Below are 57,002 nucleotides of genomic sequence, written 5' to 3'. Positions count from 1 at the left end.
GCAACGTGGTGGACGACACCTACACCGGTGTCATCGACGTGCACGTCACCCTCACCTTCTACGCCGGCCGCCCCGCGACCCCCGCCCCCGACCGCGTCCTCACCCTCGCCGACACGCACTCCGGCACGACACTCACCACCCCGCGCAACAGCGAACGGATCGTCGCCGAGGTGTACGCGACCGGTTCGGGCGGCGGGTGCGAGGAGTTCTGGTACCTGACCGTGGCCGACCCGGCGTCGTACTCGTGCAAGGCCGACCACGGCCCCTACCGCGAGGTGCAGATCACCGTCGACGGCCGGCTCGCCGGCATCGCGGCGCCCTTCCCGAACGTGTGGACGGGCGGCTGGTCCAACCCCTTCCTCTGGTACGTCGTCCCGGCCCCGCGCGCCTTCGACGTCCGGCCCGTCGAGTACGACCTCACGCCCTTCGCCGGCCTCCTCAACGACGGGCGCCCGCACCGCGTCGAGGTGTCGGTCGTCGGCGTGCCCGCGGGCCAGTCGGGCTGGAGCACCCCCGTGAACGTGCTGGTCTGGCAGGACGCGCACCGCGCCCACGTCCCCGGCGCGCTCACCGAGGACAAGGCGACCGACCTCGCCAACTCCTCCGTCCTCACGCCGGGGACGGAGAACCGGGTGCGGACCGAGGCCGGGCACGCGCTCACCGTCTCCGGGTACCTGGACACCTCGCACGGGCGCGTGACCACCACCGTCACCCGTACGCTCGCCAACACCTCGGTGCACCGCTGGACCGAGGGGGAGAACACGGACGGACTCGACGCGAGCTGGACCGACGACGAGACGGTCCGGACCGCCGGCCACGGTCCCGCGCGGACGACGCGCACGCACCGGACGTACACCGTGAACGGCGCCACCACCCTCGGCCCGGACGACCGGCTGCGCACCGTGCTGACCCTCGGCGACCGGGCTTCCGCGGTGGTCCGCGAGGGCGGCCGGCGCACCGCGTGGTCACGGCTGGACGACACCTACGGCGGTGACGCGACGTACACGGTAAACGTCCCGCGCGACCGGCGGCACGCGGTCGGCACGTCGGCCGAGCGCTACCGCCTCCTGGGCTCGGACGGCTGTTACGACCGTTCCCTGGCCACGGTCCAGGGGGTGCTGACGGAGGATCGCAGCCGCTGCTGAGACCGGGGTGGCGCGTCCCGCGCCGGGCGGATCCACACGGCTCGACGCGGGCGCCCTCCAAGCCCTCGCTCCGTCTCCGGAGCGGGGGTCACCTCTGTTCAAGTGGGGGGCATCCCTGTTCAGCAGCGCTGGGCGGCGTCCCCGTCGATCAGCGTGTCCAGCAGGACGCCGAGCACCTGGCGCTCCTTCTCCGTCAGCGGCGCCAGTATCTCCTCGGCCGCCGAGCGGCGGGCGCCGCGCAGTTCCCGCAGGGCCGCGCGCCCCTCGTCCGTCAGCTCGATCCGGGTCACGCGCCGGTTCGCCGGATCCGGCGCCCGCCGTACCTTGCCGCTCGCCTCCAGCCCGTCGACCAGCGTCGTCACCGCGCGGGGCACGACCTCCAGGCGCTCGGCCAGGTCGGCCATGCGCGGCGGCGAGGCGTAGTGCGCGAGGGTGCGCAGCAGCCGCGACTGGGCGGGGGTGACGCCCAGGTCGCGCTGTTCCAGATGGCGTTTCTGGATGCGGTGCACCCGGCGGGTGAGCCGTAGCAACTGCTCGGCGAGCAGGCCGTCCGGATCGGGGGTGGTCATGCGGGAACAATATCAGGATGCCGTTCATTGTGAGTATAGGTAACAATGAGCTACGATCCGTTCCGTCATCGTCGGCCGACTCCTGACCGGCGCCCGTCCCTCCCGTAGGAGCCCATGCACCCCGACCGTGAACCCTCCTGGACCCCACCTGCCGACGCCGGCGAACAGCCCCGGCAGGTGCGCCGTATTCTGCGGCTCTTCCGTCCCTACCGCGGGCGGCTCGCCGTCGTCGGCCTGCTCGTCGGCGCCTCGTCACTGGTCTCGGTGGCCACGCCGTTCCTGCTGAAGGAGACGCTCGACGTCGCGATCCCGCAGGGCCGCACCGGCCTGCTGAGCCTGCTCGCGCTCGGCATGATCCTGAGCGCCGTCCTGTCCAGCGTCTTCGGTGTGCTGCAGACGCTGATCTCGACCACCGTCGGCCAGCGCGTCATGCACGACCTGCGCACCGCGGTCTACGGCCGCCTCCAGCGCATGTCGCTCGCCTTCTTCACCCGGACCCGCACCGGCGAGGTGCAGTCCCGCATCGCCAACGACATCGGCGGCATGCAGGCCACCGTCACCTCCACCGCCACCTCCCTGGTGTCCAACGCCACCAGTGTGGTCGCCACCGTCGTCGCGATGATCGCCCTGGACTGGCGGCTGACGATCGTCTCCCTGCTCCTGCTGCCGGTGTTCGTGTGGATCAGCCGCCGCGTCGGCAACGAACGCAAGAAGATCACCACCCAGCGGCAGAAACAGATGGCCGCGATGGCGGCCACGGTCACCGAGTCGCTCTCGGTCAGCGGCATCCTGCTCGGCCGCACCATGGGCCGCTCCGACTCGCTGACCGCGTCCTTCGCCGAGGAGTCCGAGCGCCTGGTCGACCTCGAGGTGAGATCCAACATGGCCGGGCGCTGGCGCATGGCCGTGATCACGATCGTCATGGCGGCGATGCCCGCCGTCATCTACTGGACGGCCGGACTCGCCCTTTCCTTCGGCGGCCCCGAGGTCTCCCTCGGCACCATCGTCGCCTTCGTCTCGCTCCAGCAGGGCCTGTTCCGCCCGGCCGTGAGCCTGCTCGCCACCGGCGTCCAGATCCAGACCTCGCTGGCGCTCTTCCAGCGCATCTTCGAGTACCTGGACCTGCCGATCGACATCACCGAGCGGGAGCGGCCGGTGCGCCTCGACCAGATCAAGGGCGAGGTCCGCTTCGAGGCCGTGGAGTTCCGGTACGACGACAAGGGCGGCCCCGTCCTCGACGGTATCGACGTCACCGTGCCGGCCGGCGGCAGCCTCGCCGTCGTCGGCCCGACCGGAGCCGGCAAGTCCACGCTCGGCTACCTGGTGCCCCGGCTGTACGACGTCACCGGCGGCCGCGTCACCCTGGACGGCGTGGACGTCCGTGACCTCGACTTCGACACCCTCGCCCGCGCGGTCGGCGTCGTCTCGCAGGAGACATACCTCTTCCACGCCTCGGTCGCGGAGAACCTGCGCTTCGCCAAGCCGGACGCCACCGACGAGGAACTGCGCGCGGCGGCCGAGGCGGCACAGATCCACGACCACATAGCCGCCCTCCCCGACGGCTACGACACGGTCGTGGGCGAACGCGGCCACCGTTTCTCCGGCGGCGAGAAGCAGCGCCTGGCGATAGCCCGCACCATCCTGCGCGATCCGCCGGTCCTCATCCTGGACGAGGCGACCAGTGCGCTCGACACCCGTACCGAAGCCGCCGTCCAGGACGCGATCGACGCGCTGTCGGCCGACCGCACGACGATCACCATCGCCCATCGCCTGTCCACCGTCCGCGGCGCCGACCAGATCGTGGTGCTGGACTCCGGACGGGTGGCCGAACGCGGCACGCACGAGGAACTCCTGGAGCGGGACGGGCGGTACGCGGCCCTGGTGCGCCGGGACGCGCAACTGCAACCGACGAACTGAACATAATGCCGGGTTTGAGGTGATATGCGTATTACCGTGCCCGCATGCAGACGAACACTTCGCCACGGAGCACGATCCGACTGACACGCCGGGGCAGACTCGCCCTCCTCGTGGCCGGCGCCGTCGTGGCCGGCACCGCCGTGGCGGTGCCGCTGCTGACGCTGGCGGGCGGCGGTGAGCAGGAGAAGCCGGCGACGCTGGTCATCCCGGCGGGCTGGCGCGCCGGCCAGGTCTACGACGCGGTGGACAAGGCTCTCGGGCTGCCCCCGGGCAGCACCCGCAAGTCCCTCGACAAGGCCCCCCTGAAACTGCCGAACGAGGCCGCGGGCAACCCGGAGGGCTATCTCTTCCCGGCGGCGTATCCCGTCCGGAAAGGGGCGACCCCCGCGTCCCTGCTGCAGCTCATGGTCGACACGGCGGACAAGAGGTTCCGCGGCGCACCCGTCGCGGCCGGGGCCCAGCGTAACGCGATGAACGTCTACCAGGCCGTCACCATCGCCAGCATCGTCCAGGCCGAGGCCTCGACGAAGGCGGACATGGGCAAGATCGCCCGGGTCATCTTCAACCGGCTGAACAGCGGAATGCCGCTGCAGATGGACTCGACCCTCCACTACGCACTGAACCGCGACACCGATCGCCCGAGCCGGAGCGACAGCGGGATCGAGAGCCCCTACAACTCCCACCAGCGCATGGGCCTGCCACCGACGCCGATCGACAACCCCGGCGAGGACGCGATGCGCGCCGCGCTCAACCCGACGCCGGGTGACTGGCTGTACTTCGTCACGGTCAAGCCCGGGGACACGCGTTTCACCGCGGACTACGACGAGCACCTGCGGAACGTGGCCGACTTCAACGCCGTCCACCAGGGCCCGGCGACGGCGCAGGCCCCGAGCAGCAGCCCGCTGGGCTCCCCGGCCCCGGAGCCGTCGGGCAGCTGACCCGGCGTGACCTCAGGCGGCGACCGACTCCCGCGCCAGCAGCCGCCGGATGTCCCGGACGGCCGCGCGCCCGGCCCGGTTGGCGCCGATGGTGCTGGCCGAGGGGCCGTAGCCGACCAGATGGATCCGTGGATCGGCGACCGCGCGGGTGCCCTCCACCCGGATGCCTCCGCCCGGTTCGCGCAGCCGCAGCGGGGCGAGGTGGTCGAGCGCGGCCCGGAACCCGGTCGCCCACAGGATCACGTCGGCGGTGACCCGACGGCCGTCGCGCCACTCCACGCCGTCCGGGACGATCCGGTCGAACATCGGCTGCCGGTCCAGCACCCCGTCCGCGAGACCCTGCCGGATCGCGTCGTTCAGCGGCAGCCCGGTGACCGAGACCACACTGCGCGGCGGCAGCCCCTGACGCACCCGATCCTCCACCAGCGCGACGGCCGCACGGCCCGCCTCCTGGTCGAACGGGCCCTCGCGGAAGACCGGGGGCCGCCGGGTGACCCAGGTGGTCGCGGCGGCGTACGGGGCCAGCTCCAGCAGATGCTGGGTGCCCGAGGCGCCGCCGCCCACGACCACCACCCGACGCCCGGCGAACTCCTCGGGGCCGGCGTACTGCGCGGTGTGCAACTGCCGCCCGAGGAAGGTCTCCTGGCCGGGGTAGCGCGGCCAGAACGGCCGGTCCCAGGTGCCGGTGGCGTTGATCAGCGCCCGCGTCGACCAGGTGCCGTCCGAGGTCTCCACGAGCAGTCGCCCTCCGGTGCCCTCGCGCACCGCGCGCACGTCCACGGGCCGTCGTACCCGCAGGCCGAAGGCGCGCTCGTACCGCTCGAAGTACTCACCGACGACCTCGGCCGAGGGCCGCGCCGGGTCGGCGTCGGTCAGCTCCATGCCGGGCAGCGCGTGCATCCCGTGCACCTTGCCGAACGTCAGCGAAGGCCACCGGAACTGCCAGGCGCCGCCCGGACCGGGGGCGTGGTCGAGGACCACGACATCGCGACCCGGCTCGAAACCGGTGCGCCGCAGGTGGTAGGCGGCGGCCAGACCGGCCTGGCCGGCGCCGATCACGACGACCTCGACCTCATGTACTTCGTTCACACCGCAACCAACAGCGGGCCGGGCGCGGCTCTTCCCGGCCGCTCAGCCCTTGGCCGGGGTCGTCGACGGCGGCAGGTCGCCGTTGTAGCGCCGGTCCACGAAGTCGGCGAAGTCCACCTTCCCCGGGATGAGCTTCAACTCGGTGAAGGCGTCCGCGATCTGCTGCTCGGAGGCGACCAGCGGCTTGTCGACGGCGACCGCGACCCGGGTGGAGTTCGTCCGCTTCACGGAGGCGAGTGCCACCTCATAGGGCAGCCCGGTGTCCTTCGACCACACCTTGGCCCACTCGTCCTGGTGGTCGGACACCCAGGCCGTGGCCCGCCGCAGCCGTGCCAGGTAGTCCTTGATGGCGGCGGCCTTCTTCGGGTCCTGCAGCGCGGCCGGAGCGGCGACCTGGAAGGTGAGGCCGTTGGTGATGCCGTCACCGGTGGTGAGCACCCGGCCCTGCTTCGCCTGGAGGACCTGCGAGGTGTACGGGTCCCAGACCGCCCACGCGTCGACCTTGCCGGAGGTGAACGCGGCGAGCGCGTCGGCCGGCTGGAGGTACTTCACCTTGACGTCGGACAGGCTCAGCCCGGCTGCCTTGAGCGAGGCGACCAGCTGGTAGTGCGCGGAGGAGCCCTGTGCGACGGCGACGGACCTGCCCTTGAGCTGCCGGGGCCGGGTCAGCTCGGAGTCGTCCGGCACGAGGATGGTGTCGCCCCGGGAGGTGCCGTGCCAGGCGGCCACAACGGTGATCCTGGAGCCGGCGCCGGCCGCGAAGACCGGCGGGGTGTTGCCGACACCGCCGATGTCGACGGCCCGGGCGTTCACGGCCTCCAGCAGCGGCGGCCCGGAGGTGAAGGTCGACCACTTGATCTTGTAGTGCAGGTTCTCCAGCTCTCCGGCGGCGCGCAGGATGGCCTCCGAACCGCCCTTCTGGTCGCCGACGTCGAGGGTGACGGAACCCGAGCCGTCGGTGCCGGTGTCGGCGGACGAGTTCCCGCCGCAGGCGGTGAGCAGGAGGGCGAAGGGGAGGAGCAGTGCGGCGGGGACGAGTCGTCGTCGCATGGCGGTTCCGTTCGTGTTCGGGGTGGGCGTTCAGGCGGCTGCGGCGGCGGTGTCGACGCCGAGCCGTTCGAGCAGGCGGGCACGGAGGGCGGCGAACCGCGGGTCGGTGATCTCGCGCGGCCGGTCCAGGTCGACGCGCTGCTCGTGGGCGATCCGGCCGCCGTCCATCACCAGGACCCGGTCGGCGAGCAACACCGCCTCCTCCACGTCGTGCGTGACCAGCAGCACCGCGCAGCCCCGGCGCTGCCACAACTCCCCGACCAGGCGCTGGGCCCTGATCCGGGTCAGGGCGTCGAGGGCGCCGAACGGCTCGTCGAGCAGCAGCAGATCGGGCTCGCGCACCAGCGCGCGGGCGAGCGAGGCGCGCTGGGCCTCGCCGCCGGACAGGGTCTTCGGCCAGGCGTCGACGCGGTGACCGAGGCCGACCTCGTCCAGCGCCCGTTCGGCGAGGGACCGCTCCGGCCTGCCCGGCAGCCCGAGGAGGACATTGCGCCACACCTTCTTCCACGGCATGAGCCGGGGTGCCTGGAAGGCGACGGCCCGGCGGCGCGGGACCAGGGCCGTGCCCTCGATGTCCCGGTCCAGGCCCGCGAGGATGCGCAGCAGGGTCGACTTGCCGCAGCCGCTGCGGCCGAGCAGGGCGACGAACTCGCCGGGCGCGATGTCGAGTCGGAGGTCGTCGATGACCGCGCGGCCGTCGAAGGAGCGGGTCAGCCCCTCGACGTGGACGGCGTGTCCGGTCAGCGGCCCGTGAACGTCGGTCGCCATTGCAGCAGCAGCCTTTCGAGGGAGCGGACGATGAGGTCGGCGAGGAGGCCGAGGAAGGCGTAGACGATGAGGCAGACCACGATCACGTCGGTCCGCAGGAAGTCCCGCGCCTGCACCATCAGGAAGCCGATGCCGGAGTCGGCGTTGACCTGTTCGGCGAAGACCAGCGCCAGCCAGGAGATGCCGAGCGAGTAGCGCAGCCCGGTCAGCGCCCCGGGCAGCGCGCCCGGCAGCACCACGTGCCGTACCAGCCCCCACCGGGACAGGCCCAACGACTCGCCCGCCTCGATGAGTTGGGCGTCCACCCCGCGGATGCCGGCGTAGACGTTCAGGTACAGCGGGAAGGTCACGCCGAGCGTGATGATGGCGATCTTCGGGGTCTCGCCGATCCCGAACCAGATGATGAACAGCGGGATGAGGCCGACGAACGGCACCGTCCGCAGCATCTGCACCGGCGCGTCCACCAGGTCCTCGCCGATCCGGAACAGCCCGGAGAGCAGGGCGAGTCCGGTGCCGGTCGCGGTGCCGAGGAGCAGCCCGAGCGCGACCCGCCGGAGCGAGGTCCCCATGGCCGACGGCAGCGAACCGTCGCCGACCAGATCCCAGCCGACCTGCGCGATCCGGCCCGGAGAGGCGAGTACGTCGGCCGGCAGCAGACCGGTGCCGCTCAGGAGTTGCCACAGGGCCAGCAGCAGGAGCGGGCCGGTGGTGCGGCGCAGCCAGCGGGGGACCCGGGTGCGCCGGGCGGAGGCGGGGACGACGGGCTGGAGGTCGGGGGAGGGGTGCCCGGGCGGGGGTGTTGCTGAATCCTGCTTGGATATACCGGAAATATCCGGTTCCGGGGAATGGGGTGGGGCATGGCTGATGCTCATGGGTGCTCCACGGGGAGGAGAGCCGGGAGTGGCGAAGGCGGGTGCGCGCCTCTATGTCATGCCTGGTTCAAGCCGACGGCAGGGCAGGGCACAGCGACAGGCCGACGGAGCCCGCACAGGAAGGGGAAGGAAGGAGAAGGGCGTCAGCAGCCGCGGCGACACGCGGCGGAGGCCACCCGCAGCAGGTCGATGTGACCGCGCGTGGTGAGCAGGGCTGAACGCAACATGCGGCTGAACGTAGCCAGATGGAAGCGCACGGGTCAACGGTGTCTCGGCCAGTGGACCACCCGTCTCGGAAATCGGCGGCGCCACGGGGTGTGGAAACCGGCGTATGGGTCAGGATGGGGGCATGTCCGATGCCTTCACCACACGCATGCTGCACGTCTCCACCGGTACCCGGGAGCGCGTCGTCGATCTCACCACCGACTGCGAGGAGTTCCTGCGGGAGGCGGCGGCCGGCCGCGACGGTCTGCTCAACATCTTCGTCCCGCACGCCACCGCCGGGATCGCCGTCATCGAGACGGGCGCGGGCAGCGACGACGACCTCCTCGCGGCCCTGCACACACTGCTCCCCGCCGACGACCGCTGGCAGCACCGGCACGGCAGCCCCGGCCACGGCCGCGACCACGTCCTGCCCGCCATCGTCCCGCCGCACGCGACCCTCCCGGTGATCGGCGGGCGCCTGGAACTGGGCACCTGGCAGTCGGTGTGCCTGGTGGACACCAACAAGGACAACCCCGACCGCCGGGTCCGACTGAGCTTCCTCGGCTGAGCGGGCGACGTCTTACCGCTCGTCGGGGCCGGGTCAGGGACGGCGCGCCGAGGCGGCCCGCGCCGGGCCGGGCGACGGCACCAGGCCGAGGCGCTGGGCGCGCAGGACCGTGCCCACGCGGTCACGGGTGCCCAGCTTGCGGTAGATGTTCTCGACGTGCTTGTGCACCGTGCGGACCGAGATGCCGAGGCGGCGGCCGATCGCGTCCGCGGTGAGCGCGTCGGTGAGCAGCACCAGGACGGCGGTCTCGCGTGGGGTCAGCGCGCAGTCCGCCGCCCGCTCCTGCGGCGCGCCGGACGGGCCGAGCGCCCGCCGCCACTCCACCAGCAGCCGCCGTTGCCGCTCGACGGCCGCCAGCAGCGGCTGGACGCGCTCGGCCATGACCAGTTCGTCGTCCGTGAAGTCCGTACCGGACCGGTACACGAGGCACCCGGTGATCGGCGCCGCGCTCCCCGGGAGCGGCACGCCCAGCACGTGGTCGACGTCCAGGACCTCGCGGAGCAGGCGCGCCGTCGGGCTGTCCGGCCAGGTACGGCCCGCCGCCCGGCGCGCGGTGACCGGCGTCCGGTCGGTTCCGGGCCCGTAGTGACCGGCGAACGGATAGCCCGCGCGCAGCAGGCCCAGGTCGGCGTCCCCGAGCCGGGCCAGCTCCGCGGCGGCCCCGTCGGGCACCGTGCCGATGGTGCCGCTGCGCTCGCTCCAGTCGTCCGGCTTGTGGATGACCGTCTCACCGCCGCACACCTCGGCCAGCGCGCCGGCCACCAGCGGCCACAGCAGCTCGGGCTCCCGTTCGTGCAGGGCCGCCACGGCGACGGCCATCATGCGCTCGTAGGCCTTCTCCAGCCGCACGGGTTCCTCTCCGGTTGCCTCGCGTACTCGTCCTCCCCGTCGGCGTACGTACTTGTACGCATACCCTCGCGGTCCCCGTCCGGCGCACACTTCAACCCGGCGACACCGGCCTGCTCGGACGCATCGCGTCCGAGGGGCCGCCGGCACGGGGGAACGGCGGCCCGTCCGGTGTCGCCCTCCGCGTGCCCGCCTCCCGGCCCGGCGGATCCGCCCGGCAACCGACGACGCCCCCCGGGCGGAGCCGGAGGGCGTCGGGGCGGGCGGGAAGGGTCAGCCGCGCTCGGGGCCGCTCTCCTCCGGCTCCTGCTTCAGCTTCTTCAGGCGCGCGGCCTCCTTGCGGACGTCCACCTGGGTGGCACGCTCCTTCTCCAGCCACTCGGGCCGCTCCTGCTTGAGCGCCTCGATCTGCTCGGTGGTCAGCGCCTCGGTGACCCCGCCCCGGGCGAGGCCCGAGATGGACACGCCCAGCTTGGCCGCCACCACCGGACGCGGGTGCGGACCGGTGCGCCGCAGCTCGCGCAGCCACTCCGGCGGGTCGGCCTGCAGCGCGTTCAGCTCGGCGCGCGTGACCACACCCTCCTGGAAGGAGGCGGGGGTGGCGGGGAGGTACACACCCAGCTTCTTCGCCGCGGTCGCGGGCTTCATCGTCTGGGTGCTCTGCTGCGACTTCATGACGTCAAGGGTATCGGCCGTGCGCGGGGGGCCCGACCACGGCCGGTGACCGGGTCCGCCGCCGGGGGCCGGTAATCTGGCCTGATGACAGGCTCGGAGGCTGCACCGTCGTTCCGGCTCGCGTACGTTCCCGGGGTGACGCCCGCCAAGTGGGTGAAGACCTGGAACGAGCGCCTGCCCGACATCCCGCTCACCCTCGTCCAGGTACCGGCCGCGGAGGCGCCCGGGGTGCTGCGCGCGGGCGAGGCGGACGCGGGTCTCGTCCGGCTGCCGGTCGACCGCACGTTCTTCAGCGCGATCCCGCTGTACACCGAGACCTCGGTGGTCGTCGTCCCGAAGGACCACCTGATCACGGCCGCGGACGAGGTGTCCCTGGCCGATCTCGCCGACGAGGTGCTCTTCCACCCCCTGGACGACGTCTTCGACTGGGAGGCCCCACCGGGCGAACCGGCCTTCGAGCGGCCCGCCACCACCGCGGACGCCGTCGAGCTGGTGGCGGCGAACGTCGGTCTCCTGGTCGTCCCGCAGTCCCTGGCCCGCCTGTACCACCGCCGGGACCTCACCTACCGCCCGGTCGTCGACGCGCCCCAGTCGAGCGTCGCCCTGTCCTGGCCGGAGGAGGCCACCACCGACCTGGTGGAGACCTTCATCGGCATCGTCCGCGGACGCACGGTCAACAGCACCAGGGGCCGTACGGCGGCGCAACCCGCCGACGCCGAGCGCAAGCGCTCCGACCAGGGCGGCAGCCGGCAGACGACCGGGGCGAAGGCGCCGGCCAGGTCGTCCGGTAAGCCGGCGGCCCGCACCGCACGCGCCCGCACCGGCGGCGGCCGGCCGGCCAAGCGGGGCAAGCCGCGCCGGAGGTCGTGAACCCGGGCCCTCAGGCGCCGGCCTTCACCGTCTCCCCGGCGCCGCCCTCTCCCGGGCCCCGCCCGGCCGGCTCCCCCGTGGGTTCGGGCCGCACGTGCCGTTCCCGCAGGTCGGCGACGGCCAGCACGAGGGCGACCACGATGATGCCCACGGCGGAGAGCAGCCCGAGCTGCATCGCCGTGTCGGTGCGGCCGTGGTTGGCAAGATGGGCGAAGTACACCGAGCCCACCACGGCGATCCCGGCCGCCGAGCCGACCCGCTGGCCCGTCTGGAGCACGCCCCCGGCCGCGCCCGCACGGTGCACCGGGACCCGGGTCAGGGTGAGGGTGGTGTTCGGGGACACCGTCAGACCGGAGCCGATGCCTCCGACGAGCAGCGGCAGCGCCGACGCCCAGCCCAGGTTCCGCCCGGGCACAAGTTCCACCGCAACCATCACCCCGAGCAGCCCCAGGGCCACCCCGCCGAGACCGATGACGACCAGCTTGCGGCCGAACCGCACCACCAGCCGGCCCCCGGCGGCGGCCCCGACCGCCGAGGCCGCCGCGAAGGGCAGCACCGTGAGACCCGAGGCCAGCGCGCTGTACCCGACGCCGTTCTGCAGGTACAGGGCGTAGAGGAAGAAGACCGTGGTGAAGCCCGCGAAGTAGGTGAGGCTGATCAGCGCGCCCAGCGTGAAGGAGCGCAGGGAGAACAGCCCCAGGTCCACCAGCGGAGCGCGCCCGCGCAGCCCCTGCCGTTTCTCCCACGCCCAGAACCCGCCCAGCAGCGCCAGCGCCACCGGCAGCAGCGCCCACTTCTCCCGGCCGGTCCACTGCTGCTCCTGCACCAGGGGCAGCATGAGCGCGAGCACGCCCGAGCCGAGGAGCAGCACCCCGAACAGGTCGAACTCCTCGCGCCTGCCGGGCGCCGGGTAGCGGGGCAGCAGCCGCAGCCCCGCGGCGAAGGCGGCCACCCCGATCGGCAGATTGACGAAGAACACCCAGCGCCAGCCGTCGTCGGTGCCGACGGCGTCGATCAGCAGGCCGCCCGCCAGCGGGCCCGTCGCCGTCGACACCCCGATGACCGTGCCGAGCACACCGAACGCCTTGGCCCGCTCGGCGCCCCGGAACATCTGCTGGATCAGCCCGGAGGTCTGCGGCGCGACCATGCCCGCCGCCGTGCCCTGGATCAGCCGGAACACCACCAGCCAGGCGGGACTGGCAGCGAGCCCGCACGCCAGCGAGGCCACCGTGAACAGGGCGAGCCCGATGAGGAAGGCCTGGCGCCGGCCGCGCATGTCGCCCAGCCGGCCCGCCGGGACCAGCGCGAGCCCGAACGTGAGGGCGTACCCGGAGACCACCCAGGACTGGGTCGCCTCCGAGGCGCCCAGCCCGCGTTCCAGCGAGGGCAGCGCCACGTTCACGATCGAGGTGTCGAGAAGCGAGATGAAGCCCGCCGCCAGACAGACCCCGAGCGCCTTCCACCGCCGCTCGTCTGGTGCGGGCGGTGCCGCGACTGTAGTCATGGGGTCACGCTATGCAGTCACGGCCCGCCCCGCACGGGGAACCGCCGCGCCCTGCCCCGGTTCGGCGCCCCCGCGCTCACGCCACGTAGGACGCCTTCCGGGCCGTGCGCACCACGGCGTCGCCGTCCGCACGCGCCAGCCGCCCTTCGGCCACCCAGGTGTCGACGGTCGTCCCCACATGGGTCACCAGCGCCCCCTTGCTCCGGAAGGGGGCCCCCGCCCACACCGCGTCGAGGAGCGTGGTCCCGTCGGGGCGGACGGGATGGGCGACCCCGGAGTCGAGGCCGCCGAACACCACCCGGGGTTCGGTGCGGCGGACGTACGCGTGGGTCGGGGCCTCGGTGCCTTCCAGGAAGGGGGCGAACTCCGTGCCGTCCAGGGTGTGGTGCAGCGGGGAGCCGGGGACGGGGGCCAGGGACGGCAGCAGTTCGCCGGAGAGCGCCGCGTTGCCGTACAGGCCGACCTCCAGATGGGTGGTGGCGGAGCTGCGGCCGACCAGGTTGACCGGCCCGTACCAGCGTCAACGGTACTGACGAGTAGAGGAGTGGTTCAGCGGGCCGTCTCCCGCAGCCACGCGTACGCCGACTCCGCCGTGAACTCGGCCTGGCCGCCCCGCAGCAGCAGCGACGCGGTGGCGAACTCGGGGGCGTCCGCCTGGGCGGGGACGTACGGGACCGCGATGCAGCGCATGCCGGCAGCCTGGGCGGCGGCCGCACCGGGGGCCGCGTCCTCCAGGACCACGCAGTCGGCCGGGTCCGCGCCGAGCCGGCGGGCCGCCTCCAGGAACACGTCGGGGGCGGGCTTGCCGTTCGGGACCTCGTCGGCCGAGACCACCGTGCGCAGCCGGGCGGCCAGGCCGGTGGCCGTCAGGATCGCCTCGATGGCGTCCGGGGAGGAGCCCGAGGCCACCGCCATCGGCACGTCCGCGGCCGCCAGCAGTTCCACGAACGCCCGCATCTCCGGGTACACCCGCGTGTTCCTGCGGGCCAGGGCCAGATAACGGCGGTTCGTCGCGGCCAGCAGCTCCGCCGCCGGGGCGCGCAGGCCGTAGCGTTCCCGCCAGAGCGCCGCCGTCTCCCGGGTGCTGATGCCGACGTAGCTCTCGTGGTCCGTCCAGCTGAAGCCGGGGACGCCGTGCTCGGCCAGGGTCTGCCGGCTCGCCTCGTAGTAGTTCGGCTCGCTGTCCACCAGCGTGCCGTCGAGATCGAAGATGACCGAGAGGGTGCCAAGATCGCTCATGGCGTCCAGGATGCCAAGGGTCAGGCGCGGGCCGCCCGGCCGACCGACTCCACCAGGGGTAGCAACCGGTACGGGACGCGCTCGCGCAGCGCCACCTCCGTGCGGGTGCGCACCACACCCGGCAGGCTGATCAGCTTCTGGATCACGTCCTCCAGGTGCGCGTTGTCCCGGCCCACCACCCGGGCGAGCAGATCCCCGCCCCCGGTGATCGAGAAGGCCTCCACGATCTCCGGTACGGCGGCCAGCGCGTCCCCCACGTCGTCCAGATGGCCCTGGGTCACCTCGATGTGCACGAACGCCAGCACCGGATGGCCCAGCGCGGCGGGCGAGAGGGAGGGGCCGGTACCGGTGATCACGCCGTCCCGCTCCATCCGGTCCAGCCGGGCCTGGAGCGTGCCGCGGGCGACGCCGAGGATGCGGGCGTACTCGCGCACGCTGGTGCGCGGCTGCTCCAGGAGCAGCCGCAGGATGCGGGTGTCGAGTTCGTCCACGGCCATGATGGACGACTGTACCAATGGCTCAGCGGCCTCGCAGAGCGCTGTACCGCCCGACCTGGTCCGTTGGTATTCCGGTGGGTGTTCGGGTCCGGTCGGTGTTGGGCCAATGGACCAGGGATTCCGGGCTGACTTGAGCCAGTGAGCCCGGTGATGCTCTCATGGACGTGTCGATGGCGCTGCGGATCCCCGCGGCGCCTTTTCTGTGCCGGTGTTCCCAGGGGAGGGCAGCAGTGCTGAAGAGGGTGTTCGTGGCTCCGGACCCGGGACGGGCGCGGTTGCGTTTCGCCGCGCGGGCCGTCCTCGGCATCGGTCTCGCGGTCGTGGTCTGCGGACTCGCCGGACACTCCCTCGCCGGTGCGGTCACCGGCGGCCTCGCCGCGCTGCTCACCCTGTTCACCGTCGCCGACCCGACCGTGCGCGGGCAGGCGGTCACCACCGCCCTGCTGCCCGCCGTGGGCCTGCCGGTGCTGGCCGCCGCGGCCGAGCTGCACGCCCTGCCCGTGGCCCGCGACCTCACCTTCCTGGCCGTCGTCGGCGCCGGCGTCTACGCCCGCCGGTGGGGCCCGCGCGGGCACAGCCTCGGCGTGTTCGCCTTCATGACCTTCTTCGTGGCCCAGTTCCTGCACGCCACGCCGGGGCAGCTGCCCGAGCTGTACGCCGCCGTCCTGCTCTCCGTGCTCACCGCGGCCGCCGTGCGGTTCGGCGTGTGGTGCTACGAGCGCCGGCTGCCCCCGGCCGCCGTACCCGCCCCGCCCGCCGGGACCGGGCTGGCCCGGGTGACCACCCGGCAGGCCGTCCAGGCGACCGCGGGCGCCGGGTTCGCGCTCGTCGTGGGGCAGCTGGTGTCGGGACAGCGCTGGTACTGGGCCGTCGGCGCCACCTGGTGGATCTTCGTCAACACCGCCTCGCGCGGTGAGACGCTGGTCCGCGGCTTCCGCCGGGTCCTCGGCACGGTGATCGGCATCTGCCTGGGCTTCCTCGTCGCCGTCCCTGTGCACGGCGCGCCCGTCCCGACGGCCGTCCTCGTCGCCGCCGCCGTCTTCGGCATCTTCTACACGGCCGCCGTCTCCTACACCTGGATGATGCTCTGCGTGACCCTGCTCGCCGAGCTGCTCTACGGCCTCCTCGGCGTCCTCAGCCCCGGGCTGCTCGCGCTGCGGCTCGCCGAGACCGGTGTCGGCGCGCTCGGCGCTGCCCTCGCCGTGCTCTTCGTGCTGCCGGTGACCACGCACGCCACCACCGACGCCTGGATCCAGCGGGCCCTGCGCTGCGTGCACGCCTGCACGGCCGAGGCCGCCGCCCGCCTGGCCGGTTCCGCCACCGCCGACCCCGCGCCGCGCGTGGCCGAACTGGAGCAGATGCTCGGCCGGGTCCGGCTGTCGGTGGCCCCGCTGGTGCACCCGCTGAACCCGATGCCGGCGCGCAAGGCGCGGGCCCGCCGGGTCCTGGCGCTGCTCGACGACTGCGCCCGCGAGATCCGGGGCCTGGTCGCGGTCGCCGCCGACCCCGAGGCCTCCCACGACGCCCGCCTGGCCGCCGCCTGCTGGCGGGTGGAGGCCGCCGTCGAAGCCCTCACGGCGGGCCGCACCGACGCCCTCCACCACCCCGTCGAACCCCCCGCCGAAGGCGCCCTCGCCCACCTGCACGGCCTGGAGCGAGCCCTCACCGAACTCGCCGAGCCCCTGCGCACACCGTCCGGCTCGCGCCTGGTCGGCGCCTGACCACAGGCGTGACGGGGCCCTTCCCGGCAACCGCACTGCCCCGACCCGCCGAGGGCCCTCGCGCCCGCTTGCGCCTGCGGTCGCAGGGCCGGGGGCTGGCTTGTCGCGGTTGCGCGGGAGATCGTGCGCGGAGAAGTGCTCCGGCACGGCGATCACCCCGCGGAGGGCCCTCGCGCCCGCCTGCGCCTGCGGTCGCACGGCCGGCGCCTGATCTGTCGCGGTGGCGCGGGAGACCGTGCGCGAAGAAGTGCTCCGGCATGGCGATCACCCTGCCGAGGGCCCCTCGCGCCCGCTTGCGCCTCGGGTCGCAGGGCTGGCGCCTGATCTGTCGCGGTTGCGCGCGGGAGACCGTGCGAGCAAGAGTGCTCCGGCACGGGGCCCACCCCGCCGCAGGTCCTCTCGCCTGCTCGCGGCTGCGGTCGCAGGGCCGGCGCCTGTCGTGGCGGCGCGGAAGTCCCGCGAAGAATCGCGCCGTCGCGGCGCCCTGCCCCGCTGAAGACACCCTCGCCGGCCTGCCGCCGCGGTCGTCGCCGGGCCGCCGGCCGGCTGGGGCGTGACCGATCGCGGTGGGCGAGGAACCGCTCCGGCATGGCGCCCGCCCGGCCGCTGCGGTCGCAGGGCCGGCGCCTGGTCTGTCGCGGTGGCGCGGGTGACTCCGCGCAGGCTCTGTCGAAGCGGCCTGTCCTGTCCCGCCGAAGGCACTCCCCGCCCGCCTGCCGCCGAGGCCCCGCAGGGAGCCGTCACTCTTTTGGTCTAGACCGGTTCTGATCGACTGCTACCGTCGGCCCCGGAGAGGCTTCGCGGCGCGACCGAGAGGGGACAGCGGTGGCACAGGACGGCAGGGCGGGCAGGCGCCGGGCGTTCATCGGATCGTTCACGGCGGCGGGCGGCCCCGGACTGGTGACCGCGGAGGTCGCCCGGGACACCGGCGCCCTCACCCTCGTGTCCGCCGTGCAGGACCTGCCCGACCCGTCCTACCTGGCCCTCTCCCCGGACGGGCGCACGCTGTACGCGGTCAGCGAGACCGCCGAGGGCGCTGTCGCCGCCTACCGCGTCACCGGTGACCGGCCGGAACCCGTCGGCGCCCCCGTGCCGGTGGACGGCAGCAGCCCCACCCACCTCGCCCTGTACGCCGGGCATGTGCTGACCGCCAACTACGGCTGCGGCAGCGTCACCGCCGTCCCCCTGCGCCCGGACGGCGCCCTCGCCGCCGCGCCCTCCGGACGGCTCCAGCACACCGGCTCAGGCCCGCACGACCGGCGTCAGCGCGGCCCGCACACCCATCAGGTGCAGCCCGACCCCAGCGGCCGGTGGGCGGTCAGCGTCGATCTGGGGACGGATTCGGTGCGGGTGTGCACCCTCGTGGACGGCACCCCCGCCGTCCACCGCGAGTTCGCCCTGCGCCCCGGCTCCGGTCCGCGCCACCTGGCCTTCCACCCCGACGGCGAGCACGCCTACGTGGTCAACGAGCTGACCCCCACGATCACCGTCTGCCGCTGGGACTCCACCGGCGGCTCCCTGAAGCCGCTCACCGAGGTCCCGGTGCTGCCCGGCGCGCCCGCCGGCGACGCCTACCCCTCGGGGATCGTCGTCTCGCCCGACGGCCGCTTCGTGTGGACCGCGACCCGCGGCGAGGACGTCCTGTCGGTCCTGAGCGTCCAGGAGGACGGCCTCCGGCTGATCGGGACCGTGCCCTGCGGGGGGCGCTGGCCACGCGCGCTGGCCGGGCACCACGGCTTCCTCTACGCCGCCAACGAGCGCTCCGGCGACGTCACCTGGTTCGCCGTGGACGACGTGACGGGCATCCCGCGCTACGACGGCTCCGTGCGGGTCGCCGCGGCCTCCTGCGTCGTCTTCGGCTGAACACCCCGGGCCCGGCCGCTGCGCGGGCCCCGGGCACGGCGAAGGGCCCGCTCCGGGACGGGAGCGGGCCCTGTGTCGTACGGATGCCGAATGCGGGGCGCCGGGGCGTCAGCGGACGGGTGCGCCCTGCGGCTGCTGCGGGGCGATGCCCAGCGCCGTCGTGTACTTGGCCAGCGCGAGCTTGCCGATCGCCGGGTATGCGCCGAGCGCCTCGGAGGTGGAGCAGCCCGCCTCCTCGGCCGCCGCGGCCAGCAGCGCCGGGTCGATCTCCGGACCGATCAGGTACGGCGCCAGGGCCAGCTGCTGCGAACCCGAGGAACGCAGCTGCTCGGCCACGGAGGCGATGGAACCCTCCTGGTCCAGGGCCGCCGACATCACCGGCACGGCCAGGCGCGCGGCGAGCAGCATGCCGGTGATCCCGGCCGCCTGCACGGCCTCCTCGCCGCCCACCGAGGCCAGGATGATGCCGTCCGCGGCCGTGGCCACGGTGAACAGCCGGGCGCGGTCGGCGCGGGCCAGGCCCGCCTCGGACAGCCGGACGTGCAGGGCCTCCGCGAGCAGCGGGTGCGGGCCGAGGACATCGGTCAGCTCGGCGGCGACCCGGCTGTCCATCACGGACTGACGGATCTGCCGCAGCAGCGCGCTGTCCGGACCGGCCAGCAGCGGGACGACGACGGCGACCGGGCCGTCGGGCTCCTTGATTCCCTCGATCCCGGCGGCGACGGCCTGCTCGTAACGCGCGGCGCGCTCCTCGGCGGCCCGCGCCAGCACGGAACGCAGCGTGGCGAACTCGGTGTCGTCCCCGTCCAGATACCCGATCCGGGCGTCGAGGCCGGGCAGCTCGGAGCGGGCGATGCTCACGACCTCCTCGGCGAGGCTGCGCGTGGTGGTGCTGGGCACACCGGGCACCGCGAGGACGAGCGCGGGCGCGCCCTCGGGAGCCACCAGCGGTTCCGGGCGGCGGTGCCGTCCGGGCTGGCGAGGTCGCGGCATTCGTACGGGCAGGCCGGACGCGGGTCCAGTGGGGGAGCTCATGGCGCCGAATGTTACTGGCTTACTGGCCTCCGCCGTTCGGGGAGGGTGCAGGTGAGCGGTATCCGTCCGGTTTTGTCTGATGAGTTACGCGCGGATGGCACATGCGCCGGGCACGTACCGGACGCATCGGCGGAGACCGGGACGGAAACCGCCGCCGCGGGACCGGTCACCCTGCGCCGTCCCCCGGGGCGCGGCTCACGCACAGCATCGCCGGTTCACCCGGCAGGGTGAGCCGCCCCGCCGCCAAGTCCGTCGCGATACGCACCGAACCGTGCAGCGGGTCGCCCTCGGCCGGCACCTGCCGGGCGTGCGGCAGCCTGCGCGCCAGTTCCTCGCGCAGCGGTACGAGGAGCGGGTCGCCCATGCTGAACAGGCCACCGGTGACAGCGACTTCGGGGGTGCCGTCGTCCGGGCACACGGCGGCGGCGGAGTCGGCCATGTGCCGGGCCGCGGTGCGCAGGATGTCCGCGGCGACCGGATCCCGCGCCGCGCACCCGGCCACCCGGGGCGCGAACGAGGCCAGCACGGCGGCCCGGTCGGTACGCGGGTACAGCAGGCCGGGCAGCCCGCGCACCGGGCCGAACTGCTCCTCGGCGCAGGCCAGCAGCGGTGCCGAGCCGCCGTCGCGGCCGTCGTGGGCGCGCAGCGCCGCCTCCAGACCGGCCCGCCCGATCCAGGCTCCGCTGCCGCAGTCGCCCAGCAGATGCCCCCAGCCGTCGGCCCGCCGCCAGCCCGTCAGGTCCGTGCCCACCGCGATCAGTCCGGTGCCCGCGGCGAGGACGGCACCCGGATGCGGGCCGAGGGCGCCGACGTACGCGGTGACGGCGTCGGCGGCCAGCGCCACGGCCCGCACGCCCAGCTCCCGGGCGAGCGCGCCGGGCAGTTCGGCGCGCAGGGCGTCGCCCAGGGAGGCGAACCCGGCGGCACCGACGACGGCCGTGCCCAGCTCGCCCACGCCCGCCTCGGCGGCCAGGGCACGGGCCACCGGGACGAGCTGGTCCATCAGGTGGGCCGGGTCGATGCCCCGGGCACCCGTGCGGACCGGTTCCCGGGTCTCGCGCCGCGCCGAGGGCTCCCGCCCCGGGACGCCGACGGCGACCCGGAGGCCGGAACCGCCGGAGTCCACGGCGAGATACCCGGCGGCGGTCACGGCAGACGCCAGTCCACCGGCTGCCCGCCCTGCTGGATCAACAGGTCGTTGGCCCGGCTGAACGGCCGCGAGCCGAAGAAACCGCGGTCGGCCGACATGGGCGAGGGGTGCGCGGACTCCACCGCCGGCAGCCGGCCCAGCAACGGGCGCAGATTGCGGGCGTCCCGGCCCCACAGGATGGACACCAGCGGCTTGCCGCGCGCCGCCAGGGCCCGGATCGCCTGCTCGGTGACCTCCTCCCAGCCCTTGCCGCGGTGCGCGCCCGGGCTCCGCGGCGCGGTGGTGAGCGCCCTGTTGAGCAGCAGCACCCCCTGCTGCGTCCACGGTGTGAGATCCCCGGTGGACGGCTGGGGCAGTCCCAGGTCACCGGTCAGCTCGCGGAAGATGTTGATCAGGCTGGGCGGCAGCGGGCGCACCTCCGGCGCCACGGAGAAGGACAGGCCCACCGCGTGCCCCGGGGTCGGATACGGGTCCTGACCCACGATCAGGACCCTCACCTCGTCGAAGGGTTGCTGGAAGGCCCGCAGGACGTTCGGCCCGGCCGGGAGGTACGTGCGTCCCGCGGCGATCTCCGCGCGCAGGAAGTCGCCCATCTCGGCGATCCGTCCGGCGACGGGTTCCAGGGCCTTCGCCCAGCCCGGTTCGACGATTTCATGCAAGGGTCGTGGTGCCACGGGCGTCACCCTACTGCCGCACACCCGTCGGCGATCAACCAATGGCCCCTGCCCGTGCGCGCGGTCAGCCGACCACCGCCGCCCGCACGCACAGCACGTCCGGCAGGTGCGCGGCCAGCTGCTGCCAGCTGTCGCCGTCGTCGGCCGAGGCGAACACCTCGCCGTTGCGGTTGCCGAAGTACACCCCGGCCGGGTCGCCGTCGTCCGTGCACAGCGCATCCCGCAGGACCGTGCCGTAGTGGTCCTCCTCGGGCAGCCCCTTGGACAGCGGTTCCCAGGTGCGGCCCGCGTCCGCCGTGCGGAAGACCCGGCAGCGGTGCCCGGCGGGCACCCGGTCCGCGTCGGCGTTGATCGGGAAGACGTACGCCGTGCCGCCCCGGCGCGGATGCGTGGCCGCGGCGAAGCCGAACGTCGACGGCAGGCCCTCGCCGATGTCGGTCCAGTGCGCGCCCGCGTCGTCGCTGCGGTACACGCCCCAGTGGTTCTGCAGGTACAGCCGGTCCGGGTCGGCCGCGTCCCTGGCGACCTTGTGCACGCACTGGCCGAACTCCGGGTCCGGGTCCGGCAGGAACACCGCGGACACACCGGAGTTGGACGGCACCCAGCTCTCCCCGCCGTCGGCCGTGCGGAACACCCCGGCCGTGGAGACGGCCACCGTCACGGCCCGCGGATCGCGCGCGTCGGTGAGCACCGTGTGCAGACCCTCACCGCCCCCGCCGGGCACCCACCGCGAGCGGGTCGGGTGCTCCCACAGCGGACGGACCAGCTCGAAGCTCTCGCCGCGGTCCGCCGAGCGGTACAGCGCGGCCGGTTCCGTGCCCGCGTACACCACGTCCGGCTCGGCGGCGGACGGGTGCAGCTGCCAGACCCGCTCCAGGGAGGCACCGGTGTCCTTGGGGAACTTCACGGCGGGCCGGGACGGTTCGGTCCACGTACGGCCGAGGTCGTCGGAGTGGAACACCGACGGGCCCCAGTGCGCGCTGTCGCCGCCGGCCAGCAGCCGGGGCCGGGCGCCCCGGGTGTCGATCGCGACCGAGTAGATCGCCTGCGCGTTGAAGTACGGGCTCTCGTCGAACTCCCAGGGGCCGCTGCCCCGCCGCCGCGCGATGAAGAGGCCTTTGCGGGTGCCCACCGCCAGCAGTACCTCGGTCATGCCGATCACCTCCGGGACGCCGTTGTCCAGGTAGTCGTTCAGGTATCGGCCAGTGTGCACCCCACCACTGACACTCCTCCCCCGAGCGGGCTTCCGCGCAGGTCAGGGCCTGTGTCGCGGGACCGTGACGAAGATCTGCGGGTTCCGTTCCGGCATGCGCCTGCGCAAGCGGGGTGTCTCGTGCGACCGTCGGGGAGACGGCTCGTCGTGAGCAACGGAGCGATCTTTCCCGTATGGGAGGGCGGTCCGGCCGGTCGGTGCGCTCGTGAGGAGGATGCCTTTGAAGGCGTTCCGTGGTCCGAAGGTGTGGCTGTGGCGCTGGCGGCGCAACCCGCTCAAACGCCGGGCCGACGTGGTGGAGGCCTGGGTGGTGCTCGGTGCCTGTCTGCTGACCGTCCTGGCCGGGGTGCTGGCCGGCCTCGCGGCGGCCGGCTCGGTGCGGGACGGGCTCGCCCGGGAACGGGCCGCCTGGCGGCCCGCGGTGGCCCGGGTCGTGGCGCAGGTGCCGGGGTCGCCCTCGCACAGCAGCCAGGCCTCCTCCGGTGACCGGATCTGGGGCAAGGTCCGCTGGACGGTGCCCGACGGCTCCGCGCACACCGGCCAGGTCCGGGTGGAGCCCGGCAGCAAGCCCGGTACGCCGGTCACCGTGTGGACCGACCCGCAGGGGCACCTCGTCTCCCGCCCCACCACCGCCTCCGAGGCCGCCTTCCGGGCCACCCTCATAGGCCTCCTGGTCGGCGTGAGCGCCGCGGCGGTTCCCTTCGTCGGCGGCCTGGCCGTACGGGGCCGCCTGGAACGCCGCCGCATGGAGGCCTGGGACACCGAGTGGTCCCGCCTCGGCCCCCAGTGGGGGCGCATGGTCTGACCGCCCCCAGGCTGCCGCGGACACGGGGGGGGAGGAGGAGGACCGGCCTCGTCGTGTGGCCGCCCACCGGCGCCCGGCAGATGGACGTGTCCGGCGGCCCCGCCTGGGGCCTGTCGTTTGGATCATGCCGGGCTGATCCGGCCTGATCCAAACGAAAGGCCCTAGACCTCCACCAGCAGCCCCCGGCACATCCGCAGCAGTTCCTCGTCGTCCGGGATGCCGCGGTCGCCGTACGCGCCCTCGTACGCCGTGTGGCGGCGGGCACGGGTCAGTTCGGCGGTGATCAGGTCGTGCAGGGGCGCGGCGGCGGGGCCCAGGGCGGTCAGGCAGCGGGCGATGGGGACGCGGGTGCGGGGGTCCGCCGTCCAGGCGGTCCGGAACACGGGCAGGACCGGGTCCGGGTCCCGGCCGACGCGCCACAGCGCGCACGCGGCCGCTACGCGTTCCGGCACCGGGCCGGAGCCGGCGAGCCGGCGCAGCTCGGGCAGCGCGGCGCGCGCGGCCGGGCCCAGCCTGGCGAGCTGCTGCACGGCGCTGCGGCGGGTGTCCGGATCCGGCCGCGTCAACTCCCGCAGCAGCACGGGGAGTACGGCGGCGGTGTCCCCGTCCGCCGACCACAGCGCGCCCGCCGCGGCGGCCGCGTGCCGGGTGCGGAGCAGCGTGCGCAGGAGCGGTGCCGCCGGTGCGGCCGCGCCCAGCTCCGCCAGCGTCTCGATCACCTGGCCGGCGACCGCGTCCCGGGGCCCCAGGCCGTCGGGAGCGCCCGAGAGCAGCCGCAGCAGCTCCGGCACGGCGTCCTCGTCCCCGACGGCTCTGATCGCCGTCAGCAGCGGTGCGGCGAGCCGGGCGGCGGCGGGGGAGGCCAGCGGGACGCGGCCGAGGCGGTGACGCAGCGCGGGGGCCAGCGCGGCGGCGGCCCGGCCCAGGTGCGCGACTTCGCGGCCCAGTCCGACCGGGGCCGCCGGTCCGGCCAGCAGCTGGGCCAGCGGCGGCACCGCGCGCGGATCGCCGGTCCTGGCCAGCGCCTTGAGCGGGCCGCCCAGCGCGGGCGGGCAGCGCTCCCAGCGGTGCGTCCACAGGTCGGGCCGCGCGGTCACCAGTGCGTGCAGGCCGTCCGCCGCCGGTGCGGCCAGGTCGAACAGCTCGGCCAGGACCGAGACCGCCGCGTCCCGCAACCGGTCCTGCTCGCTGTCCAGTTGGGCGCCGAGCAGCCGCACGGGCCCGTCGTACGCGCCGCGCCAGCCGCGGAACAGCCCCGCCGACATCCACACGGCATTGCACCGGTCCACCGGGTCCGGACTGGTCAACTGCCCGGTGAGAAGGGCGATCCGGTCGTCCACCCGGTCACCGAGGGCGCTGTGCAGGGTGCGCAGCAGCACGGCGCCCTGCTCGTCGGAGGGCCGCAGCCGCCGTATCCGGCGCACCAGGGTGTCCGTGGCCGCGTGCTCCTGGCGCCGCAGGCGCTGCGCGGACCGCTGCTGCAGCAGCCGGACCGCCGCCGGCACCAGGTCGGCGGGGAGCCGGCCGGGCGCGCGGAGCGCGAGCTGGCCGAGCGCCGCCAGCCGCAGCCCCGGCGCGTAGGGCGGCGCGCTCTGTTCGGCCAGGAGGTCCAGCGCGCCGTCGGCGTGCGCGGGGTACCGGTGCGCGAACAGGCCGAGTGCCTCCATGAGCGCCAGCACGACGCAGTCGTCCCGCTCGGCCCGCAGCCGCCGCCGCAGCAGCTCCAGGACCCGCGGGGGCTCCTCCAGGAAGCGCACCAGGGCCCCGGCCGCCGCCCGGCGCACCGCCGGGTCCGGGTCGCCGGCGAGCACGGCGAAGGCCTCGGCGCCCGCGCTCACCGCAGCCCGCCCCCGCCCGTCCCCCGCCGGCCCCTCCGGTGCGCCCGGGCTTCCCGCGGTGCCGGTGGTCTCCCCGCCGATGCTGACGAGCAGTTCCACGATGCTGCCCCGGTCCGGGACCTCCTCGCGGGCCAGCATCGCGAACAGGAAGGGCACGCAGGCGAGCGTCGAGTCGTACACCCTGCCCTGGTGGTGCACCGCGCTGTACATCCCGTCGAGCGCGGTCGCCCGCTCGGCGGCGTCCGTGGACGCCAGGGCCCGTAACCATCCGGGCACGTCCTCCGCGCTGCCGTGCGCGTGCCGCAGCGAGGCCCAGTCGACCTCGTAGATCCCCGTGAACACGTTGTCCTCCCCAGGCGAGTGCCACCTGATCGGGAGTGTGCACCACGGCACCGACAACGGTCCGGAGCCATCCGCTGACTGTGTGCGATCCGTCGGCGCTGACCGGCCACGGGACGCGGTCGGCCGCACACGCGCGTGGAGGGATCAGTTCCGGCCGGGCAGGGCGCGCTCCAGGACGGCGTCCAGGGCGGTCCCGGCGGGCAGGGTGCCGTACGCGTGCCCCCAGTCGCCGCCCAGCCGGGTGGCGCAGAAGGCGTCCGCGACCGGGTCCGGAGCGTGCCGGACGAGCAGGGAGGCCTGGAGGGCGAGCGCCATCCGCTCGACCAGCCGGCGGGCGCCCGTCTGATCGGTTTCGGCCAATTGGTCCTTGAGTGCGCCCACGGCCGTGTCGAGCCGGGCGTCCGCCCCGCGCGCGAGGGCGAGTTCGGAGAAGAAGGCCTCGGCGGTGTCCGTCTCGCGGCCGAGGGCGCGCAGCACGTCGAGCGCGTTGACGTTCCCGGAGCCCTCCCAGATCGACAGCAGCGGGGCCTCCCGGTAGTGCCGGGGCATGCCGGACTCCTCCACGTACCCGTTGCCGCCCAGGCACTCCAGGGCCTCCGCGGTGAACGCCGGGCCCCGCTTGGTGACCCAGTACTTGCCGACGGCGGTGGCGATGCGCCGGAAGGCCCGCTCCCCGGCGTCTCCGCGCACCGCGCGGTCGGCGGCGCCGGCCAGGCGCAGGGTGAGCGTCGTCGCCGCCTCCGACTCCAGCGCGAGATCGGCCAGGACGTTGCGCATCAGCGGCTGCTCGATCAGCCGGGCACCGAACGCGCTGCGGTGCCGGGCGTGGTGCCCCGCCTCCACCAGCGTCTTGCGCATCAGGGTCGCCGAGGACATCACGCAGTCCAGCCGGGTGCAGTTGACCATCTCGATGATGGTCTTCACGCCCCGCCCCTCGGGCCCGACCAGCCAGGCGACGGTCCGGTCGAACTCCGGCTCGGAGGAGGCGTTGGACCGGTTGCCCAGCTTGTCCTTCAGCCGCTGGATGCGGAAGGTGTTGCGGCTGCCGTCCGGCAGGATCCGCGGCACCAGGAAGCAGGACAGCCCGCCCGGGGCCTGCGCGAGCACCAGGAAGACGTCGCACATGGGCGCCGAGGTGAACCACTTGTGCCCGCGCAGCGTGTACACGCCCGCCTCGCCGGTGGGCGTGGCCGTGGTGGTGTTCGTCCGCACGTCGGAGCCGCCCTGCTTCTCCGTCATGCCCATCCCGGCGAGCAGCCCGGGCTTCTCGGTGGGGACGCGCAGCTGCGGGTCGTACTCCCGGCTGGTGAGCAGCGGCTCGTACACCTTGGCGAGATCCGGCTGGGCGCGCAGGGCGGGGACGGCGGCGTACGTCATCGACGTGGGGCAGCCGTGTCCCGCCTCGGTGTGCCCCCACACCAGGCCGCCGGCGGTCCGGGCGACGTGCGCGCCCGGCCGGTCGTCGGCCCAGGGGGCGCCCGCCAGGCCCTCGGCGACCGCCGTCCGCATCAGGTGGTGCCAGCTGGGGTGGAACTCCACCTCGTCGACGCGGTGGCCGTAGCGGTCGTGGGTGCGCAGCACCGGCTCGTACCGGTTCGCCAGCTCGCCCCACTCCTGCGCCTCCGCGCTGCCCGCGCGCGCCCCCAGCCGCCGGATGCCGTCCTCGGCCCACCCGGCGCCCTCCCGGCGCAGGCCCTCCAGCAGGGCCGGGTCGTCGGAGGCGTCGTACGGGGCGAGGAGCGGCGGCTGGTTGGTGACGTCGTGCGTGGCGTCCGGCCGCGGGGACGGTGACGGCGGCTGCGACTGCGCGGAAATCGAGACCATAGGAGCATGTTGCACTCTTCCTGCGGTTGTAGCAACGATGCAACAAGAAGGCGCACGTAGAGTGCGGGGTCATGCGCATGAACGTCTCCGCGGAGCCCGACGCGGCCGGTCTGCGACCGCTGTCCGCCCGCTCGGTCGTGCTGAGCCTGCTGCTCGGCGTGCACCCGCCGCAGCTGCCCGTGAAGGACCTGGTCCGGCTCGTGGAGCCGTTCGGGGTCGGCGGCTCCACCCTGCGGGCCGCGCTGAGCCGGATGGTGGCCGCCGGCGACCTCCGGCGCGCGGACGGCGTCTACCGGCTGAGCGACCGGCTGCTGGCCCGGCAGCGCCGCCAGGACGAGGCCGTGCGGCCCCGCACGCGCGCGTGGGACGGCGACTGGGAGATGGTGGTGATCACGGCGACCGGCCGCGGCCCCGCCGAACGCGCCGACCTGCGGACCCGGCTGGCCGCCCTGCGGCTGGCCGAACTCCGCGAGGGCGTGTGGCTGCGCCCGGCCAACCTGGACCGCCCCCTGCCCGCCGGTCTGCACCGGGTTGCCCTGACGTGCACCGCACGCCCCGACGAGCCACCGCGCGACCTGGCCGCCCGGCTGTGGCCGCTGGCCGACTGGGCGGCCACCGCGCGCGCTCTGCTCGACCGTGCCACCCGGGCCGCCCACCCGGCCGACCGGTTCACCGCCTACGCGGCGGCCGTCCGCCACCTGCTCACCGACCCCGTCCTGCCGTCCGCCCTGCTGCCCGCCGACTGGCCGGGGGAGAGGCTGCGTACCGCGTACGCCGGATATCGGCGGGAGTTGGGCGTGGCGCTGGTCGCGGCCGAAGAGGAGTAATCCGAACGCGGAATCACCGCTTCATTCGTTCCAACGCCCCGGAGCGACACGGCCCTTGGAAAGAATTTGCTTGTCACATTAGGCCGCTTCATGCCAGAGTGGCGTCATCGCGACGAATGACTGGGGGATACAGCGATACACGGGGGACGGGGGAAAGAAGTCCCTTCTGCGTAGCGTGCGCTCACTGTTGCGCACCGCACCGACCGGCAAGCCCGATGGGCACGGACAGCTCCGGCGTCGACCGCGCCGCGCGTGCCCGGTTCTACGGTTTGGATTCTGGTGATAGCGGAAGAAGTGTACGACCTTGTGCTGGACGATCTGTTCGTCCAGCTCCATCAACTGGTTCCGGGAAGTTCCGTCTTCCTCAAGATCGAGGGCCTCAATCCCGCGGGCTCGGTGAAGCTCAAGACCGCGGTGGCCCTGGTCGAAGAAGCCGAGGCGTCCGGGTGCCGCTTTCCGCGGACCCGGCTCATCGAATCGACCTCGGGAAACCTGGGAGTCGCCCTGGCGATGGTCTGCGCCGCCAAGGGCTATTCCCTCACCTGTGTCACCGACCCGAACGCCAACCCGCAGACGGTCCGCCTGATGGAGGCCCTCGGCGCCGAGGTCGTGGTGGTGACCGTCAGGGACGGCAACGGCGGCTACCTGCAGTCCCGCATCGACCACATCCAGGAGCGCCTGCGCCGGGAGCCCGACCTGCACTGGCTCAACCAGTACGCCAATCCGGCGGGTCCGCGGGCGCACCGGCAGCGGACGGGGCGGTCCATCTTCAAGGAACTGGGCCACGTGGACTACGTGTTCGTCGGCGCCGGCACCACGGGGACGCTGATGGGCTGCGCGCAGTTCTTCCGCCGGCACAGCCCGGGGACGCGGATCATCGCCGTCGACAGCGTGGGATCGGTGACCTTCGGGGGCCCGGCGGCCCGCCGTCACATTCCCGGTCTCGGCACCAGCAGGCGGCCGGAAATCCTCACCGAGGCCATGGTCGACGAAGTGGTGCTGGTCTCCGAGGCGGAAGCCGTGGACATGTGCCGCACCCTCGCCAGGGAACGCGGACTGCTGCTCGGCGGTTCGACGGGCACGGTACTGAGCGCGGTGCAGAACACGGCCAAGAAGATTCCGGACGGCAGTGTCGTCGTGGCCATCTCACCGGACTTCGGTGACCGGTATCTGGACTCCGTCTACAACGATTCCTGGGTCGCCGAACGCTGGCCCGGACATCTCTGAAGGACCGCACGGAAAAACAGCTCGGGCGACCACCCGAGACGGGGGAAAACACAAAGTGTTCAATTTTGAAATAGTCGCGGGCGGCACCGTGCGCGACGTCCTGCGCGACAACCGACGCGAAGTCCTGGACCTGGTGAGCCGCACCTATCGCATTCACGAGGCCGGCGAGACCGTCAATCCCGACAGCTACTTCCTGCGCTTCCCGGAGAAGCCGGATTCCCGCATCATCGCCCTGCCCTCCTTCCTCGGCCCCGAGGCCGGGATCGCCGGCATCAAGTGGATCGCGAGCTTCCCGAGGAACACGGAGTCCGGCACGCCCCGCGCCTCCGCGGTGCTCGTCCTCAACGACTACGCCACTGGCTACCCCATCGCCTGCCTGGAAGCCGCCACCATCAGCTCCGCCCGCACCGCCGCGTCCGCCGCCGTCGCCGCCACCGCGCTGCGCCCCGAGGGACACCGCGGGAAGACGATCGCGGTCGTGGGGGCCGGAGTCATCGCCCGCACCATCTGCGACTACCTGCACGCCGCGGACTGCGTCCCGGACTCCTGGCTCGTCCACGACCTGCACGAGCCCTCCGGCCGGGCCCTGGTCGAGCACCTGCGCTCCACCCGGCAGGCGCCCGTCTCCTTCACCACCCACCTCGCCGAGGCCCTCGCGGCCGACACCGTCGTGTTCGCGACCACGGCGCTGAAACCCTACGTCACCACGCCGTTCGCGCCCGGTCAGCTCGTGCTGCACATCTCGCTGCGCGACCTGGCTCCCGAGGTGGTGGTGGGGGCCCAGAACATCCTGGACGACGTCGACCACTGCCTGAAGGCCGACACCTCGCCGCACCTCGCCGAACAGGCCACCGGCTCGCGCGACTTCGTCACCGGCACGCTCGCCGGCGTACTCGACGGCGACGTCACGCTCGACGCCGGACGCCCGGTGATCTTCTCGCCGTTCGGCCTCGGCGTGCTGGACCTCGCGGTCGGCGCCTTCGTCCTGGAGCAGGCGCGCCGCGACGGCACGGCCCTCCAGGTCCCCGACTTCTTCGGGGAGACACGCCGGTGGTGACCTCGACACGACCGTCCGTGGCGATCATCGGCATGGGCTCCCGGGGTCTCGGACTCCTGGAGCGCCTGGTCGCCCACTGCCTCACCCGCCCCGCGCCGGTGACCGTGCACCTGGTCGACCCGCGGCCGCCCGGCCCCGGGTTCCACCTGCCCGACCAGCCCGACCACCTGCTGCTCAACACCGTCTGCTGCCAGCTGACGGCGTTCGCGGACGAGCGGATGGTGCAGGGCCCCGCACCGCTGTCCGGCCCCTCGCTCGCCAAGTGGTGCGCGGAGCGGGACCTGCGCCTCGCGGACGACGGCTACACCGTCCGCGCCGGCCGGGGACGCCGGATCCGCCCCAACGACTTCCTGCCGCGCAGGCTGCTGAGCGAGTACCTCGCCTGGGCCGCCGAGGAGATCGTCGCGGCGGCGCCCGACTGCCTGACGGTCGTCCGGCACCGCTGCGAGGCGGTCGACGTGCGGCCGGGTCCCGCCGGCACCGAGGTGGTGGAACTCGCCGACGGCACCCTGCTCGGCGCCGACGCCGTGTTCGTCACCGTCGGCCACCACTCCCTGTACCGGCCGGCCGCACCGGCCGCCGAACCCCGGCTGGTCACCCGCCCGTACCCGCTGCCCGAGGCCCTCGACGGCGTCGCGCCGGGCGAGCGCGTGGCCGTCCTCGGCACGGGCCTGACCGCCATGGACGTCGTCGCGAGCCTGACCCTGGGCCGCGGCGGCCGGCACGAGCCGCACGCCTCGGGGCTCAGGTACGTACCGAGCGGACGGGAACCCGGGATCGTCCTGGCCAACCGCTCGGGCCTGCCCTCGCGCAGCCGGCCGCACCTCGCCCCGGACCGGGCGCGCTTCGCACCGCTCGCGCTGACCGCCGACGGTGTTGCACGGCTGCGCCGCCGGCGTGCCGACGGCCGCCTGCGCTTCCCCGAGGACGTGCTGCCGCTGATCGAGGCGGAGATGGAACTGGCGTACCACCGCACCCTGCGGGCCCGCGAGTGCGGCGATGCGGCGGCCGCGGGCCGCGAGTTCGCCGACCGGGTCCGGCAGTCCGGGTACGAGGCGCTGCTGGCGGAGTGCCGCGCCCGTTGGGGTCCGAGCCCGCTGGCCGGCCTCCTCTCCCCGGCCCCGGCCGGGCGGCAGTGGGACGATCACGACGCGTACGCCCGCTGGTTCACCGGCGAGGTGGCGGCGGACCTGGCCGAGGCCCGGGCCGGACTCGGGGTCAGCCCCCTGAAGGAGGCGCTGGAGGTCCTGCGGGACCACCGGGACGTCCTGCGCACCGTCGTGGACGCGCCCGGCCTCGACGACGCGTCCCTCGCCGCGTTCTTCGGCGAGTTCACCGCCACCGTCAACCGGCTGGTCATCGGTCCCCAGCTGGACCGCTCCGCCGAGCTGCTGTCCCTCGTGGAGGCGGGCGTCGTCCGGCCGGGCCCCGGCCCGCGGCCCAAGGTCGTCGCCCCGGCGGGGCAGGGCCCCTGGATCCTCGAATCCACCGCCCTGCGGCGGCCCGCCTGCGTCGAGGTCGACCACGTGGTGCACGCGCACGTCCGCGAGCCCGCCCCCGACCGCGTGCCCGGGTCCCTGCTCGGCAGGCTCGTCGGCGCCGGCCGGGTCCGCACCCTCGGCGCCCGCGGCGGCCCCGCGCACGGCCTGGAGGTCACCCGCGAGGGCCGGGGCGTCGACCATGCCGGCAACCCCCAGCCGCGGCTGTTCTTCCTCGGCCCGCACACCGAGGGCTCCAGCTACTACAACCACTACGTCCCCTCTCCGGGCGTGCCGTCCCGCGCACTGATGGACGCGGAACTCGCCCTGAGCACCTTCCTGCCGTCCGTGATCACGAGGATGCGATGACCAACAGCGAGAAGTTCACGCCCTGGACGACGCAGTACCGGCCCGAGACCCGGGCCGCGCAGGGCGACGGCTGGCGGGGCCCGGCGACGGGAGCCGTACCGCCGCCCGTCAGCCTCGCCGCGACCTACGCCAGGGACGCCGAGTACCGGCTGCCCGGCGGTCTGGCGTACCTGCGGGACCAGGGCAGCCCCGGCTACGAGCAGGTGGAGCACGTGATCGCGGGGCTGGAGGGCGGCTCCGAGGCCCTGGTGTTCTCCTCCGGCATGGCGGCGGCCACCGCGGTCTTCCAGGTGCTGCCCGGCGGCTCCCGGGTCGTCGTGCCGAGGACCATGTACTTCGGGCTGACCAAGTGGCTGACGGAGTTCGGGCCGCAGCGCGGCCTGGAGGTCGTCCAGGTGCCCATGGACGACCTGGACGCCGTGGCCGCGGCCGTCTCCGCCGCCCCCACCGCCCTGGTGTGGGTGGAGAGCCCGGCCAACCCCACCTGGACGGTCACCGACGTGGCGGCCGTCGGCGAGATCGCCCACCGCGCCGGTGCGCTCCTCGGCGTCGACAACACGGTGCCCACGCCGGTGCACAGCCGCCCGTTCGAGCTCGGCGCCGACCTGATCATGCACTCGGGCACCAAGTACCTCAACGGCCACACCGATGTCGTCGCCGGCTTCCTCGTACTGGCGCCGGAGCGCACCGAGGCCCGCGGGACCGTCTGGGAGCGGCTCCGGCTGCACCGCAGGCTGACCGGCCCGCTGCTGGGCCCGCTGGAGACGTACCTGCTGATGCGCGGCATCCGTACGCTGTTCCCTCGCATGCGGCAGATATCGGCCACCGCGCTCGCCCTCGCCGAGCACTTCGCCGAGCACCCGCTGGTGAGCCGGGTCGCCTATCCGGGCCTGCCCACCGACCCCGGGCACGCGATCGCCGCCCGCCAGATGACCGGGGGATTCAGCGGCATGCTCTCCCTGCACGTCGCCGGTGACTGGCAGCGCTCGCTGGACGTCGCCCGGAACTGCCAACTGTTCATCCGCGCCACTTCGTTGGGCGGCGTGGAAAGTCTCATCGAACACCGCTATACCTTCGAGGGGCCGGACAGCACCGCACCGAAGGACATGGTCCGCCTCTCCATCGGCCTGGAGAGCCCGGCCGATCTCGTCGCCGACCTGGAACAGGCCCTGGAACGGGCCGCGAAGGAAGACCGTTGACCCCCGAGTCCCCCGAGACAGACACCACCCCGGGCGCGGCGCACACCGCCGCGCCGCCCTCCGCCGCCGGCCGCTCCGCACCGGAGCGGCCCGGCGGACCGGAACCGGCCGGAGAGTCCGAGCCGGCGCCCCCGCCCCGGCTGCTGCGCGACGCGTCCCTGTCCGCCGTACTCGCGGGCCTCGTGGCCGTCGTCGTGTCCTACTCGGGACCGCTGGTCATCGTGCTCGCGGCGGCCTCGGCCGGACACCTGGACACCGCGCAGACCAGTTCCTGGGTGTGGGCCATCTCCATCGGCAGCGGCCTGACCTGCATCGGGCTGAGCCTGCGCACCCGGATGCCGGTCATCACCGCCTGGTCGACGCCGGGCGCGGCGCTGCTGGTCACCAGCCTGGGCGCGTACTCCTACGCCGAGGCCATCGGCGCGTTCCTCATCACCGGTGCCGTCATCACGCTGATCGGGCTCACCGGGGTGTTCGGGTGGCTGATGCGCCAGGTGCCGGCGGCGGTGGTCTCGGCGATGCTGGCGGGCATCCTGTTCAGCTTCGGCACCCATGTGTTCACGTCGCTGAAGACGGCGCCGATGATCGCCGGGTCCGTGCTGGTGGCCTACCTCGTGGCGAAGCGGCTGCTGCCGCGGTACGCGGTGCTGATCGCGCTCGCCGTGGGCGTCGCCGGCAGTGCGGCCACCTCCCGGCTGCGCGTCCACGTCGACACGATAGAGCTGGCACGGCCGGTGCTGACCACGCCGGCGTTCTCCGCGGCCTCGCTCGTCGGCATCGCGGTGCCGATGATCCTGGCCACCCTGGCCTCGCAGAACGCGCCCGGCATGGCGGTGCTCACCGCCTCCGGATACCGGCCCGAGGACCGGCTGCTGATCGGCACCACCGGGCTGGTCTCCACCGCGCTCGCCCCCTTCGGCTCGCACGCGATCAACCTGGCCGCGATCACCGCGGCCATCTGCACCGGCCCGGAGTCGCACCCCGACCCGCGGCGGCGCTACGTGGCCGGTGTCTCGTGCGGCGCCTTCTACCTGCTGATCGGTGCCTTCGGCTCCACACTGGTGGCCTTCTTCGCGGGGCTGCCGAAGGAACTGGTCGCCGCCATCGCCGGCGTCGCCCTGTTCGGAGCGCTGGCCGGCGGCATCACCGGCGCGGTCAAGGAGGAGAAGGACCGCGAGGCCGCGCTGATCACCTTCCTCGCCACCGCCTCCGGCGTCACCCTGTTCGGCATCGGCTCCGCCTTCTGGGGCCTGGTGTTCGGCGTGGCCGCCCACCTCGTCCTGTCCGGGCGGTGGCACCGGCGGACGGCCCGGGCGTGACCACGGGCCGGACCGCCGTCGCGGCCCGGCCCGCCCGGCTCACTTGTAGGTGATGTCCGAGCCGGAGTACTTGCAGTAGGTGCCGTCCGGGGTGAAGCCGTTGGTGGTCGGCTCCTTGCCGGTGTTGTTGCCGATGTACTTCTGGCAGTTCGGCCGCGCCGGCCGGCTGGGGCAGGGCGACCAGGGCGGCGTTCGCCGGCACGAGGGCGGCGGCGGCCGTGCCGGAAACTCCTCTGAGGTGCATGCGGGTGCGTCCGTTCTGTGTGGGGGCTGGGTCGTCTACGTGAATGACGTACTCAGCTAGAACGCATATGTGGGGGTTGGCGGCCAACACAGCCGGTTCCTCTTGCTGTCGGTCACGCTGATGAACGGACCGTAGAGTGCAAGCGCTTTCTAGTCAACCGGTCGCGCAGCGCTGTTTCACGCCAGAAGGAGTGCTGTGGGAGCGCTTCCATGGATCGCATGTCCATGCCACGATGCCGGGTGGTTCCCCGCACGATGCGCACGTAGCACGCCCCCGCACGAGCCGCGAATCAGAAGGGACAGGTGACGTGCCCCCCACACCGCACCGCTCGAGAACCGCCCTCCGCAAGGCACTTGTGGCCCTCCTGGGTGGACTGCTGCCGCTCCTCGCGGCACTGGCGCTCGGCGCGCCCCCGGCCTCGGCCCGGACGCAGGCCGTCCCCACGGCCACCCTCACGGAGGTCACCGGCTTCGGCGCCAACCCCAGCAACCTGCGGATGTACGTCTACGTCCCGGCCGGCGTCACCGCGCACCCGGCGGTCGTCGTGGCCGCGCACTGGTGCGGCGGCTCCGCCTCCGCGATGTACTCCGGCACCGAATGGTCCTCGCTCGCCGACCAGCACGGGTTCGTCGTCGTGTACCCGTCGGTGACCCGTGCCAGCAAGTGCTTCGACGTCTCCTCCCCGCAGGCGCTCCGCCGCGGCGGCGGCAGCGACCCGGTCGGCATCCGGTCCATGGTCGACTGGGCCACCCGCACCTACGCCGCCGACACCGGACGGGTCTTCGTCACCGGCATCTCCTCCGGCGCGATGATGACCAACGTCCTGCTCGGCGACTACCCCGACGTGTTCGCCGCGGGCGCCGCCTTCTCCGGTGTGCCCTTCGGCTGCTTCGCCACCACCGACGGCTCCGAGTGGAACAGCGCCTGCTCCGCCGGCACCGTCATCCGCACTCCCCGGCAGTGGGGCGACCTGGTGCGTGCCGCCTACCCCGGCTACACCGGTCCGCGCCCGCGGATGCAGCTGTGGCACGGCACCGAGGACGACACCCTGCGCTACCCCGACTTCGGGGAGGAGATCAAGCAGTGGACCGACGTGCACGGCGTCGGCCAGACCCCCGCCGCCACGGACGCGCCCGTCGCCGGCTGGACCCGCACGCGCTACGGCGCCACCGGTGACCGGGCACCCGTCGAGGCGATCAGCCTCCAGGGCGTCGGCCACAACCTCTACAGCCGGGGCATGGTCTCGCGGGCCCTGACCTTCTTCGGTCTCGACGGCGGCGGCACCACACCGCAACCGCCCGCCGCCGCCTGCAAGGTGACGACCGCGGTCAGCACCTGGAGCACCGGCCTGACCGCCTCCGTGACCGTCACCAACACCGGTACGACACCGGTGAACGGCTGGAAACTCGGCTTCGCCCTGCCGGCCGGGCAGACCCTCACCAACGGCTGGAACGCCGGGTACAGCGGCAGCTCCGGCGCGGTGACCGCGGCCGACGTCGCGTACAACGCCACCATCGCGCCGGGCGCGAGCGTCACCGTCGGCTACCAGGCCACGCACACCGGCAACAGCGCGGCACCGGCCGCGTTCAGCCTCAACGGCAGCGCCTGCACGGCCGGTTGACGACCCGGGTGCGCGCCGGACCGCCCTGACCGGCCCGGCGCGTACCCCGCCGGGCCGGACTCCGGGCCACGCCGGCCCGCACCCGGCTGCCGCGTGCCCCGCCCCGATCCCGTCCCGCACCCCGGAAAGGCCTCCGTGAAGCCGTCCAGCAGAACGCCGTTCGCCACCGTGCTCAGCACCTGCGTCCTCGTCCTCGCCCTCGTCGTGACGGCCTCCGCCCTCACGGCCCTGGTCACCAGGACGGCATCGGCCACCGCCGCGGCCGGACCCGGCCGGCACTGGGTGAACACCTGGACCGGCATGCCCCAGCTGACCGAACCCGCCAACCTGCCGCCCGCGCCGTACACCGGTGAGAAGTCGGTGCTCGTGGACACCACCTTGCGGCAGACCGTGCGCGTCACCGTCGGCGGCCCCCGCATGCGGCTGCGCTTCTCCAACGCCTACGGCGACACCCCGCTGCCGCTCACCGCCGTCACCGTCGCCCTGCCCCGCGACGGCAGGGCCGGCGTCGGCGCGGTCGAGCCGGGCAGCCTGCGCCGGGTCACCTTCGCGGGCCGGGACGCCGTGACCGTCCCGGTCGGCGCGCAGATGGTCTCCGACCCGCTGGACTTCGGGCTGCGCGCCGGATCCGAGCTGACCGTGACGGCGTACACCGCGCGCGGCCAGGCCTCGCTCGCGCTCACCTCCCACCCCGGCTCGCGCACCACGTCGTACCTCGCGCACGGCGACCACACGCGCGACGCCGACCTCACCGGCGCGACCGCCGTCGACCACTGGTACCTGCTGAGCGACGTCGAGGTGCTGGCGCCCGCCCGCAGCCGGGCGGTGGCCGTCGTCGGCGACTCGCTCACCGACGGACGCGGCTCCACCACCAACGGCAACGACCGCTGGCCCGACCGGTTCTACGACCGCCTGCGCAGCCACCCGGCCACCGCCGGCATCGCCGTCCTCAACCAGGCGGCCGGCGGCAACCGCGTCCTCGACGACGGACTCGGCCCCAACGTGCTCGCCCGCCTCGACCGGGACGTCCTCTCCCGCAGCGGAGTGGCCTGGCTGATCGTCTTCGAGGGCGTCAACGACCTCGGTACCGCCGACGCCACCCCCGCAGCACAGCGCGCGGTGACCGACGACCTGATCGCCGGGTACCGGCAGATCGTCGTCCGCGCCCACGCCCAGGGCATCCGGGTCTACGGCGCGACCCTCACCCCGTTCGGCGGCAGCACCCTGTACGACGATCCGGCGAAGGAGCGGGAGGCCGGCCGGCAACGCGTCAACGCCTGGATCCGCGCCCCCGGCCACTTCGACGCGGTGATCGACTTCGACCGGGCGGTACGGGACCCCGCGGACCCCGGCCGGCTGCTGCCCGCGCTGCACGCCGGGGACTGGCTGCACCTGAATCCCGAGGGGTACCGCGTGCTCGCCGCGGCCGTGCCCGAGGGGCTGTTCCGGCACACCTCCTGAAGTCACGTCTCCGGGGAGTCGCGCACGGGGCGGGGTAGCGCCGGCGGGATCCGTGGCGTTCCCTGGGAAGAGGTGCCCCTGGAGAAAAGAGGGTGACCAGCACGGTTGTGGGCACTCGGTGGGGCACGCAAGACGATCTCACCCGAGGAGAGTCATGGCTGAGCAGAAGTCGTCGGCCCTCACGGCGCCCCTGCGCGGCGCCGCCTCGGTACTGCGCAGGGTGCCCGGCGCCGGAACGGTGACCAGGGCCGCGGAGGAAACACTGGACAAGGTCGGCGCGGTCTCGCCGCGCGGCCGGCGCATGGCGGTGTACGCGGGGGCCGGGGTGCTCGGCGCCGCGGGCGTGGTGGAGTGGCCCGTGGCCCTCACCGGCGCGGCGGTGGCCTGGCTCACCCAGCCCCGGCCGGCGGGGGCCGGGGACGCGGGTGCGGCAGAGCCCGAACCCGCCCACGACCTCGGCACCGCCGCCCTCAGGTCCGGCGGCGGCGGTCACGGGCCGGGCCCGCACGCCTCGGAACGTACCGGGCACACCGGGACAGCCGGTCCGCCGGACGCCGCCCACGGCGCCCAGGCGTCGGCGGGCATGACGTCCCACGGTCCCCTCGGGCCGACGGCGCGGCCCGACCGCACCACACTCTGAGGAGGTCACGGTGCTCGGTCTGCTGACGGTGCCCTCGGCCGCCGCCCGCCTGCTGCCCGCGGCACCACGCCTGCTCGCGCGGGCGGCGGCACCGGCGGTCGGCCTGGCCGCCGGTGCCGCCGCCGGAACGGCGCGCGCCGGCGTGCGCGGCGCGGACTCCGCCGCGCGGGTGGCGCGGGTGGCCCGCCACGCGCTGCCCGGCGCCGGCGACCACTGGCGCTCCGGTGCCCGCGCCCACCTGGCGGTGCGGCCCCTGGAGCCGGAGCAAGCGCGGCTCGCCGGCGGGACGGCGCACCTGGCGCACCGCATGGCCGAGGCGCTGGCGGACCACCCCGAGGTGCTCGTCGCCTACTGGGACCAGGGACTCGCCCGCCTGGTGGTGACCGCGACCGGTGAGGAGGCCGCCGACCGGGTCCTGGAGCACGCCGCCGACCTCGCCGAACGGCACGGGCTGGTCCTGGCGGCCGCCGACGTGGAGGAGACCACGCATCCGGCCGACCCGGCCGGGGTGCGCGCGGCGGCGGCCACGCTCACCGCCGACGGCATCGGCATCGCCGTCGCCCTGACCGCGTACTGGCTGCGGCTGCCGCCCTCGCCCCGCCTGCTGACCGCGGTCGTGACCCTCCTGCGGGAGAACCCGCGCTTCCGTGCCCGGCTGCGCTCCCGGCTCGGCGACACCCGCATGGACCTCGTCCTGGCCTGCGCGAACGCCGCCGTGCACGGCGCCGGCCAGACCCCCACCTCCCTGGTGCTCGACGGTGTGCTGCGCGCCTGCCAGCTGGCCGAGACCGTGGCCCGCTCGGCCGCCTTCGAGACGCTGCACGACCGGCTGTGCGCCCCCGACCGGCTCAGCCTCGGCGCCGGCCCCGACGGCCCGCCGCGCCCGCCGCTGCGCGTCTCCCCGGCCCAGGAGTACGCGGCCCACGCCTCCGCCGGCAGCCTCCTGGGCGCGGCGGCCACCCTGCTGGTCAAGCACGACGGCGCCGAGGCCGCGGAGGCGGTGCTGGCGGGCTCCCCGAAGGCGGCCCGCTACGGCCCCGCCGCCTTCCACGCCGTGCTCAGCGCCGCCCTGGCCCGCACGGGCGTCCTGGTCCGCGACCCGGAGCGGCTGCGCGAGCTGGAGATGGCCGGCACGCTCGTCCTGCACCCGAGCGCGCTGCGCACCGAGGACGGCGAGGCCGACGCCTGGGCCGAGCCGGTGCTGGACGCGGCCCGCCGGGCCGGGCTCCGGGTCGTGCTCGTGGACGATCCGGTGCTGGAGGACTTCACCGGTCTCGCCGACCAGGTCGTCGACGCCCGCCGGCCGCTGGACGACGTGGTGTACGAGGCGCGCGGCGACGAGGGCGCCGTACTGGTGGCCGCCCGGGTGCGCGCGGCCGGCGAGCACGACGTGCTGGCCGCGCTGCGGGCCGCCGACGTCGCGGTCGCGCTGACCGACCGGGACGGCGCGGTGGTGTGGGGCGCCGACGTCCTCGCCCTGCACGGCCTGCCCGACCTGTGGCGGGTGCTCACCGCGATCCCTGCCGCCCGCCGGGTCGGCCGCCGGGCCCAGACCCTGGCCCGCTCCGGTGCCGCGCTGTCCGGGCTGCTCGTGGCCATCGGCGAGTCCGGTGGCGGACGCGGCCGCCTCGCCGTCCTGCCGGGGCTCCGGCACGCCCCCGTCGACGTCGGCGCCGCGATGGCGCTGCTGTCCGGGGCCGGGGCCGCGCTGCGGGTGGCGACGGCCCGCGCCCCGCACCCCCGCCCCCGCGTGCACTGGCACGAGCTGGACCCGGACCAGGCCCGGGACCGGCTGGCCCACGAACCCGCCCCCGACGCCGGCAACGCGCTGACCGAGCGGATGCGCAAGGCGGCCCGCACCGTCACCCGGCACCCGGCCGCCGCGCCCGCCCGCTGGTCCTACCGGCTCGGCCGGGCCGTCCGCGGGGAACTCCAGGACCCGCTGACCCCGGTCCTGGCGGTCGGCTCGGCGGCGTCGGCGATCCTCGGCTCAGTGATGGACGCGCTGCTCGTCGTCGGCGCCCTCGACCTGAACGCCCTGGTCGGCGGAGTCCAGCGGCTGCGGGCCGAGCGCGCGCTGTCCGGGCTGGTCGCGGAACAGCAGCAGAAGGCGCGCGTGGTACCGCCGGAGGCCGAGGCCCCGGCCGGCGGCACCTTCACCGTGGAGGCGGGCAGGCTCCGGCCGGGCGACGTCATCCAGCTCAAGACGGACGACGTGGTGCCCGCCGACGCCCGGCTGCTGTGGCAGGAGGGCCTGGAGGTGGACGAGTCCGCCCTGACCGGCGAGTCGCTGCCGGTGGAGAAGCAGACGGACCCCACCCCGCACGCCGCGGTCGCCGACCGCAGCTGCATGCTCTTCGAGGGCACGACCGTGGTGGCGGGCGAGGCCCGGGCCATCGTGGTCGACACCGGCGACCGCACCGAGGCCGCCCGTGCCGTGCACCTCGCCGCCCGCACGCCCCCGGCCGGCGGCGTCCAGGCCCGGCTCCAGGAACTCACCCGCAAGGCGCTGCCGCTGACCCTGGCGGGCGGCGCCGCGGTGACGGGCCTGGCGCTGCTGCGCGGCACCCCGATCCGGGAGGCGGTCAGCGGCGGGGTGGCGGTGGCCGTGGCGGCCGTACCCGAGGGGCTGCCGCTGGTGGCGACGGTGGCGCAGCTGGCGGCCGCCCGCCGGCTGAGCCGGGGCGGTGTCCTGGTGCGCACCCCGCGCACGCTGGAGGCGCTGGGCCGCATGGACACCATCTGCTTCGACAAGACCGGCACGCTCACCGAGAACCGGCTGCGGCTGGTGCGCACCTCCGACGCCGACGGCACGGTCCGCGCGGCGGCCGACCCCGGCTACGAGGAGACCGTCCGGGCCGCCGCCCGGGCCTGCCCGCGACTGAACGGCGATTCCGACCGGCCGGTGCACGCCACCGACGAGGCCGTACTGGCCGCGGCACCGCCCGACCCGGACTGGACCCAGCTCGCCGACGTGCCGTTCGAGGCCGCGCGCGGGTACGCCGCCGCCGTCGGCCGCAGCGGCGACGGGCCGCCCGTGCTGGTGGTCAAGGGCGCCCCGGAAACCGTGCTGCCCGCCTGCGCCGGGCTGCCGGCCGGTGCCTCGGAGTCCGCGCACGCGCTGGCCGGGGACGGCCTGCGGGTGCTGGCGGTGGCCCAACGCCCGCTCGGCGCGCACGAGCAGGAGACGGACGCCCTCGAACGCCCGCTGGCCGGCCTGGGGTTCACCGGCCTGCTGGCGCTGTCCGACGTGGCGCGCGAAACCTCGACGGCCCTGGTGAACGGGCTGAACGGGGCGGGCGTACGGCCGGTCATGCTCACCGGCGACCACCCGCAGACCGCGCGGTCGATCGCCGCCGACCTCGGCTGGCCCGAGGACACCGTGGTGGTCACCGGCGACGAGCTGGCCGCGGCGGACCGCGCGACGCGGGCCCGGATGCTGCGTGACGCGGGCGTGGTGGCCCGGGTGGCACCCGAGCAGAAGCTCCAGGTCGTGGAGGCGCTGCGGGACGCGGGCCGGGTGGTCGGCATGGTCGGCGACGGCGCCAACGACGCCGCGGCCATCCGGGCCGCCGACATCGGCGTCGGTATCAACGCGCGGGGCTCGGCCGCCGCGCGCAACGCCGCGGACATCGTGCTGACCGACGACGACCTGACGGTGCTGATCGACGCGGTCGGCGAGGGCCGTGCGCTGTGGCACAGCGTGGCCGACGCGATCGCCATCCTGATCGGCGGCAACGCGGGCGAGGTCGGGTTCGGCATCCTCGGCACGCTGCTGTCCGGGCGGGCGCCGCTGTCCACGCGGCAGATGCTCATGGTGAACCTGTTCACCGACCTCTTCCCGTCGATGGCGGTGGCCGTGACGGAGAAGGAGGGCGAGGCGGACCTGGGGCACGTGGAGGAGGCGGCCGGGGTGCTGGGCGACCCGCTGCTGCGGCAGATCCGGCACCGGGCGCTGACCACCTGCCTGGGCGCGGTCACGGCCTGGCTGATCGGCCGCTTCACGCCGGGCACCGCCCGCCGCTCCAGCACCATGGCGCTGTGCGGGGTGGTCGGCACCCAGCTCGTGCAGACCCTCCTCGACCGGCGCGACAGCCGTCTGGTGCAGGTCACCTCGCTGGGCTCCGCGCTGGCACTCGTGGCCATGGTCCAGACCCCGGGCATCAGCCGGGTGTTCGGCTGCACCCCGCTCGGCCCGGTCGCCTGGGCCGGCGTCGTGGCCGCGATCGCGCTCGCCCTGGCGGGCCAGCGCACCCTGCCCCGCCTGGAACGGACCGTCACCCGGCTCCTGCCGACGTGACCGGCACCGCGCCCGTCGGCGCCGGACTCAGACCGAGCGGTGGTACTGGTCCGGCACCCGGACCTCCGCGCCCAGTTCGCGGGCGGCGTGCCGGGCCCAGGACGGGTTGCGCAGCAGCTCCCGGCCGAGGAGCACCGCGTCGGCCTCGCCGTTCGCCAGGATCTTCCGGGCCTGCCCGGTATCGGTGATCAGGCCCACGGCGGCGACGGGCAGCGGGGTCTCGCTCCTCACCCGGGCGGCGAACGGCACCTGGTAGCCCGGCTCGGCCGGGATGGTGACGCCGGGGGCGTTGCCGCCGGTGGAGACGTCGAGCAGGTCGACGCCGTGGGCGTGCAGGTCGTGGGCGAGGCGGACGGTGTCCTCCGGGGTCCAGCCGCCGTCCTCGAGCCAGTCGGTGGCCGAGACGCGGAAGAACACCGGCTTGTCCGCCGGCCACACCTCCCGTACGGCGTCCACGACCCGGAGGGCGAACCGGGCGCGGTTCTCGTACGAGCCGCCGTAGGCGTCGGTGCGGTGGTTGGAGTGCGGGGAGAGGAACTCGTGGATCAGATAGCCGTGGGCGCCGTGGATCTCGACGATCTCGAAGCCCGCGGCGCGCGCCCGGCGCGCGGCGGCGGCGAACTGCCCGACGATCTCGTCGATCTGCTCGACGGTCAGCTCGGTGGGCACCGGGTGGCGCTCGTCGAACGGCAGCGCGCTCGGGCCGAACGGCTGCCAGCCGTGCGCCTCCGGCCCGAGGGGCGCGCCGCCCTTCCACGGCCGGTCGGTGGACGCCTTGCGGCCGGCGTGCGCGAGCTGGACCGCCGGCACGGTGCCCTGCGCGGTGAGGAAGCGGGTGATCCGGCGGAAGGCCTCCACCTGGGTGTCGTTCCACAGTCCGAGGTCGTACGGGGAGATCCGGCCCTCGGGCGAGACCGCGGTGGCCTCCACCACGATCAGCCCCGTGCCGCCGGTGGCCCGCGCCGCGTAGTGCGCGAAGTGCCAGTCGTGCGGGGCGCCGGCGAGCGGGCCCTCCGGCTCGGCCGAGTACTGGCACATCGGGGGCATCCACACCCGGTTCGGGATGGTCACTTCGCGCAGGGTGATGGGCTCGAAGAGCGCACTCACGTCGGACTCCATTCGTCACGGACCGCTGGTGGCTTCGTACGGTACTCCTCGTACTACGAGGGATGTCAAACTACGATGCCTCTCGTACAATGCGGGAAGACGATTCCGTGACGAGGGAGCAGCCGCCGTGACCGACACCGCCACCACCGGCCGCGCGCTGCCGCACCCGGACCGGGAGCAGATCCGCCTGGAGGCCGTGCTGCACGCGCTCTCCGACCCGATGCGGCTGCAGATCGTGCGCGAACTCGCCGCGAAGGAAGCGGAGCTGACCTGTTCGCAGTTCGACCTGCCGGTGACCAAGTCCACCACCACGCACCACTTCCGGGTGCTGCGGGAGAGCGGGGTCATCCGGCAGGTCTACCGGGGCACGGCCAAGATGAACGGCCTGCGCCGGGACGATCTGGACGGCCTCTTCCCGGGCCTGCTCGACAGCCTCCTCGCCGCCGCCGCCCGGCAGGCCGGCCGCATCGGCAGCCCCGGCTGAGCCGTCCGGCCGCCGGCCTCCGTGAGCTACGGACGCGCCCGCCCGGCCGCCGGGAACACCCCGCGCGTCACGACACCCGTGCCGCGCCCAGCAGGGTGTCCCAGTCGGCCAGCTTGACCACGCTCCGCCCCAGCCGGGCCCCCAGCTCGGCCTCGGCCCGCTCGATCGCCAGCCAGCCGTCCCACGGCACGGGTGCGATGCCGGCCGCCCGCAGGACCGCGACGGGATCCTCCGGCACGTCCGCGCGGCCGAGCGCGGGAGCGTCCGCGAGCAGCGTGGTCACCGTCTCCTTGGCGCAGGGCCGGTTGGTGCCGATGACCCCCGTCGGGCCGCGCTTGATCCACCCGGCGACGTACTCGCCGGGCGAGGGCACGCCGTCGCGCAGCACGCGGCCCTCCCGGTGCGGGATCGTGCCGCTCGCCGGGTCGAACGGCAGCCCCTCCAGCGGCACGCCGCGATAGCCCACCGAACGCAGCACCAGTTGCGCGGACACGTCCTCGTACCGGCCCGTGCCGGTCACGCCGCCGGATGCGTCCGGCGCCGTCCGTTCGAAGCGGACGGCCCCCACCCTGCCGCCCTCCTCCAGCAGCTCCACCGGACGCAGGAAGAACCGCAGCCGGATCCGCCGGGCGGCCGTCGTGGCCGGCCGTGCCGCCCAGGCGCGCAGCACCTCCACATTGCGGCGCGGCCCGGCCGGCAGGGCGCCGGGATCGGCCGGATCGAGCGCCAGCTCGCCCTGGTCGACGATCACGTCGGTGCCGGGCAGGCCGCCCAGCTCGCGCAGCTCCTTGGTGGTGAAGCGGGCCTGGGCGGGGCCGCGCCGGCCCACCATGTGCACCTCGGTGAGCCCGCTCGCCGCCAGCGCGTCCAGCGCGGCCTGCGGGATGTCCGTGGGGCGCAGCTCCGCCGCGCCCCGGACCAGCATCCGGGTGACGTCCACCGCGACGTTGCCGACCCCGATGACCACCGCCGAGCGCACCCCGCGCAGGAAGCCCGCGTCGGCCGCGTCCGGATGGGCGCTGTACCAGGACACGAACTCGGTCGCGGACCAGCTGCCCGGCAGCTCCTCGCCGGGGATCCCGAGCCGCCGGTCGGTGGCGGCGCCCACGCAGTAGACCACCGCGTGGTAGAGCCCGCGCAGCCGCTGCACGGACAGGCCGCCGGGGCCGCCCACCCGGACCCCGCCGAGGAACCGCACCCGCTCGTGCTCCAGCACCGACCGCAGGCTGCCCTGGAGGGACTTGATCTTCTCGTGGTCGGGGGCGACGCCGTAGCGGACCAGGCCGTAGGGGCACGGCAGCCGGTCCAGGACGTCCACGCGGACCTCGGGATCGAGCTGGATCAGGCTCTGGGCGGTGTAACACCCACTCGGCCCGGAACCGACGACGGCGACACGCAGCACAGCGGTACTCCTCGCCCGAAGGAGAGTGTGCGGACGGCTCCAGCATGGCACCACCGGGCGCCCGGCGGCAGGGGCCGGTGGGGTGACCCGGAGGCGGGTCCGTGCGTACCAATGTGATCATCCTCCGTGCGGCACGCGCGGAAGGCGCGGCGGCCCGGCGGCGCCGCCTCCGGACGGGCCGGCCCCGTCAGGAGCCGCTCGGCCGTTCCTCCGTGGCGAAGAACCGGGACAGGTCCCCGCCCCCCGCCGCCGGGTCCGGCTCGCTCTCCGGGGGCACGCCCATCTCCCGGTCGAGCCCGTACCGCTGGAACAGTTCGGCCCGCAGCACCGGCACGGGCATCGGCACCCCCGGCACCAGCGCCGCGTACACCGCGCCCATCAACAGGGCCCGCAGCATCGGGTAGTCGGCCGAGACGTTCTGCGCGCCGTACCGGGCCACCGTGTCGCTCAGCAGCTCCGCGAGCCGGCGCTGCTCCGGGCACTGCACGAAGCCCTCGGCCTGGAGCAGGCCCGCCATGTGCTGGCGCATCAGCACCGGCCGGTCCCGGGCCAGGCCCAGGATCGCGTCGATGGCCCGGGCCAGCCGCTCCCGGCCGTCCTCGGTGCGCGGCTCCCGCTCCAGCGCCTCCTCCAGCGTGCGGTGCATCAGCCGGTGCACGGCGGACTGCACCAACTGGCGCTTGCCGGGGAAGTAGTACGACACCAGTCCGCGCGCCGAACCGGCCCGGTCCGCGATGTCGCCCAGCGTCGTGGCCTCGAACCCGTGCTCACCGACGAGTTCGACGGCGGCCTGCAGCAGCCGTTCCCGGGAACGCCGCCGCAATTCTTCATTGACCGAGGCGCTGCGCGGGGACATCCTGTAACTCCTGCGTTGACTGGCTGCCAGCCAACTATACTCAACGCAGCGGGGCGCCCCTGTGCCTGGGGCCCGCCCGGAACGGCCGTTCGTCTGGGGCGACGCGGGGGAGCGTCCCGGACGGACGGCACCGGCCGTCCCCTTCCCCGCCCGAGCCGCCGCTCAGCTCACCAGGTCCAGCACGGGCAGCAGCGCATCGGGACGCCGGTCCACCGGCAGGTGGTCCACGAAGTGCACCCGGCACCCGAGCGCGGCCGCACCGCCGTCCGCCGCCCGGCTGTCGCCGACCATCACCACCTGCTGCGGATCCGCGCCGAGCGTCTCGCAGGCCACCGAGAACAGCCGCGGATCGGGCTTCTGCACCCCGTGTTCGTACGACAGCACGTACGTGTCGACGTAGGCGTCGAGGCCGTGCGCGCGGAAGACCGGGCGCAGGTCCCAGCCGATGTTGCTGACCACGCCGACGCCGATACCGCGCTCGCGCAGGGTGCGCAGCACCCGCTCCGCGTCGGGGTACGGCGACCAGGCCGCCGGCGCCATGTGCCGGTCGTACAGGGCGTCGTACAGCCCGGGATCGGGCAGCGGCACCCGGCGGGACAGGCCGGTGTAGACGGCCCGGTGCAGCTGCGCGCTCTCGTCCCGCACGGCCCACAGCCCGGCGAGGTCCGCCGGCAGCTCCACCGGCTCCGGGCCGCCCGGCAGCCCCCCGGCCGCCTCCAAGGCCCGTGCGGCCCGGGTCAGTTCGAGTTCCGGCAGGCTGTGGCCCGTCTCGGCCAGTACCGCGCGCAGCCAGGACTCGGCGGACTCGATACGGAACAGCGTCCCGGAGAAGTCGAACAACACGGCAGCCATGGACGGGACTCTACCGGCGCCGGCGCGCCGGCAGCCGGGTCCGCGCGTTCCGCGGCCACTCGTACACCACCACCGCCACGGCCACCAGCAGCGCTCCGCCCAGCCAGCCGCCCAGCACGTCCGACGGCCAGTGGACGCCCAGCCACACCCGGGTCACGCCCACGCCCGCCACCGACACCAGCGCCGCCGCCACCGCCGTGCGCCACAGGGCGCGGCCCGCGCCGCGGCGGTGCAGCAGCCACAGCAGCAGGCCGCACACGACGGTGGCGGTCATCGCGTGACCGGACGGGAAGGCCGCGTAGTGGGCGGAGTCGACGGGGTCCGGCCAGACCGGGCGGGGGCGGGCGACGACGGCCTTCACCGACTGCTGCACGAGCGTGGCCACCGCGCAGGTGACCCCCAGCCACAGCGCCGTCCACCAGGCCGCGCGCCGCCAGACCAGCCACACCGCCGCCGCGCCGGCCAGCAGACGCATGGTGAGCGGGTCCCACACCCAGTCCGTGAGCACCCGGAAGACATGGGTCAGCTCGTGGTCGCGCACCGCCCAGCGGTGGGTGGCCCGGGAGATACGGCTGTCCACGTCGAGCAGGGGATGCCAGCGCAGGGCGACGAGGACCAGCAGCGCCACGAAGCAGGCGGCGAGGGCCGCGGCCGCGCCGGCGGCCGTGCGGAGCGCCGCCGGCGGTCCGGGGGAGGGGGGCGACGGGGGAGCGGGGGGAGGTTGGTGCATGCAGCGATCTTTGTGGACGGGGCGGCCGGGGGCCAAGCGGCAGAGGTCAGCCCAGCGCCCGCAGCCCGGGTACGAGCGCCACCAGCACCGGGATCACGGGCACCAGCGCGGCGGCCGCCGTCAGGCGCAGCCGGCGCAGCGCCGGCAGCCGGTCCGGAGCGGCCAGCAGCCGGTGCACCCGCTGCGGCACGTGCGCCTGCGGGGTCGGGCAGGGCCCGAACACGCCCCGCTCCTCGTTCAGCCCGACCAGCGCCAGGGCCGTGGTCAGGCGGCCGAAGCGGCGGGAGGCCATGTCGTCGGCGGCCAGCTCCACCAGCCGGTGCATCTCGTCGCGGAACGCGGCGAACACCGGGACCTGCGGGAAGCCGCCGGCCAGCGCGGCCGAACAGTGCAGCAGCCAGTCGTGCCGGGCCTGCGCGTGCCCCTGCTCGTGCGCGAGCAGCGCGTCCAGTTGACGGCCCTTCAGACGGCGCAGCGCCGCCGTGGTGACGACCAGCCGCGGCGCCGCGCCGGGCAGCCACCAGGCGTCGGGACGGTCCCCCTCCAGCACCACCAGCCGGCCGCTCGCCGGCTCCTCACCCGGCAACAGCGGTGCCCGCACCAGCAGTTCCGCCCGCCGCTGCTGCCGCCGGGCCCGGGCCCGTACGACCTCGCGGACCAGCATCGCCAGGCTCCACAGGCCGCCGCAGGCGAGCAGCACGGCGGTGGGCGCCGCCCAGGGGCCGGCCGCGCCGAGGGCGTAGGCCTCGACGACCCCGCGCGGGGCGGTGGCGAACACATGCCCGCGCACCGCCTGCCAGGCCGCCGCCGCGCTCAGGGTCATCGACAGGGCGCAGCACAACAGGACGGCCGCCACGACGCATTGCCACACCCACAGGGCGACGACCGGCTCGTGGTCCGGCCAGTCGGCCCGGGCGAGCAACCGCGGGGCGACGACGGCGGTCAGGGCGCCGAGCAGCAGCAGTGCCACGGGGACCATCATGGTCAGCACCCTATGAGCGCCGAGCCGCCCGGCGGTACGGTCCACGGCACCGAAGTGACGCAGCCAACGCGGGGCCACCCCGGCCCCGGCGCCCACCGCGCGCCCCGCAGGGTGCCGGTACGAGCCGGGTCATGAGCTGGGCGTCGGTCCGGCAGTCGGTCCGGCCGCTCCGTACCGGAGGCCGTCGAGGAGCAGGTCGAGGAGGCGGCCGGCCCGTTCGCGCTGGTCGGGGGCGCTGGTGATCAGCGCGACGCCGGCCAGGCTGAAGCCGACGTCGAAGGGGTCGATGTCCGGGCGCAGGAGACCGGCGTCGGCGCCGGCGTGCAGCAGGGTGCCGAGCGCGGTGCCGAGCTTGTCCAGGGTCTCGGCGAAGGGGTCCGCACCGGATGCGACCGCGGCCCGCAGCGCGTCCGCCATGCCCTGTTTGGCAGCGAGATAGTCGATGAAGTCGTCCATCCACAGGCGAATCGCCCGGTCCGGCGCGTTCTCGGCGAGCAGCTTCGCCGCGCTGTCGCAGACACGGGCCAGCTCGTTGCGGTAGGCCGCCTCGACCAGCGCCTCGCGCGTGGGGAAGTGGCGGTAGAGCGTGGCCGAACCGACGCCGGCGGCCTTGGCGATCGTGTCGATCGCGACGTCCGGGCCCTTCTCGGAGAAGGCGCGCACGGCCGCTTCGAGGATGCGCTCCCGGTTGCGGCGGGCATCGGCACGCAACGCGCTCGGCTTGGTGGTCAAGGCTGCTCCCTTCGTCGGGGACCAGTCTAGCTGGACAACCGGGGAGTTCCCCGCTTACCGTGGCGGATAACTGGGGAACTCCCCGGTTACGGGCGTCGGCCCGTTGTGCTCCCCAGGCAAGGAAGACCCTCATGAGCTCTCCGAAGACGGTTCTGATCACCGGTACGTCCTCCGGCATCGGCCTGGCCGCGGCCATCGGCACCGCCCGGGCGGGCTGGACGACCATCGCCACCATGCGTGACACCGGCAAGGCCGAGGCCCTGCTCAAGGCCGCCACCGAGGCGGGTGTCGCGGACCGGATCCAGGTCAAGCGCCTGGACGTGACCGACTCCGCGAGCATCACCGCCTGCCTGGACGAGGTCGTCGCCGAGCACGGCCGCCTCGACGGGCTGGTCAACAACGCCGGCGCCGCCCAGGTGGGCACCATCGAGCAGAGCAGCGTCGACGACGTCCGCGCGGCCATGGAGGTCAACTTCTTCGGCGTGGTGGCGGTGACCCGGGCCGCCCTGCCGCACCTGCGTGCGTCCAAGGGCCGGGTGATCACCGTCGGCAGCGTCGGCGGCGCCGTCGGCCAGCCCTTCAACGAGGCGTACTGCGCGGCCAAGTTCGCCGTCGAGGGCTTCATGCAGTCCCTCGCGCCGGTCGCCGCCACCGTCGGTGTCGATGTCACCGTGGTCGAGCCGGGCGCGGTGGCGAGTGAGTTCGTCGCCAATCTCGGCCTGGACGTCCCGGCACTGCTCGCCGCCGCCGGGCCCTACGCCCCGGCGCTCGAGGCCTACCTCACCCGCACCCGGCAGTCCTTCGCCAACGCCCAGACCCCGGCCGAGGCGGCCGCCCCGATCGTCGACGCCCTGACCGCCGCCCGCCCGCCCTTCCGTGTCCAGACCTCGCAGTGGGCCCGCGACTTCGTCGCCACCGCCCTCGCCGACCTCGACGGCTCCGCCGTCCAGGCCCTCACCGGTACCTGGGTGCGCTGACCGCCCCGCGTCCCGACGGGTGCACTGCCTACGCGGGACGCGGCAGCCGCAACGCGCCCCCGCCCGCCGGCGCCCCACCACCGCCGCGCCCCGCCCGCCCCGCAGCCTCCTCCGGGCCGGGAACCGCGGCACACCGGACGCACCACCGACCAGTCACACACCGCGGGGTGACCCGCGACAGCAAGGAAGATCATCATGGAACTCCGCACCCTCGGCAGCCAGGGCCTGACCGTCTCCGCCGAAGGACTCGGCTGCATGGGCATGAGCGCCTTCTACGGCAGCACCGACGAGACCGAGTCGCTCGCCACCATCGACCGCGCCCTGGAACTGGGCGTGACCCTGCTGGACACCGCCGAGAGCTACGGCCCGTTCCTCAACGAGCAGCTCCTCGGCAAGGCCCTCGCCGGCCGCCGCGAGCAGGCCGTCGTCGCCACCAAGACCGGTGTCGAGTTCACCGACGACGGCACGCTCGTCGGCCTCAACGGGCGCCCCGAGTACATCCGCCGTGCCCTGGACCGCTCCCTGCGCCACTTGGGCACCGACCACGTCGACCTCTACTACCTGCACCGGGTCGACCCGCAGGTGCCGATCGAGGAGACCGTCGGCGCCATGGGTGAGCTGGTGGCCGCCGGCAAGGTCCGCTACATCGGCCTGTCGGAGGTCGCCCCGCGGACCATCCGCCGCGCCCACTCCGTCCACCCGATCACGGCGGTCCAGACCGAGTACTCGCTCTTCGAGCGCGGCATCGAGGACGACGGGGTCAGGGCCACCCTGGACGAGCTCGGGATCGGCCTGGTCGCCTACTCGCCTCTCGGACGCGGGTTCCTGTCCGGTGCGATCACCGGCCCGGACGACTTCGCCGCCGACGACTTCCGCCGTACCGACCCGCGCTTCCAGGGCGAGAACTTCGCCCGCAACCTGGCGGTGGTCGACGAGGTCCGCCGTATCGCCGCCGCCAAGCAGGTCTCGCCGTCCCAGTTGGCTCTCGCCTGGGTGCTGCGCCAGGGCGCGGTCGCCATCCCCGGTACCAAGCGCCGCCGCTACCTGGAGGAGAACGTCGCCGCCACCGTCGTGACGATCACCGATGAGGACGTGGCCGCCATCGAAGCCGTAGCGCCGCGCGGCATCGTCTCCGGCGACCGCTACGCCCCCGAACTGATGCAGACCCTCAACGGCTGACACCCGGGCCGTGCCGGGCAAAGCCGGACGGCGCCTCCCGCGGCCTGCTCCACGTCGAGCAGGCCGGAAGCCCGCGGCTCACATCGCCAGCAGCATCGCCACCATGCCGATCCCCATCGACAGCCGGCACGCCCGGGCCAGTTCCGGGCGGTCGCCCCAGCGGGCCGGGGCGGTGGCCGGTGGAGTGGCGGTGGGTACCAGGCGGGCGCCGGAGAGCAGCACGTACCCCGTGAAGTACAGCAGGAGCGCGCCGGTCAGCAGGGGCACGCCGGTGCCCCCGTGGACGTGGTGGGCGGCGGAGGGGGACGCGGCCATCACCACGGACATGTAGACCATCGCGGCGCTGCCCACCAGGTGGTGCAGGTGGTGCGGGGCGCCGCGCGCGGTCCACAGCGCGCGCACGGCCGCCGCGCCGAACACGGCCGCGTACACGGGCCACGCCCACCTCGGCGGGGTGAACACGGCCGCCGGTACGGCCATCGCGGCCATGCCGAACCCCATCAGCGCCTCGCCGCCGGCGGCCCGGCGCTGCTCCTCGACGGCGCTGCGCATCCGCAGCAGGCAGTAGGCCCCGGTCACCGCGCACAGCGCGACCAGCGGCCAGGCGGTCGACACCGGTCCGTGCACGCGCACCTCCACGCTCGACGGTCGGTCGAGGGATGCGATGCCCACGGCCGGCGGAGCGCACGCGAGCGCAAGGGGGTACACGGGGAGCATGCGGGGGAGCGCGATACGTGCCACCCCGCCGGGGAACTGTTTCACGAGTAAAACACGTGCTAAATTGATGGTATGAGCAGTGCGACCCCCCACCGTCTTCCCCTCGCCGGAGTGCTCCGCCTGGGACGCCCCTCCGACATCTGGTTCAAGCCCGCGCTGAGCGTGGTCGCCGCGGTCGCCCCGCCCAACCTCGCCCTCCTCGCCCTCGGCCGCCTCGACCTCGCGATGTACACGATGGCCGGCTCGCTGTGCGCCCTCTACGGCCACAACCGGCCCTACGCCGCCCGGGCCCGCGCCCTGGCCTGGGTGGTGCTCGGCATGGTCGGCGGTCTCGCCGTCGCCCTGCTCGCCGCGGCGCTCACCACGAACGCCGTCGTCCTCGTCACCGTCGGCGCCGTCCTCGCGGCGGTCCAGAAGACCGTGTGCGACGCCACCCGGATCGGGCCGCCCGGCAACGTGGTCCTCACCTTCATCAGCTCCGCCTCGCTGTTCGTCCCTCAGACCCCCGGCCAGATCCCCGGGCACCTGGGACTGGCCCTGGCCGCCGGCGCCTGGGCCTGGCTGGTCGGCATGGCACCCGGGCTGCTCCGCCCGCACGGCCCCGAGCGCCGCGCCACCGCCCAGGCCCTGAACGCCGCCGCCGCATACGCCGGCACGCGCGGCACCGCCGACGGCCACGCCCGGGCCCGCGCCGCGACCGCCGCCGCGATCCACGCCGCCTGGGGGTCCCTCCTCGCCGCCGGCACCCGCCCCGACCGCACCCGGCGCGCCCTCGAACAACTCCTCGTCCGCGCCGAGGTCGCCCTCGCCGCCCCCGCCGACACCGACCCCGCACGCCTGCGCGCCTGGGCCCGCGACCTGCGCGGCACCGGCCGCGTCCCGCGCGTCGGGGCGCCGCGCGAGTCCGCCGACGAACTCCTCGGCGTGGCCGCCGAACAGGCCATGCCGCCCCGCTCCCCGTGGCACCGCCTCGCCCCCCTCGCCCCGCTCGCCGCACGCACCGCGCTCGGCTGCGCCCTCGCCGGATACGCCGCCCTCGCGCTCGGCGTCGGCCGCCCGTACTGGGCGCTGGTCACCGCGGCCTCCCTCTACCAGGCCAACGTCAGCCTCACCTGGAACCGGGGCGTCCAGCGGGTCGTCGGCAACCTCGTCGGCGTCCTCGCCTTCGCCGCCCTCGCCCCGCTCGCCCATCTGCACCCCGCCGCCCTGGTGCTGTGCTGCCTCGCCCTCAACTTCGGCGCCGAGGCGCTCATCGGCCGCAACTACTGGCTGGGCAGCGTCTGCGTCACCCCGATGGCGCTGCTCATCACCGAGTTCGCCCGCGCCCAGAACCCCGCCGAGCTGATCACCGACCGGATCGCGGACACCCTCGTCGGCGCCCTGGTCGGCTTCGTCGCCGCCGTCGCCGTCACCAACCGGCGCGCCGGCGACCGCCTGGAGCTGGCGCTGACCGCGGCCGAGCGCGCCCGCGAGAACGCCGCCCGCCTGCTCGCCGAGCCGCATCCGGCCCCGCGCGCCCTGGAGTCCGCCCGCCGCGGGCTCGCCGCCGCCCTCGTCGACCTGCGTGCCACGGCCGACGCCGCCGCCGGCGAGTGGTGGCAGCGCGCCCTGCCCGAGGAGCGGGTCGTGCTCACCGAACAGTCCGGACACCGTACGCTCGCGGCGACGGTACGGCGTCAGGGGCTCGTACCGCAGGACCGGGACGAGGACCCGGGCCGGGAGCACGACCGTGGCCCGGGCCCGGGCAGGACGACGGAGGACATGCGGCCATGACGGCGACGAACGGCGGACCGACGCCCGGAAGCGACACGGCCGGTACCCGGCCGGGGGCCGGTACCGACCCCGCGCGCGGCGACACCGTCTCCGCCGTCGTCCGCCAGTGGCGGGCCGTCCATCCCGAGCTGGACACCGGGCCCATGGAGATCATCGGCCGGATCAACCGCTGCGCCGCGCTGCTCCAGCAGGCCGAGGACGCCCCGCTGCGCCGCGCCGGGCTGAGCCGTGCCGAGTTCGACCTGCTCGGCGCGCTGCGCCGCACCGGCCACGAGCTGACCCCGGGCGAGCTGGCCCGGGAGACCTTCTCCTCCGGGGCCGCCGTCACCAAGCGGGTCAAGCAGCTGACCGAGCGCGGGCTGGTCGAGCGGCGCGGCGACACCCGCGACCGCCGCGTCGCCCACCTGCGCCTCACCGACGCCGGCCGTGACCTGGTCGACGGCATCCTCCCCGAGCAACTCGCCTACGAGACCGCCGTCCTGTCCGTCCTGGCCCCCGAGGGCCAGGACGAACTGGCCGGGCTGCTGGCCGAGTTGCTCACCCGACTGGAAGGCCGCATCGGCGCACTGCGCGCGTGACCGGCACCGGCCGGGCCGCAAGGCCACCCGGTGAGCACGTCCTCCAGCGCCGACGCGAGCGCGTCCCGGACCTCCTCACCAGCCGCCCACGCCGGCCGGGACGGGTCCACGACGACCACGTCCAGCGCTCCGCCCCGGGAGGTCCGGGACGGGAGGCGGCGCAGCAGCGCCACGAACTCCGGCGCGGAGCAGGCGACATCGTCGCGGGCCCGGGAGAGCAGGGAGATCGCGACCTCGTCGTCGCCCGGAGCGAGAGCCGGGACCCGGGGCAGGGGCGCCCCGGGCCCCGCTGGATACCGGGCCAAAGGGGGGCGGGCCCGTGGCTCGGCGGGGGCGGGTGCCGGGCCGGCCGGCATCGTGTGCGGAGCCGGCGGGTGTCCTGGCGGGGGCACCGGCCGAATCCCGTCACCGGCATAGTGCCGCCACGGACGGGAGGGTAAGGGGCCCTGGCGGGCGTCGACCGGCCGGCGGGCGGCGCAGCCGGTGCTGTGCGGGGCGCCGGCGGGCAGCCCGGCCGGCGACCGACCCGGTTCCCGCACCGAGGCCCCCCGGCCCCCTGGTCAGATCCCCGGCCGGTACCGCAAGGGATGGTCGCCCGGGACCTCCACCAGGACGATGCGCGTGCCGTCCGGGTCGTTGATCCACATCTCGATCAGGCCCCAGGGTTCCCGCTGCGGAGGCCGGAGGATCTCGACGCCCCCGGCCCGCAGCTCCTCGTGCGCGGCCGTCACGTCCTCGACCTGGAGCCACAGCCGTACAGCGGGCGACGGCGGGGTGTCGGAGCGTCCGGAGACCTCCAGGAACCCGCCGCCGAGGAAGTACACCGTCCCGCGCTCGGGGCCCGTACCGAACTCGCGGTACACCGGCAGGCCCAACTGCTCGCCGTAGAAGGCGCGGGACCGCTCGGGATCGGTGGGCTGGAGAAGCGTGCGGCTGCTGAGTACATGCACCATGCACCGGAGGCTAGCGGCAGCGCTACCCTCGTCCCTGGTTCAGCCACGCCCGAGATCGGAGACCGCCGCCATGGACACCCCCGCCACCGGACTCGTTTTCCGCGACGCCACCGACGGTGACGTCGACGCCCTGGTCGCCCTGATCGAGTCGGCGTACCGGGGGGACAGCAGCCGGGCCGGGTGGACCACCGAGGCGGACATCCTGGAGGGCCAGCGGACCGACCCGGAGGGCGTGCTGGAGGTCATCAAGTCGCCCGACAGCCGGCTGCTGACCGTGGAACAGGACGGCCGTGTCGTCGCCTGCTGCCAGCTGGAGCACCGCGGCGACCACGCCTACTTCGGCATGTTCGCGGTCAGCCCGTCCCTCCAGGGTGCGGGCCTCGGCAAGACCGTCATCGCCGAGGCCGAGCGGCAGGCCCGGCAGATCTGGGGCGCCACCGAGATGCACATGACGGTGATCTCGGTGCGCGACGACCTGATCGCCTGGTACGAGCGCCGCGGTTACCGCCGTACGGGACGGATGAGCCCGTTCCCGTACGGCGACGAACGCTTCGGCATCCCGCAGCGCGACGACCTGCAGTTCGAGCTGCTGGTCAAGAAGCTCGCCTGAGCGGGCCCGGCCGGTCGTCCCGGTCGCGCTAGGCCGTGTCCGCAAAGTCCCTCCTGCCCCGCGACGCCTGGCACGCACTCTCGCCGCACCGGGCGCAGACCCAAGTACGTCC

Annotated in this window: 49 protein-coding genes and 3 pseudogenes (1 of these 52 running past the window's edge); 24 read left to right on the top strand and 28 right to left on the bottom strand. The window is 74.5% G+C overall.

Annotated features, from left to right (window positions below):
- On the top strand, positions 1-1,145 hold the 3' portion of the coding sequence (locus tag ABZ923_RS15960) for a peptide-N4-asparagine amidase (RefSeq protein WP_361471329.1). The gene continues 466 nt to the left of window position 1, outside the view; 1,145 of the gene's 1,611 nt are visible here — the last part of the coding sequence; its start codon lies beyond the left edge, outside the window; it ends in the stop codon at positions 1,143-1,145.
- A 119-nt stretch (positions 1,146-1,264) separates the two neighbouring features.
- Here ABZ923_RS15960 and ABZ923_RS15955 read toward each other — a convergent pair whose 3' ends face one another.
- Positions 1,265-1,714 (bottom strand): MarR family transcriptional regulator, encoded by a 450-nt coding sequence (locus ABZ923_RS15955; protein WP_361471327.1) that lies wholly within the window; start codon positions 1,712-1,714, stop codon positions 1,265-1,267.
- A 114-nt stretch (positions 1,715-1,828) separates the two neighbouring features.
- Here ABZ923_RS15955 and ABZ923_RS15950 point away from each other — a divergent pair, with 114 nt between their 5' ends.
- Entirely contained in the window at positions 1,829-3,631 is a 1,803-nt protein-coding gene (locus ABZ923_RS15950) for an ABC transporter ATP-binding protein (protein ID WP_361471325.1), read from the top strand.
- A 44-nt stretch (positions 3,632-3,675) separates the two neighbouring features.
- Positions 3,676-4,569, top strand: coding sequence for an endolytic transglycosylase MltG (mltG, locus tag ABZ923_RS15945; RefSeq protein WP_361471323.1), 894 nt, complete (start codon positions 3,676-3,678; stop codon positions 4,567-4,569).
- A 12-nt stretch (positions 4,570-4,581) separates the two neighbouring features.
- On the opposite strand, the gene ABZ923_RS15940 is transcribed toward mltG, so the two are convergent.
- The 5 genes from ABZ923_RS15940 to ABZ923_RS15920 form a co-directional block, all read right to left on the bottom strand.
- A complete protein-coding gene (locus tag ABZ923_RS15940) occupies positions 4,582-5,658 on the bottom strand; it encodes an FAD-dependent oxidoreductase (protein WP_361471321.1) in 1,077 nt (358 codons plus the stop codon).
- A gap of 42 nt (positions 5,659-5,700) precedes the next feature.
- A complete protein-coding gene (locus ABZ923_RS15935; RefSeq protein WP_361471319.1) occupies positions 5,701-6,708 on the bottom strand; it encodes an ABC transporter substrate-binding protein in 1,008 nt (335 codons plus the stop codon).
- Between the two features lie 30 nt (positions 6,709-6,738).
- On the bottom strand, positions 6,739-7,476 hold the full coding sequence (locus ABZ923_RS15930) for an ABC transporter ATP-binding protein (protein ID WP_361471317.1): 738 nt from the start codon (positions 7,474-7,476) through the stop codon (positions 6,739-6,741).
- Complete coding sequence (locus ABZ923_RS15925; RefSeq protein ID WP_361471315.1) at positions 7,449-8,348, bottom strand: ABC transporter permease; 900 nt, start codon at positions 8,346-8,348, stop codon at positions 7,449-7,451. Before ABZ923_RS15925 ends, ABZ923_RS15930 begins: the two co-directional genes overlap by 28 nt.
- Positions 8,349-8,491: 143 nt before the next feature.
- Positions 8,492-8,575 (bottom strand): putative leader peptide, encoded by an 84-nt coding sequence (locus ABZ923_RS15920; protein WP_349817350.1) that lies wholly within the window; start codon positions 8,573-8,575, stop codon positions 8,492-8,494.
- Between the two features lie 122 nt (positions 8,576-8,697).
- On the opposite strand from ABZ923_RS15920, the gene ABZ923_RS15915 reads away from it, so the two are divergent.
- Positions 8,698-9,120, top strand: a complete 423-nt coding sequence (locus ABZ923_RS15915; protein WP_361471313.1) for a secondary thiamine-phosphate synthase enzyme YjbQ — start codon at positions 8,698-8,700, stop codon at positions 9,118-9,120.
- A 33-nt stretch (positions 9,121-9,153) separates the two neighbouring features.
- On the opposite strand, the gene ABZ923_RS15910 is transcribed toward ABZ923_RS15915, so the two are convergent.
- Complete coding sequence (locus ABZ923_RS15910; protein ID WP_361471311.1) at positions 9,154-9,969, bottom strand: LuxR C-terminal-related transcriptional regulator; 816 nt, start codon at positions 9,967-9,969, stop codon at positions 9,154-9,156.
- A gap of 270 nt (positions 9,970-10,239) precedes the next feature.
- A complete protein-coding gene (locus ABZ923_RS15905; protein ID WP_361471309.1) occupies positions 10,240-10,641 on the bottom strand; it encodes a DUF5997 family protein in 402 nt (133 codons plus the stop codon).
- A gap of 84 nt (positions 10,642-10,725) precedes the next feature.
- Here ABZ923_RS15905 and ABZ923_RS15900 point away from each other — a divergent pair, with 84 nt between their 5' ends.
- Positions 10,726-11,511, top strand: coding sequence for a LysR family substrate-binding domain-containing protein (locus ABZ923_RS15900; protein ID WP_361471307.1), 786 nt, complete (start codon positions 10,726-10,728; stop codon positions 11,509-11,511).
- Positions 11,512-11,521: 10 nt separating this feature from the next.
- Here ABZ923_RS15900 and ABZ923_RS15895 read toward each other — a convergent pair whose 3' ends face one another.
- The 4 genes and pseudogenes from ABZ923_RS15895 to ABZ923_RS15880 form a co-directional block, all read right to left on the bottom strand.
- Complete coding sequence (locus ABZ923_RS15895; protein ID WP_361471305.1) at positions 11,522-13,015, bottom strand: MFS transporter; 1,494 nt, start codon at positions 13,013-13,015, stop codon at positions 11,522-11,524.
- A gap of 76 nt (positions 13,016-13,091) precedes the next feature.
- Positions 13,092-13,532: pseudogene (locus ABZ923_RS15890) on the bottom strand (glycosylase); the annotation flags it as partial.
- A gap of 32 nt (positions 13,533-13,564) precedes the next feature.
- A complete protein-coding gene (locus tag ABZ923_RS15885) occupies positions 13,565-14,254 on the bottom strand; it encodes an HAD family phosphatase (RefSeq protein ID WP_361471303.1) in 690 nt (229 codons plus the stop codon).
- A gap of 20 nt (positions 14,255-14,274) precedes the next feature.
- Positions 14,275-14,751, bottom strand: a complete 477-nt coding sequence (locus ABZ923_RS15880) for an Lrp/AsnC family transcriptional regulator (RefSeq protein WP_189300821.1) — start codon at positions 14,749-14,751, stop codon at positions 14,275-14,277.
- Positions 14,752-14,981: 230 nt separating this feature from the next.
- Between ABZ923_RS15880 and ABZ923_RS15875 the strand changes: the two genes are divergently transcribed.
- Together ABZ923_RS15875 and ABZ923_RS15870 are read left to right on the top strand one after the other, a co-directional pair.
- Positions 14,982-16,472 (top strand): FUSC family protein, encoded by a 1,491-nt coding sequence (locus ABZ923_RS15875; RefSeq protein WP_361471300.1) that lies wholly within the window; start codon positions 14,982-14,984, stop codon positions 16,470-16,472.
- A gap of 825 nt (positions 16,473-17,297) precedes the next feature.
- Positions 17,298-18,335 carry a lactonase family protein gene (locus ABZ923_RS15870; protein ID WP_361471298.1) on the top strand — a complete coding sequence of 346 codons (1,038 nt, stop codon included), beginning with the start codon at positions 17,298-17,300 and terminating at the stop codon, positions 18,333-18,335.
- 108 nt (positions 18,336-18,443) lie between these two features.
- On the opposite strand, the gene ABZ923_RS15865 is transcribed toward ABZ923_RS15870, so the two are convergent.
- The 4 genes from ABZ923_RS15865 to ABZ923_RS15850 all read right to left on the bottom strand — a co-directional run bounded on the left by ABZ923_RS15865 (position 18,444) and on the right by ABZ923_RS15850 (position 22,347).
- Complete coding sequence (locus ABZ923_RS15865) at positions 18,444-19,370, bottom strand: hypothetical protein (RefSeq protein ID WP_361471296.1); 927 nt, start codon at positions 19,368-19,370, stop codon at positions 18,444-18,446.
- Positions 19,371-19,536: 166 nt separating this feature from the next.
- A complete protein-coding gene (locus ABZ923_RS15860; RefSeq protein ID WP_361471294.1) occupies positions 19,537-20,520 on the bottom strand; it encodes a BadF/BadG/BcrA/BcrD ATPase family protein in 984 nt (327 codons plus the stop codon).
- Complete coding sequence (locus ABZ923_RS15855; RefSeq protein WP_361471292.1) at positions 20,517-21,194, bottom strand: uracil-DNA glycosylase; 678 nt, start codon at positions 21,192-21,194, stop codon at positions 20,517-20,519. The genes ABZ923_RS15860 and ABZ923_RS15855 overlap by 4 nt, the downstream gene beginning before the upstream one ends.
- A gap of 64 nt (positions 21,195-21,258) precedes the next feature.
- The gene (locus ABZ923_RS15850) at positions 21,259-22,347 is read right to left on the bottom strand and encodes an exo-alpha-sialidase (protein ID WP_361471370.1); all 1,089 of its coding nucleotides are present in this window, start codon (positions 22,345-22,347) and stop codon (positions 21,259-21,261) included.
- 274 nt (positions 22,348-22,621) lie between these two features.
- Between ABZ923_RS15850 and ABZ923_RS15845 the strand changes: the two genes are divergently transcribed.
- Positions 22,622-23,212 (top strand): hypothetical protein, encoded by a 591-nt coding sequence (locus ABZ923_RS15845; protein WP_361471290.1) that lies wholly within the window; start codon positions 22,622-22,624, stop codon positions 23,210-23,212.
- A 161-nt stretch (positions 23,213-23,373) separates the two neighbouring features.
- Here ABZ923_RS15845 and ABZ923_RS15840 read toward each other — a convergent pair whose 3' ends face one another.
- The gene (locus tag ABZ923_RS15840; protein ID WP_361471288.1) at positions 23,374-25,392 is read right to left on the bottom strand and encodes a HEAT repeat domain-containing protein; all 2,019 of its coding nucleotides are present in this window, start codon (positions 25,390-25,392) and stop codon (positions 23,374-23,376) included.
- A 144-nt stretch (positions 25,393-25,536) separates the two neighbouring features.
- On the bottom strand, positions 25,537-27,216 hold the full coding sequence (locus ABZ923_RS15835; protein WP_361471286.1) for a DNA alkylation response protein: 1,680 nt from the start codon (positions 27,214-27,216) through the stop codon (positions 25,537-25,539).
- Between the two features lie 71 nt (positions 27,217-27,287).
- Between ABZ923_RS15835 and ABZ923_RS15830 the strand changes: the two genes are divergently transcribed.
- From ABZ923_RS15830 to ABZ923_RS15805, 6 genes are all read left to right on the top strand, one after another.
- Positions 27,288-28,043 (top strand): PaaX family transcriptional regulator C-terminal domain-containing protein, encoded by a 756-nt coding sequence (locus ABZ923_RS15830; protein WP_361471285.1) that lies wholly within the window; start codon positions 27,288-27,290, stop codon positions 28,041-28,043.
- A gap of 279 nt (positions 28,044-28,322) precedes the next feature.
- Entirely contained in the window at positions 28,323-29,270 is a 948-nt protein-coding gene (gene sbnA / locus ABZ923_RS15825) for a 2,3-diaminopropionate biosynthesis protein SbnA (RefSeq protein ID WP_361471283.1), read from the top strand.
- 55 nt (positions 29,271-29,325) lie between these two features.
- Positions 29,326-30,327: a 2,3-diaminopropionate biosynthesis protein SbnB gene (gene sbnB / locus ABZ923_RS15820; RefSeq protein WP_361471281.1), complete on the top strand. Its 1,002-nt coding sequence runs from the start codon at positions 29,326-29,328 to the stop codon at positions 30,325-30,327.
- Complete coding sequence (locus tag ABZ923_RS15815; RefSeq protein ID WP_361471279.1) at positions 30,324-32,174, top strand: FAD/NAD(P)-binding protein; 1,851 nt, start codon at positions 30,324-30,326, stop codon at positions 32,172-32,174. Before sbnB ends, ABZ923_RS15815 begins: the two co-directional genes overlap by 4 nt.
- Positions 32,171-33,373 carry a PLP-dependent aspartate aminotransferase family protein gene (locus ABZ923_RS15810; protein WP_361471277.1) on the top strand — a complete coding sequence of 401 codons (1,203 nt, stop codon included), beginning with the start codon at positions 32,171-32,173 and terminating at the stop codon, positions 33,371-33,373. The genes ABZ923_RS15815 and ABZ923_RS15810 overlap by 4 nt, the downstream gene beginning before the upstream one ends.
- Before the next feature lie 140 nt (positions 33,374-33,513).
- Positions 33,514-34,692 carry a benzoate/H(+) symporter BenE family transporter gene (locus ABZ923_RS15805; RefSeq protein WP_361471368.1) on the top strand — a complete coding sequence of 393 codons (1,179 nt, stop codon included), beginning with the start codon at positions 33,514-33,516 and terminating at the stop codon, positions 34,690-34,692.
- Between the two features lie 39 nt (positions 34,693-34,731).
- Here ABZ923_RS15805 and ABZ923_RS15800 read toward each other — a convergent pair.
- Positions 34,732-34,839 (bottom strand): annotated as a pseudogene (locus tag ABZ923_RS15800) (pectate lyase); the annotation flags it as partial.
- A gap of 404 nt (positions 34,840-35,243) precedes the next feature.
- Between ABZ923_RS15800 and ABZ923_RS15795 the strand changes: the two are divergent.
- The 4 genes from ABZ923_RS15795 to ABZ923_RS15780 all read left to right on the top strand — a co-directional run bounded on the left by ABZ923_RS15795 (position 35,244) and on the right by ABZ923_RS15780 (position 42,958).
- Positions 35,244-36,557, top strand: coding sequence for a PHB depolymerase family esterase (locus tag ABZ923_RS15795; protein ID WP_361471275.1), 1,314 nt, complete (start codon positions 35,244-35,246; stop codon positions 36,555-36,557).
- Positions 36,558-36,692: 135 nt separating this feature from the next.
- The gene (locus tag ABZ923_RS15790; protein WP_361471273.1) at positions 36,693-38,018 is read left to right on the top strand and encodes an SGNH/GDSL hydrolase family protein; all 1,326 of its coding nucleotides are present in this window, start codon (positions 36,693-36,695) and stop codon (positions 38,016-38,018) included.
- A 154-nt stretch (positions 38,019-38,172) separates the two neighbouring features.
- Positions 38,173-38,658, top strand: coding sequence for a hypothetical protein (locus ABZ923_RS15785; RefSeq protein WP_361471271.1), 486 nt, complete (start codon positions 38,173-38,175; stop codon positions 38,656-38,658).
- A gap of 10 nt (positions 38,659-38,668) precedes the next feature.
- The gene (locus tag ABZ923_RS15780) at positions 38,669-42,958 is read left to right on the top strand and encodes a cation-translocating P-type ATPase (RefSeq protein ID WP_361471269.1); all 4,290 of its coding nucleotides are present in this window, start codon (positions 38,669-38,671) and stop codon (positions 42,956-42,958) included.
- A gap of 27 nt (positions 42,959-42,985) precedes the next feature.
- Here the strand turns inward: ABZ923_RS15780 and ABZ923_RS15775 are convergent, their stop codons facing one another.
- Positions 42,986-44,065 carry an NADH:flavin oxidoreductase/NADH oxidase gene (locus tag ABZ923_RS15775; RefSeq protein WP_361471268.1) on the bottom strand — a complete coding sequence of 360 codons (1,080 nt, stop codon included), beginning with the start codon at positions 44,063-44,065 and terminating at the stop codon, positions 42,986-42,988.
- Between the two features lie 127 nt (positions 44,066-44,192).
- Here ABZ923_RS15775 and ABZ923_RS15770 point away from each other — a divergent pair, with 127 nt between their 5' ends.
- The gene (locus tag ABZ923_RS15770; protein WP_361471267.1) at positions 44,193-44,549 is read left to right on the top strand and encodes a helix-turn-helix domain-containing protein; all 357 of its coding nucleotides are present in this window, start codon (positions 44,193-44,195) and stop codon (positions 44,547-44,549) included.
- Positions 44,550-44,616: 67 nt separating this feature from the next.
- Here the strand turns inward: ABZ923_RS15770 and ABZ923_RS15765 are convergent, their stop codons facing one another.
- The 6 genes from ABZ923_RS15765 to ABZ923_RS15740 all read right to left on the bottom strand — a co-directional run bounded on the left by ABZ923_RS15765 (position 44,617) and on the right by ABZ923_RS15740 (position 50,103).
- Complete coding sequence (locus ABZ923_RS15765; RefSeq protein ID WP_361471265.1) at positions 44,617-45,951, bottom strand: FAD-dependent oxidoreductase; 1,335 nt, start codon at positions 45,949-45,951, stop codon at positions 44,617-44,619.
- A gap of 187 nt (positions 45,952-46,138) precedes the next feature.
- On the bottom strand, positions 46,139-46,807 hold the full coding sequence (locus tag ABZ923_RS15760; protein ID WP_361471263.1) for a helix-turn-helix domain-containing protein: 669 nt from the start codon (positions 46,805-46,807) through the stop codon (positions 46,139-46,141).
- Positions 46,808-46,969: 162 nt separating this feature from the next.
- Entirely contained in the window at positions 46,970-47,659 is a 690-nt protein-coding gene (locus tag ABZ923_RS15755; protein WP_361471261.1) for an HAD-IA family hydrolase, read from the bottom strand.
- A 10-nt stretch (positions 47,660-47,669) separates the two neighbouring features.
- On the bottom strand, positions 47,670-48,389 hold the full coding sequence (locus ABZ923_RS15750) for a phosphatase PAP2 family protein (RefSeq protein WP_361471260.1): 720 nt from the start codon (positions 48,387-48,389) through the stop codon (positions 47,670-47,672).
- A 46-nt stretch (positions 48,390-48,435) separates the two neighbouring features.
- The gene (locus ABZ923_RS15745; RefSeq protein ID WP_361471366.1) at positions 48,436-49,371 is read right to left on the bottom strand and encodes a M56 family metallopeptidase; all 936 of its coding nucleotides are present in this window, start codon (positions 49,369-49,371) and stop codon (positions 48,436-48,438) included.
- A gap of 129 nt (positions 49,372-49,500) precedes the next feature.
- Positions 49,501-50,103 carry a TetR/AcrR family transcriptional regulator gene (locus ABZ923_RS15740; RefSeq protein WP_361471258.1) on the bottom strand — a complete coding sequence of 201 codons (603 nt, stop codon included), beginning with the start codon at positions 50,101-50,103 and terminating at the stop codon, positions 49,501-49,503.
- A 128-nt stretch (positions 50,104-50,231) separates the two neighbouring features.
- Between ABZ923_RS15740 and ABZ923_RS15735 the strand changes: the two are divergent.
- A pseudogene (locus tag ABZ923_RS15735) lies at positions 50,232-51,080 on the top strand (SDR family oxidoreductase); the annotation flags it as partial.
- 195 nt (positions 51,081-51,275) lie between these two features.
- Entirely contained in the window at positions 51,276-52,259 is a 984-nt protein-coding gene (locus ABZ923_RS15730; RefSeq protein ID WP_361471256.1) for an aldo/keto reductase, read from the top strand.
- 78 nt (positions 52,260-52,337) lie between these two features.
- Here the strand turns inward: ABZ923_RS15730 and ABZ923_RS15725 are convergent, their stop codons facing one another.
- On the bottom strand, positions 52,338-52,886 hold the full coding sequence (locus ABZ923_RS15725) for a DUF5134 domain-containing protein (protein WP_361471254.1): 549 nt from the start codon (positions 52,884-52,886) through the stop codon (positions 52,338-52,340).
- A 162-nt stretch (positions 52,887-53,048) separates the two neighbouring features.
- Here ABZ923_RS15725 and ABZ923_RS15720 point away from each other — a divergent pair, with 162 nt between their 5' ends.
- Together ABZ923_RS15720 and ABZ923_RS15715 are read left to right on the top strand one after the other, a co-directional pair.
- A complete protein-coding gene (locus ABZ923_RS15720) occupies positions 53,049-54,749 on the top strand; it encodes an FUSC family protein (protein ID WP_361471252.1) in 1,701 nt (566 codons plus the stop codon).
- Entirely contained in the window at positions 54,746-55,327 is a 582-nt protein-coding gene (locus ABZ923_RS15715; RefSeq protein ID WP_361471251.1) for a MarR family transcriptional regulator, read from the top strand. The genes ABZ923_RS15720 and ABZ923_RS15715 overlap by 4 nt, the downstream gene beginning before the upstream one ends.
- A gap of 560 nt (positions 55,328-55,887) precedes the next feature.
- Here ABZ923_RS15715 and ABZ923_RS15710 read toward each other — a convergent pair.
- The gene (locus tag ABZ923_RS15710; protein WP_361471249.1) at positions 55,888-56,280 is read right to left on the bottom strand and encodes a VOC family protein; all 393 of its coding nucleotides are present in this window, start codon (positions 56,278-56,280) and stop codon (positions 55,888-55,890) included.
- 70 nt (positions 56,281-56,350) lie between these two features.
- On the opposite strand from ABZ923_RS15710, the gene ABZ923_RS15705 reads away from it, so the two are divergent.
- Complete coding sequence (locus ABZ923_RS15705) at positions 56,351-56,890, top strand: GNAT family N-acetyltransferase (RefSeq protein ID WP_361471247.1); 540 nt, start codon at positions 56,351-56,353, stop codon at positions 56,888-56,890.
- Positions 56,891-57,002 lie beyond the last annotated feature (112 nt).

The organism is Streptomyces sp. NPDC046881 (assembly GCF_040645015.1).
Taxonomy (GTDB): Bacteria; Actinomycetota; Actinomycetes; order Streptomycetales; family Streptomycetaceae; genus Streptomyces.
The sequence above is the reverse complement of the archived record's forward strand: the minus strand, read 5'-3'. Positions and strand labels throughout refer to the sequence as shown.

Coding starts and splice junctions, on each gene's coding strand:
- ABZ923_RS15955 (WP_361471327.1), bottom strand. CDS start 1,714: ATGACCACCCCCGATCCGGACGGCCTGCTCGCCGAGCAGTTGCTACGG.
- ABZ923_RS15950 (WP_361471325.1), top strand. CDS start 1,829: ATGCACCCCGACCGTGAACCCTCCTGGACCCCACCTGCCGACGCCGGC.
- mltG (WP_361471323.1), top strand. CDS start 3,676: ATGCAGACGAACACTTCGCCACGGAGCACGATCCGACTGACACGCCGG.
- ABZ923_RS15935 (WP_361471319.1), bottom strand. CDS start 6,708: ATGCGACGACGACTCGTCCCCGCCGCACTGCTCCTCCCCTTCGCCCTC.
- ABZ923_RS15930 (WP_361471317.1), bottom strand. CDS start 7,476: ATGGCGACCGACGTTCACGGGCCGCTGACCGGACACGCCGTCCACGTC.
- ABZ923_RS15925 (WP_361471315.1), bottom strand. CDS start 8,348: ATGAGCATCAGCCATGCCCCACCCCATTCCCCGGAACCGGATATTTCC.
- ABZ923_RS15920 (WP_349817350.1), bottom strand. CDS start 8,575: ATGTTGCGTTCAGCCCTGCTCACCACGCGCGGTCACATCGACCTGCTG.
- ABZ923_RS15915 (WP_361471313.1), top strand. CDS start 8,698: ATGTCCGATGCCTTCACCACACGCATGCTGCACGTCTCCACCGGTACC.
- ABZ923_RS15905 (WP_361471309.1), bottom strand. CDS start 10,641: ATGAAGTCGCAGCAGAGCACCCAGACGATGAAGCCCGCGACCGCGGCG.
- ABZ923_RS15900 (WP_361471307.1), top strand. CDS start 10,726: ATGACAGGCTCGGAGGCTGCACCGTCGTTCCGGCTCGCGTACGTTCCC.
- ABZ923_RS15895 (WP_361471305.1), bottom strand. CDS start 13,015: ATGACTACAGTCGCGGCACCGCCCGCACCAGACGAGCGGCGGTGGAAG.
- ABZ923_RS15885 (WP_361471303.1), bottom strand. CDS start 14,254: ATGAGCGATCTTGGCACCCTCTCGGTCATCTTCGATCTCGACGGCACG.
- ABZ923_RS15880 (WP_189300821.1), bottom strand. CDS start 14,751: ATGGCCGTGGACGAACTCGACACCCGCATCCTGCGGCTGCTCCTGGAG.
- ABZ923_RS15865 (WP_361471296.1), bottom strand. CDS start 19,370: ATGAGCTCCCCCACTGGACCCGCGTCCGGCCTGCCCGTACGAATGCCG.
- ABZ923_RS15850 (WP_361471370.1), bottom strand. CDS start 22,347: ATGACCGAGGTACTGCTGGCGGTGGGCACCCGCAAAGGCCTCTTCATC.
- ABZ923_RS15845 (WP_361471290.1), top strand. CDS start 22,622: ATGCCTTTGAAGGCGTTCCGTGGTCCGAAGGTGTGGCTGTGGCGCTGG.
- ABZ923_RS15835 (WP_361471286.1), bottom strand. CDS start 27,216: ATGGTCTCGATTTCCGCGCAGTCGCAGCCGCCGTCACCGTCCCCGCGG.
- ABZ923_RS15830 (WP_361471285.1), top strand. CDS start 27,288: ATGCGCATGAACGTCTCCGCGGAGCCCGACGCGGCCGGTCTGCGACCG.
- ABZ923_RS15810 (WP_361471277.1), top strand. CDS start 32,171: ATGACCAACAGCGAGAAGTTCACGCCCTGGACGACGCAGTACCGGCCC.
- ABZ923_RS15785 (WP_361471271.1), top strand. CDS start 38,173: ATGGCTGAGCAGAAGTCGTCGGCCCTCACGGCGCCCCTGCGCGGCGCC.
- ABZ923_RS15760 (WP_361471263.1), bottom strand. CDS start 46,807: ATGTCCCCGCGCAGCGCCTCGGTCAATGAAGAATTGCGGCGGCGTTCC.
- ABZ923_RS15755 (WP_361471261.1), bottom strand. CDS start 47,659: ATGGCTGCCGTGTTGTTCGACTTCTCCGGGACGCTGTTCCGTATCGAG.
- ABZ923_RS15750 (WP_361471260.1), bottom strand. CDS start 48,389: ATGCACCAACCTCCCCCCGCTCCCCCGTCGCCCCCCTCCCCCGGACCG.
- ABZ923_RS15745 (WP_361471366.1), bottom strand. CDS start 49,371: ATGATGGTCCCCGTGGCACTGCTGCTGCTCGGCGCCCTGACCGCCGTC.
- ABZ923_RS15730 (WP_361471256.1), top strand. CDS start 51,276: ATGGAACTCCGCACCCTCGGCAGCCAGGGCCTGACCGTCTCCGCCGAA.
- ABZ923_RS15720 (WP_361471252.1), top strand. CDS start 53,049: ATGAGCAGTGCGACCCCCCACCGTCTTCCCCTCGCCGGAGTGCTCCGC.
- ABZ923_RS15715 (WP_361471251.1), top strand. CDS start 54,746: ATGACGGCGACGAACGGCGGACCGACGCCCGGAAGCGACACGGCCGGT.
- ABZ923_RS15710 (WP_361471249.1), bottom strand. CDS start 56,280: ATGGTGCATGTACTCAGCAGCCGCACGCTTCTCCAGCCCACCGATCCC.
- ABZ923_RS15705 (WP_361471247.1), top strand. CDS start 56,351: ATGGACACCCCCGCCACCGGACTCGTTTTCCGCGACGCCACCGACGGT.